This is a genomic window from Leucobacter muris, assembly GCF_004028235.1.
In the GTDB taxonomy this organism is placed as follows: Bacteria; Actinomycetota; Actinomycetes; order Actinomycetales; family Microbacteriaceae; genus Leucobacter; species Leucobacter muris.
In genome coordinates this window covers 3046495-3102332 of the sequence record NZ_CP035037.1, presented here as the reverse complement: position 1 = coordinate 3102332, position 55838 = coordinate 3046495, and the positions used below count along the sequence as shown (strand labels likewise).

At 71.3% G+C, this 55838-nt stretch carries 51 protein-coding genes and 1 pseudogene (2 of these 52 only partly in view); 29 read left to right on the top strand and 23 right to left on the bottom strand.

All coding sequences use genetic code 11. The features are described 5' to 3' along the window. Both dcd and Leucomu_RS14505 read right to left on the bottom strand, forming a co-directional pair. Nucleotides 1–311 carry the 5' portion of a dCTP deaminase gene (dcd, locus tag Leucomu_RS14510; protein ID WP_128387658.1) on the bottom strand. It extends 295 nt beyond the left edge of the window, so 311 of the gene's 606 nt are visible here — the first part of the coding sequence; its start codon is at nucleotides 309–311; the stop codon falls past the left edge of the window. Between the two features lie 86 nt (nucleotides 312–397). Beyond that, complete coding sequence (locus Leucomu_RS14505) at nucleotides 398–1090, bottom strand: TetR/AcrR family transcriptional regulator (RefSeq protein WP_128387657.1); 693 nt, start codon at nucleotides 1088–1090, stop codon at nucleotides 398–400. Nucleotides 1091–1221: 131 nt separating this feature from the next. Here Leucomu_RS14505 and Leucomu_RS14500 point away from each other — a divergent pair, with 131 nt between their 5' ends. After that, nucleotides 1222–4077, top strand: coding sequence for an MMPL family transporter (locus Leucomu_RS14500; RefSeq protein WP_128387656.1), 2856 nt, complete (start codon nucleotides 1222–1224; stop codon nucleotides 4075–4077). Nucleotides 4078–4082: 5 nt separating this feature from the next. After that, complete coding sequence (locus Leucomu_RS14495) at nucleotides 4083–6158, top strand: YhgE/Pip domain-containing protein (RefSeq protein WP_228407391.1); 2076 nt, start codon at nucleotides 4083–4085, stop codon at nucleotides 6156–6158. A 106-nt stretch (nucleotides 6159–6264) separates the two neighbouring features. Here Leucomu_RS14495 and ykgO read toward each other — a convergent pair whose 3' ends face one another. Further along, entirely contained in the window at nucleotides 6265–6387 is a 123-nt protein-coding gene (ykgO, locus tag Leucomu_RS14490) for a type B 50S ribosomal protein L36 (RefSeq protein ID WP_017883994.1), read from the bottom strand. Nucleotides 6388–6471: 84 nt separating this feature from the next. Here ykgO and Leucomu_RS14485 point away from each other — a divergent pair, with 84 nt between their 5' ends. From Leucomu_RS14485 to Leucomu_RS14440, 10 genes are all read left to right on the top strand, one after another. Next, a complete protein-coding gene (locus Leucomu_RS14485; protein WP_128387654.1) occupies nucleotides 6472–7503 on the top strand; it encodes a GTP-binding protein in 1032 nt (343 codons plus the stop codon). Nucleotides 7504–7569: 66 nt separating this feature from the next. After that, the gene (locus tag Leucomu_RS14480; RefSeq protein WP_407656661.1) at nucleotides 7570–8532 is read left to right on the top strand and encodes a quinone oxidoreductase family protein; all 963 of its coding nucleotides are present in this window, start codon (nucleotides 7570–7572) and stop codon (nucleotides 8530–8532) included. Between the two features lie 328 nt (nucleotides 8533–8860). Then, nucleotides 8861–9991, top strand: coding sequence for an ABC transporter substrate-binding protein (locus Leucomu_RS14475; RefSeq protein ID WP_051066175.1), 1131 nt, complete (start codon nucleotides 8861–8863; stop codon nucleotides 9989–9991). Continuing rightward, a complete protein-coding gene (locus Leucomu_RS14470) occupies nucleotides 9991–10818 on the top strand; it encodes an ABC transporter permease (RefSeq protein WP_128387652.1) in 828 nt (275 codons plus the stop codon). The genes Leucomu_RS14475 and Leucomu_RS14470 overlap by 1 nt, the downstream gene beginning before the upstream one ends. Further along, a complete protein-coding gene (locus Leucomu_RS14465) occupies nucleotides 10818–11678 on the top strand; it encodes an ABC transporter permease (protein WP_194294561.1) in 861 nt (286 codons plus the stop codon). The genes Leucomu_RS14470 and Leucomu_RS14465 overlap by 1 nt, the downstream gene beginning before the upstream one ends. After that, nucleotides 11675–12460, top strand: coding sequence for an ABC transporter ATP-binding protein (locus tag Leucomu_RS14460; RefSeq protein WP_017883988.1), 786 nt, complete (start codon nucleotides 11675–11677; stop codon nucleotides 12458–12460). Before Leucomu_RS14465 ends, Leucomu_RS14460 begins: the two co-directional genes overlap by 4 nt. Next, complete coding sequence (locus tag Leucomu_RS14455; RefSeq protein WP_128387651.1) at nucleotides 12457–12801, top strand: hypothetical protein; 345 nt, start codon at nucleotides 12457–12459, stop codon at nucleotides 12799–12801. The genes Leucomu_RS14460 and Leucomu_RS14455 overlap by 4 nt, the downstream gene beginning before the upstream one ends. After that, nucleotides 12798–13457: a bifunctional 4-hydroxy-2-oxoglutarate aldolase/2-dehydro-3-deoxy-phosphogluconate aldolase gene (locus Leucomu_RS14450; protein ID WP_128387650.1), complete on the top strand. Its 660-nt coding sequence runs from the start codon at nucleotides 12798–12800 to the stop codon at nucleotides 13455–13457. The genes Leucomu_RS14455 and Leucomu_RS14450 overlap by 4 nt, the downstream gene beginning before the upstream one ends. A gap of 19 nt (nucleotides 13458–13476) precedes the next feature. Then, a complete protein-coding gene (locus Leucomu_RS14445) occupies nucleotides 13477–14130 on the top strand; it encodes an RraA family protein (RefSeq protein WP_017883985.1) in 654 nt (217 codons plus the stop codon). 15 nt (nucleotides 14131–14145) lie between these two features. Beyond that, on the top strand, nucleotides 14146–15102 hold the full coding sequence (locus Leucomu_RS14440) for a sugar kinase (protein WP_017883984.1): 957 nt from the start codon (nucleotides 14146–14148) through the stop codon (nucleotides 15100–15102). 118 nt (nucleotides 15103–15220) lie between these two features. Here Leucomu_RS14440 and Leucomu_RS14435 read toward each other — a convergent pair whose 3' ends face one another. The 3 genes from Leucomu_RS14435 to Leucomu_RS14425 are packed head-to-tail and all read right to left on the bottom strand — an operon-like array spanning nucleotide 15221 to nucleotide 17955. After that, on the bottom strand, nucleotides 15221–16249 hold the full coding sequence (locus Leucomu_RS14435; protein ID WP_128387649.1) for a LysR family transcriptional regulator: 1029 nt from the start codon (nucleotides 16247–16249) through the stop codon (nucleotides 15221–15223). Further along, nucleotides 16246–17295 carry a lipoate--protein ligase family protein gene (locus Leucomu_RS14430; RefSeq protein WP_031289996.1) on the bottom strand — a complete coding sequence of 350 codons (1050 nt, stop codon included), beginning with the start codon at nucleotides 17293–17295 and terminating at the stop codon, nucleotides 16246–16248. Before Leucomu_RS14430 ends, Leucomu_RS14435 begins: the two co-directional genes overlap by 4 nt. Before the next feature lie 21 nt (nucleotides 17296–17316). Then, the gene (locus Leucomu_RS14425; RefSeq protein WP_128387648.1) at nucleotides 17317–17955 is read right to left on the bottom strand and encodes a TetR/AcrR family transcriptional regulator; all 639 of its coding nucleotides are present in this window, start codon (nucleotides 17953–17955) and stop codon (nucleotides 17317–17319) included. 147 nt (nucleotides 17956–18102) lie between these two features. On the opposite strand from Leucomu_RS14425, the gene Leucomu_RS14420 reads away from it, so the two are divergent. From Leucomu_RS14420 to Leucomu_RS15630, 4 genes are read left to right on the top strand one after another with little or no spacing between them, the layout of a single operon-like run. After that, nucleotides 18103–19761, top strand: a complete 1659-nt coding sequence (locus Leucomu_RS14420) for an amidohydrolase (RefSeq protein WP_128387647.1) — start codon at nucleotides 18103–18105, stop codon at nucleotides 19759–19761. Further along, entirely contained in the window at nucleotides 19758–21254 is a 1497-nt protein-coding gene (locus tag Leucomu_RS14415; protein WP_128387646.1) for an APC family permease, read from the top strand. The genes Leucomu_RS14420 and Leucomu_RS14415 overlap by 4 nt, the downstream gene beginning before the upstream one ends. Further along, nucleotides 21254–22087, top strand: a complete 834-nt coding sequence (locus Leucomu_RS14410; protein ID WP_128387645.1) for an aminopeptidase P family N-terminal domain-containing protein — start codon at nucleotides 21254–21256, stop codon at nucleotides 22085–22087. Before Leucomu_RS14415 ends, Leucomu_RS14410 begins: the two co-directional genes overlap by 1 nt. Beyond that, nucleotides 21985–22437 (top strand): M24 family metallopeptidase, encoded by a 453-nt coding sequence (locus Leucomu_RS15630; protein ID WP_228407390.1) that lies wholly within the window; start codon nucleotides 21985–21987, stop codon nucleotides 22435–22437. The genes Leucomu_RS14410 and Leucomu_RS15630 overlap by 103 nt, the downstream gene beginning before the upstream one ends. 52 nt (nucleotides 22438–22489) lie before the next feature. Here the strand turns inward: Leucomu_RS15630 and Leucomu_RS14400 are convergent, their stop codons facing one another. The 3 genes from Leucomu_RS14400 to Leucomu_RS14390 all read right to left on the bottom strand — a co-directional run bounded on the left by Leucomu_RS14400 (nucleotide 22490) and on the right by Leucomu_RS14390 (nucleotide 26463). Then, nucleotides 22490–23359 (bottom strand): alpha/beta hydrolase, encoded by an 870-nt coding sequence (locus tag Leucomu_RS14400; RefSeq protein WP_164884581.1) that lies wholly within the window; start codon nucleotides 23357–23359, stop codon nucleotides 22490–22492. A gap of 162 nt (nucleotides 23360–23521) precedes the next feature. Beyond that, entirely contained in the window at nucleotides 23522–25162 is a 1641-nt protein-coding gene (locus tag Leucomu_RS14395; protein ID WP_128387642.1) for an amidohydrolase, read from the bottom strand. 74 nt (nucleotides 25163–25236) lie between these two features. Then, entirely contained in the window at nucleotides 25237–26463 is a 1227-nt protein-coding gene (locus Leucomu_RS14390) for an MFS transporter (protein ID WP_128387641.1), read from the bottom strand. A 113-nt stretch (nucleotides 26464–26576) separates the two neighbouring features. Here Leucomu_RS14390 and Leucomu_RS14385 point away from each other — a divergent pair, with 113 nt between their 5' ends. The 3 genes from Leucomu_RS14385 (at nucleotide 26577) to Leucomu_RS14375 (ending at nucleotide 28818) form a co-directional block, all read left to right on the top strand. Further along, nucleotides 26577–27197, top strand: coding sequence for a TetR/AcrR family transcriptional regulator (locus tag Leucomu_RS14385; RefSeq protein ID WP_128387640.1), 621 nt, complete (start codon nucleotides 26577–26579; stop codon nucleotides 27195–27197). A gap of 33 nt (nucleotides 27198–27230) precedes the next feature. Beyond that, on the top strand, nucleotides 27231–28259 hold the full coding sequence (locus Leucomu_RS14380; RefSeq protein WP_228407123.1) for an alpha/beta hydrolase: 1029 nt from the start codon (nucleotides 27231–27233) through the stop codon (nucleotides 28257–28259). A gap of 208 nt (nucleotides 28260–28467) precedes the next feature. Further along, nucleotides 28468–28818, top strand: coding sequence for a YciI family protein (locus Leucomu_RS14375; protein ID WP_017883971.1), 351 nt, complete (start codon nucleotides 28468–28470; stop codon nucleotides 28816–28818). Nucleotides 28819–28824: 6 nt separating this feature from the next. Here Leucomu_RS14375 and Leucomu_RS14370 read toward each other — a convergent pair whose 3' ends face one another. The 4 genes from Leucomu_RS14370 to Leucomu_RS14355 form a co-directional block, all read right to left on the bottom strand. Further along, the gene (locus Leucomu_RS14370; RefSeq protein ID WP_017883970.1) at nucleotides 28825–30084 is read right to left on the bottom strand and encodes an alpha-hydroxy acid oxidase; all 1260 of its coding nucleotides are present in this window, start codon (nucleotides 30082–30084) and stop codon (nucleotides 28825–28827) included. A gap of 37 nt (nucleotides 30085–30121) precedes the next feature. Beyond that, complete coding sequence (locus tag Leucomu_RS14365; RefSeq protein WP_128387639.1) at nucleotides 30122–31594, bottom strand: rhamnulokinase; 1473 nt, start codon at nucleotides 31592–31594, stop codon at nucleotides 30122–30124. Continuing rightward, nucleotides 31591–33630 carry a bifunctional aldolase/short-chain dehydrogenase gene (locus Leucomu_RS14360; RefSeq protein ID WP_128387638.1) on the bottom strand — a complete coding sequence of 680 codons (2040 nt, stop codon included), beginning with the start codon at nucleotides 33628–33630 and terminating at the stop codon, nucleotides 31591–31593. Before Leucomu_RS14360 ends, Leucomu_RS14365 begins: the two co-directional genes overlap by 4 nt. A gap of 105 nt (nucleotides 33631–33735) precedes the next feature. Next, a complete protein-coding gene (locus Leucomu_RS14355; protein ID WP_164884580.1) occupies nucleotides 33736–34497 on the bottom strand; it encodes a DeoR/GlpR family DNA-binding transcription regulator in 762 nt (253 codons plus the stop codon). A gap of 187 nt (nucleotides 34498–34684) precedes the next feature. Here Leucomu_RS14355 and Leucomu_RS14350 point away from each other — a divergent pair, with 187 nt between their 5' ends. The 7 genes and pseudogenes from Leucomu_RS14350 to Leucomu_RS14325 all read left to right on the top strand — a co-directional run bounded on the left by Leucomu_RS14350 (nucleotide 34685) and on the right by Leucomu_RS14325 (nucleotide 41529). Beyond that, nucleotides 34685–35938, top strand: a complete 1254-nt coding sequence (locus Leucomu_RS14350) for a cupin domain-containing protein (protein WP_164884579.1) — start codon at nucleotides 34685–34687, stop codon at nucleotides 35936–35938. 2 nt (nucleotides 35939–35940) lie between these two features. Next, nucleotides 35941–37002: an aldose 1-epimerase family protein gene (locus Leucomu_RS14345; RefSeq protein WP_128387635.1), complete on the top strand. Its 1062-nt coding sequence runs from the start codon at nucleotides 35941–35943 to the stop codon at nucleotides 37000–37002. Continuing rightward, nucleotides 36999–38015 (top strand): annotated as a pseudogene (locus Leucomu_RS14340) (sugar ABC transporter ATP-binding protein); the annotation flags it as partial. The gene Leucomu_RS14345 and the pseudogene Leucomu_RS14340, both read left to right, overlap by 4 nt. Continuing rightward, nucleotides 37936–38493: an ATP-binding cassette domain-containing protein gene (locus Leucomu_RS15790; protein ID WP_267128505.1), complete on the top strand. Its 558-nt coding sequence runs from the start codon at nucleotides 37936–37938 to the stop codon at nucleotides 38491–38493. The pseudogene Leucomu_RS14340 and the gene Leucomu_RS15790, both read left to right, overlap by 80 nt. After that, nucleotides 38490–39497: an ABC transporter permease gene (locus Leucomu_RS14335; RefSeq protein WP_128387634.1), complete on the top strand. Its 1008-nt coding sequence runs from the start codon at nucleotides 38490–38492 to the stop codon at nucleotides 39495–39497. Before Leucomu_RS15790 ends, Leucomu_RS14335 begins: the two co-directional genes overlap by 4 nt. Next, complete coding sequence (locus tag Leucomu_RS14330) at nucleotides 39494–40549, top strand: ABC transporter permease (RefSeq protein ID WP_128387633.1); 1056 nt, start codon at nucleotides 39494–39496, stop codon at nucleotides 40547–40549. Before Leucomu_RS14335 ends, Leucomu_RS14330 begins: the two co-directional genes overlap by 4 nt. After that, on the top strand, nucleotides 40546–41529 hold the full coding sequence (locus Leucomu_RS14325) for a sugar ABC transporter substrate-binding protein (protein WP_128387632.1): 984 nt from the start codon (nucleotides 40546–40548) through the stop codon (nucleotides 41527–41529). The genes Leucomu_RS14330 and Leucomu_RS14325 overlap by 4 nt, the downstream gene beginning before the upstream one ends. An 87-nt stretch (nucleotides 41530–41616) precedes the next feature. Here the strand turns inward: Leucomu_RS14325 and Leucomu_RS14320 are convergent, their stop codons facing one another. From Leucomu_RS14320 to Leucomu_RS14290, 7 genes are all read right to left on the bottom strand, one after another. After that, a complete protein-coding gene (locus Leucomu_RS14320; protein ID WP_017883960.1) occupies nucleotides 41617–42618 on the bottom strand; it encodes a LacI family DNA-binding transcriptional regulator in 1002 nt (333 codons plus the stop codon). A 153-nt stretch (nucleotides 42619–42771) separates the two neighbouring features. Then, complete coding sequence (gene rhaI / locus Leucomu_RS14315; RefSeq protein WP_128387631.1) at nucleotides 42772–43941, bottom strand: L-rhamnose isomerase; 1170 nt, start codon at nucleotides 43939–43941, stop codon at nucleotides 42772–42774. Continuing rightward, entirely contained in the window at nucleotides 43938–44321 is a 384-nt protein-coding gene (locus Leucomu_RS14310; RefSeq protein WP_017883958.1) for an L-rhamnose mutarotase, read from the bottom strand. The genes rhaI and Leucomu_RS14310 overlap by 4 nt, the downstream gene beginning before the upstream one ends. A gap of 85 nt (nucleotides 44322–44406) precedes the next feature. Next, entirely contained in the window at nucleotides 44407–45444 is a 1038-nt protein-coding gene (rhaS, locus tag Leucomu_RS14305; protein ID WP_128387630.1) for a rhamnose ABC transporter substrate-binding protein, read from the bottom strand. A gap of 64 nt (nucleotides 45445–45508) precedes the next feature. Further along, nucleotides 45509–46570, bottom strand: a complete 1062-nt coding sequence (locus tag Leucomu_RS14300) for an ABC transporter permease (protein WP_017883956.1) — start codon at nucleotides 46568–46570, stop codon at nucleotides 45509–45511. Then, the gene (locus Leucomu_RS14295) at nucleotides 46567–47616 is read right to left on the bottom strand and encodes an ABC transporter permease (protein ID WP_128387629.1); all 1050 of its coding nucleotides are present in this window, start codon (nucleotides 47614–47616) and stop codon (nucleotides 46567–46569) included. The genes Leucomu_RS14300 and Leucomu_RS14295 overlap by 4 nt, the downstream gene beginning before the upstream one ends. After that, the gene (locus tag Leucomu_RS14290; protein ID WP_128387628.1) at nucleotides 47613–49142 is read right to left on the bottom strand and encodes a sugar ABC transporter ATP-binding protein; all 1530 of its coding nucleotides are present in this window, start codon (nucleotides 49140–49142) and stop codon (nucleotides 47613–47615) included. The genes Leucomu_RS14295 and Leucomu_RS14290 overlap by 4 nt, the downstream gene beginning before the upstream one ends. A 215-nt stretch (nucleotides 49143–49357) precedes the next feature. Between Leucomu_RS14290 and Leucomu_RS14285 the strand changes: the two genes are divergently transcribed. Beyond that, nucleotides 49358–50365, top strand: coding sequence for a LacI family DNA-binding transcriptional regulator (locus Leucomu_RS14285; RefSeq protein ID WP_128387627.1), 1008 nt, complete (start codon nucleotides 49358–49360; stop codon nucleotides 50363–50365). A gap of 116 nt (nucleotides 50366–50481) precedes the next feature. Here the strand turns inward: Leucomu_RS14285 and Leucomu_RS14280 are convergent, their stop codons facing one another. Together Leucomu_RS14280 and Leucomu_RS14275 are read right to left on the bottom strand one after the other, a co-directional pair. Continuing rightward, entirely contained in the window at nucleotides 50482–51297 is an 816-nt protein-coding gene (locus Leucomu_RS14280; RefSeq protein ID WP_128387626.1) for a response regulator transcription factor, read from the bottom strand. Next, a complete protein-coding gene (locus Leucomu_RS14275) occupies nucleotides 51294–52730 on the bottom strand; it encodes a sensor histidine kinase (protein ID WP_128387625.1) in 1437 nt (478 codons plus the stop codon). Before Leucomu_RS14275 ends, Leucomu_RS14280 begins: the two co-directional genes overlap by 4 nt. Before the next feature lie 132 nt (nucleotides 52731–52862). Here Leucomu_RS14275 and Leucomu_RS14270 point away from each other — a divergent pair, with 132 nt between their 5' ends. Both Leucomu_RS14270 and Leucomu_RS14265 read left to right on the top strand, forming a co-directional pair. Continuing rightward, complete coding sequence (locus Leucomu_RS14270; RefSeq protein WP_017883950.1) at nucleotides 52863–53768, top strand: ABC transporter ATP-binding protein; 906 nt, start codon at nucleotides 52863–52865, stop codon at nucleotides 53766–53768. Continuing rightward, entirely contained in the window at nucleotides 53765–54892 is a 1128-nt protein-coding gene (locus Leucomu_RS14265; RefSeq protein WP_128387624.1) for an ABC transporter permease, read from the top strand. The genes Leucomu_RS14270 and Leucomu_RS14265 overlap by 4 nt, the downstream gene beginning before the upstream one ends. A gap of 153 nt (nucleotides 54893–55045) precedes the next feature. On the opposite strand, the gene Leucomu_RS14260 is transcribed toward Leucomu_RS14265, so the two are convergent. Continuing rightward, on the bottom strand, nucleotides 55046–55838 hold the 3' portion of the coding sequence (locus Leucomu_RS14260; RefSeq protein WP_128387623.1) for an aldo/keto reductase. The gene runs 59 nt beyond the window's last position; only the last 793 of its 852 coding nucleotides appear in the window; the start codon falls outside the window, past its right edge; the stop codon is at nucleotides 55046–55048.

Sequence of the window (55838 nt, the reverse complement as noted above, 5' to 3'; positions counted from 1 at the left end):
AGCGAGCTCTTGCCCTCGAGGCGCGCCGCGATGTCGTCGGGCAGCGAAACCTTCTCGAAGGTCGAGCCGAGCACGAACTCGCCCGGGTGCAGGATGAAGCCCTCGGCGGGATCGACCTCGATGAGCCGGGTGAGTTCGGGCTGTTCGGCGGCGGGATCGATGACCGCGTACTTGTGGTTGTCGAAGAGCCGGAAGTAGCGGTCGAGGCGCACGTCGACGCTCGACGGCTGCACCATCGACGCCTCGCTCGGGGTGAGGCCGATGCGCCCGGACTCGAGTTCGGCGTTGATGTCGTGATCGGAGAGCAGCACGAGTCGATTCTATGCGGCGTTCGCATCGGCCGTCGAAGCGTCCGTCGAGGCGGTGGCGAGGCGCGAGAAGCGGGGGCGCAGTCCGGTCACTCGCCCTGCGCCTCCTCGGTGATCACGAAGAGCAGCTCCGTGATCCGGTCCCCGAGCTCCTCCGACCCCTCCGAGGCGGCGCCTCCGGAGATCGCCGCGAGCCGGGCCGCGCGGTCGTAGAGGCCGTCGAAGACGGCGAGCGCTCGTTCGACCGGCAGGACGAAGCGGCGGCCGGCCGCGTCGACGAGCTTCTCGACGACCTCGGCGAGATCGCCCTTCAGCGCGTCGAGGAAGCCCGCGAAACCGGGCGGCGCGAGCTCGGGATCCCGCATCGCGAGCAGCATGAACTCCGTTTCGAGCGCGAACCACGCCGACTCGGCGTCGACGGGCGCCAGGAACTCCTGCACGTAGCCGGCCACCTCAGCGGGCCGCAGAGGTTCGCTGCAGCTCTGCAGGTCGGGGATCAGCTCCTCGGCCCGACGGGTGAGCTGCGCCGCGCGCAGCTCGTACTGGTGCTGCAGCGTCGCGAGGAACAGCTCCTCCTTGCTCGAGAAGTTCGAGTAGAAGGCGCCGCGGCTGAAACCGGCGCGGCTGCACACCTGTTCGACGGTGGCGCCCTGCAGGCCCTCCTCGGTGAACACCTCGGCGGCCGCGTCGAGCAGCCGGTTGCGGGTCTCCCGGCGCCGCGCGCTGGGGGCCGGATCCGCTGCGGCGCCGATCGCTGAGGAGTCGGCTTCGGCGGGGAACATGCCTGCCATTGTCTCACGCTCCCGCGAAGCTGAGAACTCGCGGATACACGCGTGTATCGTCCCCGATACACTGGTGTATCGAGTCGATGCACGCGTGCATCGGAGCCCGCCCCCGCCACCGAAAGGCACGCATGTCCACGCTGCTCTACGCCCTGGGCCGCTGGGCGACCCGCGCCCGCGTTCTCGTGCTCGCTCTCTGGATCGCCCTGCTGGCCCTGCTGGGCGCCGGCGCCGCGCTCTTCGGTCAGGGCGCCAACGCGCCCATCACCATTCCCGGCACCGAGTCGCAGCAGGCCATCACCGAACTCGGGCGCACGTTCCCCGAGGTGAGCGGCACGAGCGCCACCATCATCGTGGTCGCCGCAGACGGCCAGCGGGCCGACGACCCCTCCTACGAGCGCATCATCGACGACGCCGCGAGCGAGCTCGAGGGCGTGGACGCGGTCACCGCGGTGCAGACCCCCTTCAGCGAGCAGGCGAGCGGCGGCCTCGCCGACGACGGCAGCGCCGCGCTCATCACGGTGCAGCTCGAAGGCGAGGTCAGCAGCGTCTCCGACGCCACCGTCGAGGGCATCGAGCAGGTCACCGAGCAGATCCGGGATCGCCTGCCGACCGGCGCCGAGGCCTCCTACGGCGGCGAGGCCTTCTCCGCCGCGGTGCCCGGCATCAGCCCCACGGAGGCGGTGGGCGTGGTGATCGCGTTCATCGTGCTGATCCTCACCCTCGGCTCGCTCATCGCGGCCGGCATGCCGCTGCTCATCGCGATCCTCGGCGTGGGCGTCTCGATCGCGGGCATGTTCCTCGTCACGGCCTTCGCCGACCTCACCTCGACCACCCCCATGCTCGCCCTCATGCTCGGCCTCGCCGTGGGCATCGACTACACGCTCTTCATCGTGAGCCGGCACCAGGAGCAGCTGCGGGCCGGGGCCGAGGTCGAGGAGTCGATCGCGCGCGCCACGGCGACCAGCGGATCGGCGGTCGTGTTCGCGGGACTCACCGTGATCATCGCGCTCGTGGGCCTCTCGGTCGCCGGCATCCCCTTCCTGACCGCGCTCGGCGTGGCCGCGGCCGCCGCCGTCGCGGTCGCGGTGCTCATCTCGGTGACCCTCACCCCGGCGATCATGTCGATGGCGGGCATGCGCATCCTGCCGAAGAAGCATCGGCGAGCGCTCGCCGCGCCGCCCTCCGAGCCCGGCGAGCCGTCGGCCCCCGAGCGCGCCGAAGGGGCGACCGCGTCCCCCTCGACGGGCTCGGGGAATGCAGCAGCCCACGCCCCCTCGCGGGCCGACCGCTTCTTCGCCGGCTGGGTGCGCGCCGTCACCCGGCGGCCGGTGCTCACGATCGTCGCCGTGCTCGTCGCCCTCGGCCTCGCCGCGGTCCCCGCGCTCGACCTGCGCCTCGCCCTGCCGAACGCGACCTCGCTTCCCGCCGACGATCCGGCGCGCGTCACCTACGAGCTCACGGGCGAGCACTTCGGCGAGGGGCACAACGGCCCCCTGCTGCTCACCGGCTCGATCATCACGAGCGAGGATCCGCTCGGCCTCATGGAGGATCTCGCCGACGAGGTGCGCCAGGTGCCCGGCGTGGCCGATGTGCCTCTCGCCACCCCCAACATGGGCGCCGACACGGGCATCATCCAGGTCGTGCCCGAGGAGGGGCCCCACGCCGAGAGCACCACCGAGCTCGTGCACACCCTGCGCGAGCACCACGACGAGTGGTTGCAGCAGTACGGGGTCAGCCTCGCCGTCACGGGCTTCACCGCCGTCGGCATCGACGTCTCCGAGATGCTCATGCACGCGCTGCTGCCCTTCGGCATCCTCGTGGTCGGCCTCTCGCTGATCCTGCTCGCCATGGTCTTCCGCTCGGTCTGGGTGCCCGTCAAGGCCACCCTCGGCTACCTGCTGTCGGTGGGCGCCGCGTTCGGCGCGGTCGTCGCCGTGTTCCAGTGGGGATGGTTCGCCGAGCCGCTGCACGTGAGCGCCACCGGGCCGGTGCTGAGCTTCATGCCGATCATCCTCATGGGCGTGCTCTTCGGCCTCGCGATGGACTACGAGGTGTTCCTCGTGTCGCGCATCCGCGAGGAGTACGTGCACGGCGCGGGCGCGCACGACGCGATCCACCGCGGCTTCGTGGGCAGTGCGAAGGTGGTGACCGCCGCGGCGCTCATCATGTTCGCCGTCTTCGCGGCCTTCGTTCCCGAGGGCGACCCGTCGATCAAGGTGATCGCACTGGGCCTCGCGGTCGGCGTGTTCGTCGACGCCTTCGTGGTGCGCATGACCCTCGTTCCCGCCGTCATGGCGCTGCTCGGCGATCGCGCGTGGCGGATGCCGCGCTGGCTGTCGCGCGTGCTGCCCGCCTTCGACGTCGAGGGCGAGGGCCTCGCGCGCGAGATCGAGCACCGGCAGTGGCCGTCCGACATGCCGCACGCCGTAATCGCGGCCGACCGGCTCGCGCTGCGCGGCGGCCTGCGCCTGCCCGAGCTGCGCGTCTCGCCCGGCGAGACCCTGCTGCTCGACCCGCGCGATCCCCTCTCCCTGCCCCTCGCCGAGGTGCTCACCGGCCGCGGCTCCATCGTCACCGGAACCGTGAAGGTCGACGGGCTGCTGCTGCCCGAGCGGGCCTCTTCGCTGCGGGCGCGTTCGGCGTGGGCCGATCCCGAGTCGCTGCGCGACGCGCTGCGGGATCGCCCCTCGGTCGTGGTGCTCGACCTGCGCGCCGCGGGCGAGCGGCCGATGCCGCTCTCGCTCGTGGAGAGCGCGCACTCCGCGCTCGCGGCCGCGCAGATCGATGGGGTCCGCGGATCCGCCCCCGCCCCGACGGTGATCGCGCTCGGGTCGCGCGAGCTCGCCGAGCGACTGCTGCCCCGCGGCGCCGTGCTCGTCGCGCCTTCCCGCCCCGCCGCCGGGCGCCCCGAACACGCCCCCGCGCTCCCGGGGCTCCCCGATCACCCCCTCGCCCCCGCCGCGGGCGAGCAGAAAGGGCTGTGAACGACATGCGAAACGACACGCTTCCGCTCACCCCGCTGCGCGGCCGCAGGCCCGTGCACTGGACCACGCTGCTCGGCCTCGTGCTGGTGCCGCTCACCGTCGCCGGACTGCTGCTCTGGGGGCTCTGGAACCCCACCGATCGCCTCGACTCCGTCACGGCGGCCGTGGTGAACCACGACGAGCCCGTCGAGGTCGACGGCCAGACCGTGCCGCTCGGCCGCGTGCTGGCCGGCGAGCTGATCGGAGCCCCGTCCGCTTCGTCCTCCTCCCCTGGGGAGGGCTCCGACGATGAGCGCACCAACTTCACCTGGGTGCTCACCGACGAGGACGACGCCGAGCAGGGCCTCGACGACGGCCGCTACGCCACCGTCGTCACCATTCCCGAGAACTTCTCGGCCGCGGCCACCTCGCTCTCCAGCGGCCCCGACGACGCCGAGCAGGCGCACATCGACATCGCCGAGAGCGACCGCGGCCGGCTCATCGACACCGCCCTGAGCGGCATCGTCACCCAGACCGCCACGAGCGTGCTCAACCAGCAGCTCGGCTCCCAGTTCGTCGGCAGCGTGTTCGTCGGGATGAACGAGCTGCACAGCGGGCTCGGTGACGCGGCCGACGGCGCGCGGCAGCTGGCCGACGGCGGTGCGCAGCTCGCCGACGGCGCGGGCGCGCTCGCCGACGGCACCCGGCAGCTGTCGGACGGTACGCAGCAGCTCTCGGGTGGTGCGGGGGAGCTGGCGAACGGCGCGGGGGAGCTTGCTTCGGGTGTGAGCCAGTACGTCGGAGGGGCGTCGCAGCTCGCCGATGCCTACCGCCCGCTCGGGCAGGGCGCGGCCGGCGCCGCGACTCAGTTGAAGACCACCGTCGGCGCGCTCGCCCAGCTGCAGGCCGAGAGCGTCGCCCCGCAGGGCGAGGTGGCGAACGGGCTCGGCGCGGTCCGCGCGGCCATGGATGAGCAGGAGGGGCTGCCGGGCGATATCGCAACGCTCGTGGGTGAATGCTACGCCTCGGGTACCGACGCGTCCTTCTGCGAGTCTCTGCAGACGACTCTCGGCAAGCGCGCCGCGGATATCGGCGGTGGACTGCAGAGCGTGCAGTCGGGCATGAACGGCCTCGCGGCGGCCCAGGGCCGGCTCGAGGCGACCCTGGGTGCAGGCGCGGCGGCGGGCGGGGGAGATCCCGGCGCGCAGCTCGACCAGCTCATCGCGGGCCTCGATCAGTTCGGAGCGGGCCTCGATCAGTTCGCGGCGCAAGGCTCGCAGCTCGCGACGGGCGCCTCCGGCCTCGCCTCAGGCGCCTCGCAGCTCGCCACCGGCACCTCCGAGCTCGCGGCGGGCACGCCCGCGCTCGCCGAGGGCGCGTCGCAGCTCGCCTCCGGCGCCGAGCAGTCGGCGAACGGGGCGAGCGAGTTGGCCGGCGGGCTCGGCGACGCCGTGAGCGGCATCCCGAACTACACCGAGGCGCAGCGCGACAAGCTCGCCGAGACGGCGATCGCGCCCGTCGAGGCGCGTGGCGGCACCGACGAGCTGTTCAACGCCTCGGGCGTGCCGCTGTTCGCGGGCATCGCGTTGTGGGCGGGCGCGCTGGCGATGTTCCTGGTGCTCGCGCCGCTGTGGCGCCGCACCCGCGAGGCGGCGCGCGGCGTCGGCTGGATCACGCTGCGCAGCGCGGTGCCGGCGGTGGCGATGGGCGCCGTGCAGGGCGCGATGGCGGGCGTGGTGCTGCCGGTCGCGCTCGGCTACGATCTGGCGCGCGGCTCGGCCTTCTTTGGGCTGGCGCTGCTCGCGGGCGTCGCGTTCGCGCTCGTGGTGCAGGGGCTTTCGGCGCTGCTCGGAGGCTTCGGGAGGTTCGTCGCGTTCGCGCTGCTGGTGGTCGCCTTCGCGGTGGGCATCGTGTCGACCGTGCCGGGGCCGCTCGCCGCGGTGGGCGACGCGAGCCCGATCGGGGCGGCGCTCGGGGGGTTCCAGGCGGTGGCCACGGGCGCCTCGGGGGCGGGGATCGCGGCGGTCGTGCTCGTGCTCTGGGCGCTGGGCGGGCTCGTGCTCACCGCCCTCGCCGTGGCGCGGGTTCGGCGGCGGGCCTGATCTGCGGACCTCGGGCACCGGCACCGCTCCCTCTCACCGTCATCGGCGCTTCGCGGCGGTGGGCGCGGGGGGAGCGGGCCGATGCCGTTCTCGGCTCGGGCCGGCCTCAGCCCTGGCGGCCCTTGAATCTCGGGTTGAGCTTGTTGATCACGTAGACCCGGCCGCGCCTGCGCACGACCTGCGCGCCCGGCTGGTTCTTCAGCGACTTGAGTGATGAGCGCACCTTCACGGCGAACCTCCTTCTTGATGAGAATGATTATCATATAGCATGGTGTCGCACGGAGCCCGCACCCGCGGGACGCAGGGAGGAAACGTGGAACTCATCGACGTGTTCGCGGTGGTCGGATCGTGCGGGCCGGAGCGGGGGATCGCCGCCCGCTGCCTCGCCGAGGAGACCGGCTCGATGCTCGTGCCGGCGCCGCGCCTGGCCATGGCCCCCGATCCGGTGGACGAGGCCGCCGCGCTCGTGCCGTGGGCCTACCGGGAGCGCCGCGCGGTCGTCGAACCGCCGGCGTTCATCTCGATGACCGACCTCATCGGCACCTTCGTCGACGAGGATCGGAGCACCCGGCTCGTCGGCATCACCTGCGTGGTCGACGCGGGTCACATCATCGACGACCTGCGGCGGGACGACTACTTCGTGAGGCGCACGCCCGCGGGTGAGGAGGGCTGCTCGCGGGCGCTCATCGCCGCCGAGCAGATCGAGTTCGCGTCGACCGTGCTGCTCGTGAACTGGCAGCCGCTCTCGACCCCCAACCTCTCGGCCGTCATGGCGGTCGTCAGCCACCTGAGCCCGCACGCCGTGCTGCAGCTCGACCGCAGCGGCAGCGCCCGCCCTGTCGAGCCGACGGTCTACACCGCGGGGCAGGAGCGCCCCGGCTGGGTCGGGATCCTCAACGACGACTACCACCCGCACATCACCGATCCTCGAGTCTCGGCGTTCCGGTACGAGCAACTGCGCCTCATGCACCCCGAGCGGCTCTCGCATCTGCTCGACCAGCGCATCGCGCGGGGGGAGTTCGGCACCGTGCTGCGGTCGGCCGGGTTCTGCCGCCTCGCCTCCCGGCCGAACCTCACCGCGAACTGGGAGCACGTGGGGCAGATGTTCTCGTTGCACCCGCTGCAGGCCGACGGCGGCGACGTCGCGGGCGATGGCGAGCCCGGCGGCTCCGAGATGCTCGGCCTCGGGCAGGACATCGCGTTCATCGGGCTCGACCTCGACCGCGAGCGCCTCACCGCCGCTCTCGACGCGGCGGCGCTCACCGACGCCGAGTTCGCCGCCGGCCCGACCCTCTGGGCCTCGTTCGCCGACCCCTTCCCGGTTCCGCGCACCTCGATGCGCTGAGGCCGCGGGCCACCCGCCCGCGGGTGGTGCGGGCGTAGGGCGCGGGCGTAGGGTCGAACCATGACTATGCGCGCGATCGTTGCAGACCACGCCGGCGGCCCCGAGGTGCTCGAGATGCGCCGGGTCGCCGTGCCCGAGCCGGGGTCGGGCGAGCTGCTGGTCGAGACCGCCGCCGCGGGCGTCAACTTCATCGACACCTACCGGCGGTCGGGGGCCTACTCGGTGCCGTTCCCCTACACGCCGGGCACCGAGGCGAGCGGGCGCGTGGTCGCGGCGGGCGACGGGGTCGAGGGTTTCGCCGAGGGCGACCTCATCACCACGGCCGAGGGGCGCGACTGCTACGCCGACCGCTTCGCGGTCGAGGCCGATCGGGCGGTGCGGGTGCCCGACGGGGTCGCCGCCGACGCGGCCGCCGCGCTGCCCCTGCAGGGCATCACCGCCCACTACCTCGCGACCTCGGCCGCGCAGCCGCAGGCGGGCGAGGCCGTGCTCGTGCACGCGGGCGCGGGCGGTGTCGGCCTGCTGCTCACCCAGCTGCTCGTGCGGCGCGGGGTGCGGGTGATCACCACGGCCTCCACCCCCGAGAAGCGCGAGCTCAGCCGCGGCGCCGGCGCCGACGAGGTGCTCGACTACGGCGGCTTCGCCGACCGGGCGCGAGAGCTCACGGGCGGCGAGGGCGTCGCCGTGGTCTACGACGGCGTGGGGCGGAGCACGTTCGACGACTCCCTGCGCGCTCTGCGGGTGCGCGGCGAGCTCGTGCTCTTCGGCGCGGCGAGCGGCCCCGTGCCGCCGTTCGACCTGCAGAGGCTCAACGCCGGCGGATCCCTCTCGATCACGCGTCCCTCGATCGGGCACTTCCTGCGCACCCCCGAGGAGCGCGCCTGGCGCTACCGCGAGCTCTTCGGGGCCATCGCAGACGGCGGGCTCGACGTGCGCATCGGAGCGCGCTTCCCGCTGGCCGAGGCGGCCGAGGCGCACACCGCGCTCGAGTCGCGGGCCACCACCGGCAAGGTGATCCTCGAACCCTGATCCTCGGCGGGTCGGAGCGCCCGCGGCCCCGGTGCGTCCGCTCCCGCGGCGCTCGCTCCCGCCCGGGCGACGAGTGGTCCAGCCCCGTCCCGTCCCGATCCCGTGCCGAGTACGCCGGCGAGCTCGTTCGCGGCGTGCCGGAACGCCGTCAAACACGCCGCTGAACTGGGACTATTCGGAATCCGGATAGCGCTCATTGAGAAGATGCGCTCGTCGGATCGTCACCCGTCGAGCAGACTGCTACGAAGGCAGAGACCTCGGCCCCGAGCCTCCGAAGACGGAGCGCGGACGGGCACCCACAATGACGTGAGAGAAAGGAGGATCCGTGATGCGGCGCAGACTTGCCCGGCTCGGATCGGGGATTTTGGCGGCGGGCCTGGCGGCCTCGCTAATCGCTTGCAGCGGCGGCGGATCGCAGCAGGACGGCGACGGCGGCGCGGCCCAGTCGGAGGAGATCGAACTCAGCGCGGGCTGGGTGTCGGCGATCGACCAGATCGGCCTTCCGGCCGCCCTCGACCAGGGCTTCTTCGAAGACGAGGGGCTCGACGTCGCGGTCGCCGAGCCGTTCGCGAGCGGCGTCGACCAGCTCAACGCGCTCGAGACCGACCAGATCCAGTTCGCCCAGGTGGGCGCCCCGCTGATCGGCGCCGTGCTCAAGGGAGCCGACTACGTGATCGTCGGCAACTACACCGGCAGCGCGGCCCAGCTCGGCATCGACGAGACGATGGCGATCGTGGCGAAGTCGGACGCCGGCGTCTCGGGCGACGACTTGAGCTCGCTGCGGGGCAAGCGCCTCGGCGTGACCGTCGGATCGATCAACCACCTCTACCTGCTCGCCCTGCTCGAGGACAACGGCATGACGCCCGACGACGTCGAGATCGTGAACACGGCCGCCACCGACCTCGCGGTCGCGCTGCAGACCGACGGCATCGACGCGGCCGTGATCTGGGACCCGTGGCCGATGACGATCGAGCAGCAGGTCGAGGGCACCGAGACCGTGCTGCGCGGCGGCGGCTACATCGGCTTCATGGGCTACATCGTGGCGAAGCGCGACTTCGTCGAGCAGAACCCCGACGCGGTCGAGCGGTTCCTGCGCGCCCGCGCCGCCGCCGACCAGTGGATGCGCGAGAACCCCGACGACGCGGCCCAGACCGCGACCCGCTGGCTGTCGGGCATGGACGAGGGCATCGCCCAGGAGGCCATGGCCTTCAACATCAAGCAGCTCGACGGGCGCATCTCGGCCTGCAACTTCCAGGCCCTCAGCGACGCCGAGGACACCCTCTTCGCCCTCGGATCGATCGACGGCACCTTCGACGTGAACGAGGTGTTCGTGCCCGGGCCGATCAACACGATCGCCGACGAGTCGCCCGAGCTGTTCGAGGATCTCGCCGCGGTGCCCGACTCCGCACGGATCACCGACGGCTTCGTCTTCGACCCGGCCGCGGGGATGTGCGGTTGATGGCTCAGCTCGCCGCCGAGCCCGCAGTCGGGAGCCACCACGGCTTCCGACTGCGGGCGGGGCTCTCGAAGGCCGCCTGGTTCGCCAGCCCCTTCGTGCTGCTGATCGCGATCTGGCTGATCGCGATCCCGGTGCTCGACGTCTCGCCGCGGGTGTTCCCCTCGTTCGCCCAGGTGCTCGGCGCGCTGGGCGAGATGATCGGCGACGGCACGCTCTGGCTGCACATGGGGGTGAGCATCCTGCGCGTCATCGTCGGGGCGGGCCTCGCGGTGCTCGTCGGCATCCCGTTCGGGATCCTGATGGGCATGAACCGCGCCGTATCGGGCTTCTTCAGCCCGCTGCTGCGCTTCTCGGTCGCCCTCGCCGGCATCGCGTGGATCCCTCTCGCGACGCTCTGGCTCGGCTACGGCGACCCGGCCGTGATCTTCGTGGTCTTCAACGCCGTGTTCTTCGCGATCGTGTACAACACGATGCTCGGGGTGCAGCAGATCCCCACGAACCTGATCCGCGCCGCGCGCAGCCTCGGGGCGAGCCCGCTGCGCATGTTCTTCCAGATCTATCTGCCGGGCGCCGCCCCGGCGATCGCCACCGGCACCCGCATCGGCATGGGCTTCGCCTGGCGCAGGCTGATCGCGGCCGAGATCATCGCGACCGCGGCCGGCCTCGGCTACAGCCTCTTCCTGGCCAGGCAGTACTACGAGACCGACGTCATCATCCTCATGATGATCGTCATCGGGGTGCTCTGGCTGCTGATGGACCGACTGCTGCTCGCACCCCTCGAGCGGCGCACCGTCGAACGCTGGGGCGCACGAGCGGGGGTGGAGTGATGACCCGGGTCGAAGCGACCGACGTGGTCGTCGGCGGTGGCGGCGGAGCGAGCCTGCGGCTCGGCTGGGACGCGTTCTGGAGCCGCGCCCTGAAGGTGCCCGGCATCCGCGTGTGGGGTCCGTTCGCCGTCGTCTTCGCGGCCTGGTGGCTGCTCTCGGCGCTGCACGTCTTCCCGCCCGCGTTCTTCGCGAGCCCGGGGACGGTGCTCGCCGAGGGGTGGCGCATGATCGAGCGCGGCATCCTGCCGGTGTACGTCTCCGACTCGCTCGTGAGGCTCGCCGTGGGGGCCGCGTGGGGGCTCGGGATCGGGATCCCGCTGGGCTACCTGATCGGGATGAACCGGTGGGTGCGCAAGTTCAGCTGGCCGCTGCTCTCGTTCTTCCAGGCCATCGGCGACATCGCGTGGCTGCCGATCCTCATCATCTGGTTCGGCTTCAGCCTCACCTCGGTGACGATCGTGATCGTGTACACCGTGGTGTTCCCGCTGATCATCAGCATCGTGGCCGGGATCGACGCGATCCCGCAGAACCTGCGCCGCGCGTCTCGCTCCCTCGGCGCCGGCCGGGCCAGCGAGGTCGCCTACGTGGTGGTGCCGGCCGCGATGCCGGGCCTCGTGAGCGGCATCCGCACCGGCCTCGGCTACGGCTGGCGCGCGCTGATCGCCGCCGAGATCATCATCGGCACGAGCGGCCTCGGCTTCATGATGTTCGACGGTCGCCGTCAGGGCGACATCTCGCAGGTGTTCGTCGGCATGATCGTGCTCGGCGCCCTCTGGTACATGACAGACGCACTCATCCTCGCGCCGCTCGAGAAGGCGACGGTCGAGCGATGGGGAATGGTAGAGAAGGTGGGACGATGAGTCTGCTGCAGATCGAACACGTACAACAGACCTACGTCGATCAGTACAACGGTGAACGGGTCACCGCGATCGACGACGTGAACTTCACGATCCCCGAGGGGCAGTTCGTGTCGCTGATCGGACCCTCCGGGTGCGGCAAGACCACGATGCTCAACATCGTGGCCGGCTTCGTCAAGGCGACCGGTGGACGCGTGCTGCTCGCCGGCGAGCAGATCACGGGGCCCGGAGTCGACCGCGGGGTGGTGTTCCAGGACTTCGCGCTCTTCCCGTGGATGACGGTCGAGAAGAATGTCGCCTTCGGCCTCAAGATGCGCGGCATGCCGAAGTCGCAGCGCCTCGAAGAAGCGCGGCGCATGATCGGGCTCGTCGGCCTCGAGGGCTTCGAGCGCAAGTACCCGCACGAGCTCTCGGGAGGCATGCGGCAGCGCGCCGGCGTCGCGAGGGTGCTCGCGACCGAGCCGACGATGATGCTCATGGACGAGCCGTTCGCCTCGATCGACGCCCAGACGAGGCGCACGCTGCAGCAGGAGGTGCTGCGCATCTGGGAGACCCAGCGGCCCACCGTGCTCTTCGTCACCCACGACGTCGAGGAGGCGATCTTCATGGCCGACCGCGTCGTCGTGCTCTCGGGCAGGCCCTCCACCGTCGCGGCCGATCTCGACGTGACGCTGCCCCGCCCGCGGGTGTGGAAGGAGACGGCCCGCGACCCGGAGTTCCTGCGCATGCGCGGCAGGCTCATGACGATGCTCGGCGTCGAGGACGAGGAAGAGGCGGAACTGTGAAGCGCGCCTGGAAGGTGGTGCGGCACCCCACCGTCGCCACGATCCTGATCATCACCGTGCTGCTGCTCGGCTGGAACCTCGCGATGGCGGTCATCGCGCCCGCGAAGGTGAGCGGGGAGCTCTCGTCGGCCGTCGCGAGCGGCGACCCGAAGCTGCGCATCGCCGTCACGCTGAACTTCGAGCCCGAGCGCTTCCACACCCTCTACCTGCAGGACTACGGCAACGTCATGCAGGTCGACGGCGACACGGTGATGCTGCGCAGCGTCGCCCCGGCCGACGTCTCGCGGATCGCCCGCCTCTACTGGGTGAACTCGCTCGATCTGCAGGGGGGCGCATCGTGACCCCCGAGGAGCGGGTGCTGAGCACCCTGCAGCGCGTCCGCGACGAGCGGATCATCATGATCCTGCGCAGCGAGACCGCCGACGACGCGGAGCGCGCCGTCGAGGCCGCGATCGCGGGCGGGATCACCCTGATCGAGATCACCTACAGCGTGCCGGGCGCCGCCGAGCTCATCGCCCGACTGTCGCGACGGCACGGCGACGCCGTCTGCATCGGGGCGGGCACCGTGCTCGACGCCGCGCAGGTCGACGAGGCCGCCGACGCGGGAGCGCGATTCGCGGTGAGCCCCGCCACGGTCGACGAGGTCGTCGCTGCGTCGCTGCGGCGCGGCCTGCTGCCCCTGCCCGGCGTGATGACGCCCTCGGAGGCCCTGCGCGCCGTGCGGGCCGGCGCCCCCGCCGTGAAGCTCTTCCCCGCCCGCAGCTTCGGACCCGCGTTCGTGCGCGACCTGCTCGCGCCGCTGCCCGACCTCGTCATCGTGCCGAGCGGCGGCGTCGACGTGCAGCAGGTGGGCGAGTGGCTCGGCGCCGGCGCCGCCGCCGTCGGACTCGGCGGCAGGCTGTCGCCGAGCAGGGTCGCGCCCGGCGAGGAGCACGGCGTCACCGAACGCGCCGCCGCGGCGCTCGCCGCCGTGAACGACCACCCCAGACATGTTTGATGTGAGGAGACGAACCACCATGACCATCACCCCCGAGATCATCGCCGGCTACCGCGCGATCACCACCCCGTCCATCTCCGACGCCCTCAGCGTGCGCGGTCTGCACGGCTACGTGCACTCGCGCGTGCAGCGCCAGGCGGGCGGCAAGCTCGTCGGGCCCGCGGTCACCGTGAAGGAGGAGCCGTGGGACGGCGATCCGGTGCCGCCGACGCACGCGCTCGAGGCGATCGACGCCTCGCCTGCCGGGTCGGTCATCGTGATCGACAACGGCGGCGACGAGACGGTCGCGTGCTGGGGCGGGCTGATGGCCGCGGGCGCGACCGTCAACGGCCTCGAGGGGGCCGTGATCGACGGCGGCGTGCGCGACGTCGAAGAGATCAACCGGGACTTCGCGGGGCTCAACGTCTTCGCCGCGGCGCGCATCTCGGCCACCACGGTCGGCCGCTACCGCACGGTCTCGTCGGGCGAGCCGGTGACGATCGGCGGGGTCGAGGTGCGCCAGGGCGACCTGATGGTCGGCGACCTCGACGGCGTGGTCGTCGTGCCGCAGGAGATCGTCGCCGAGGTGCTCGAGGAGGCCCGCCTCATCGAGCAGCGCGAGCGCGAGCAGACGGCGCTCATCCTGAGCTCGGGCTCGCTCTCCGAGGGCCTCGCCAAGTACAACCTCGTCTGAAAGAGCACCACGACAATGCCTGACATCATCTCCATTGGCGAACCCCTCGTCGAGTTCAACGCCGAGTCCCTCGGCGGCCCCCGCGTGGGCTCGCTGTACAGCATCGGCTTCGGCGGCGACAGCTCGAACTTCGCGGTGGCCGTATCGCGGCTCGGCGGCAGCAGCGGCTACATGACGCGGGTGGGAGCCGACCACTTCGGAGCGCTGCTGCAGGATCTGTGGCACGAGGAGCGCGTCGACGCGAGCCGTGTGATCACCGACGAGCGGCACCCGACGGGCCTGTACTTCATCCTGCGGCACGGCGGCCGAAGCGAGTTCGTCTACCGCCGCGCCGACAGCGCCGCGTCCCACCTCGAGCCCTCCGACCTGCCCGAGGGCATGATCGAGGAGGCGAAGCTGCTGCACGTCACCGGCATCACCCAGGCGATCAGCCAGAGCGCCTGCGAGACCGTCTTCGCGGCGATCGAGCGGGCGCGCGCCGCGCAGGTGACCGTCAGCTACGACCCGAACATCCGGCCCGCCATCTGGCCGCTCCAGACCGCCCGCGCCATCGTGCGCTACACGATCCCGCAGTGCGATGTGGTGCTGCCGAACCTCGACGAGGGGCGGCTGCTCACGGGCTACGAGGATCCGCGGGCGATCACCCAGGAGCTGCTCGAGCTCGGCGCCCCGCTCGTCGTGCTGAAGCTCGGCTCGTCGGGTTCGGTCATCGCCACGCCCGACGACTACTACTCCGTGCCGGCGCGCCCGGTGCTCGCGAAGGATCCGACCGGGGCGGGCGACTGCTTCGACGCGGCGTTCGCCGTCGCGATCACCGAGGGCAAGGATCCGGTCGACGCCGCGATCTTCGCGACCGCCGCCGCCTCCCGCGTGGTGCAGGGCCTCGGCGCGGTCGCGCCGATCCCGACCCGCTCCGCGGTGCTCGAAGACGTGTCAGAGCTGCGCGCCGAGGTGCACCCGCGGGCCTCGTAGGCGCGTCTCGGAGATCGTTGCCGTTGCGAGCGCGCGCAGTAGGCGAGGATCTGCGAGGCGCGCCCTGGACCTCGGGGCGACCGGATCGGGAGGGGCGGCGCCGACGAGGCGCCGCCCCTCAGCCCGTGGGCTCCGCGTCCTCGAACGTGCGCGACTGCGTGGTGGTGAAGCCGCGGCGCTGGTACTGCGCGATCGCCTGCGGCACCGGGAACTGCGTGATGAGGTGCATGAGCGCCCGCGTGGCCGGCTGCATGGCGTGCGCGCTGTCCCAGAAGACGCCCACCTGGCGCCGGTTGCCCGACTCGAGGATCGGCACGACCGCGAGTCCCGCGGTGTCGGTCACGGACGCCGAGAGCAGATTGGTGAGGCCGATGCCGAGCCGCGCCCGGGTGAGGTTCACGAGCGTCTGCGGGTCGTTGCTGCGGTACGCGATGCTCGCGTGCACGCTCGCGGCGGTGAGCGCGCGCGACACCTCGTCGAGCGATTCGCCGCCCTCCTTCCGCGCGCCGCCGTAGGTGACGAGCGGCTCCTGCGCGATCTCCCTGAGCGAGAGGAACGTCGCCGCGGCCATCGGCGACTCCTCGGGCACGAGGGCCACGAGCGGTTCCTCCCAGAGGGTCTGATAGCGGATCGAGCTCTCGGCCGGCGGAGGGCTCAGGGGGCGCAGCGCGATGTCGGCCTCGCCCGAGCCGAGCGCCTCGACGAGCTCGGCCGGCGTGCCCTCGACGAGCGACACCGCGACCTGCGGGTGCTGCGTGCGGAACGTGGTGAGGAGGTCGGGCACGAAGGCGGCGCCCGCGCTCGGGAAGGTGCCGAGCTTGACGCGCCCGCGCAGCACGCCGAGCACGGCCTGCACCGACGAGCGCGCCGCGTCGACCTCGCGCAGCAGGGCGCGCGCATGCCCGAGGAAGGCGATCCCGGCCTCCGTGAGGCGCACCGGCCGCCCCTTCCGGTCGAAGAGCTCGGCGCCGAGGGAGCGTTCGAGGTCGCCGATGTGCGCGCTGATGCGGGGCTGGGAGCGGAAGGTGTGCGTCGCGGCGGCCGCGAAGCCGCCGTGGTCGACGACGGCGAGGAAGCTCGCGATCCACTCGATCTTCAGGTTGCCCTCGGCCGCCCCGCTCATGCCGCTCACCGCGCCGCCGGTCACGGCACGCGCCGCATCCAGGCCTCCGTGAGGAACTTCTGCTCGACCAGGCGCTCGGCGGCGTCCCACTCGCCCTCGGTGACCTCGCCGTCGGTGCCGCCGTGCCGCTGCTTGAACACCTCGACCATCTTGTCGATGACGGCCTCGCGCGTGAGGCCGGTCTGGCTGCGCAGCGGATCCACCCGCTTCTGCGCGCTCGTCGTGCCCTTGTCGGAGAGCTTCTCGCGCCCGATCCGCAGCACCTTCGTCATGACCTCGGGATCCATGTCGTAGGCCATGGTGACGTGGTGCAGCACCGCGCCCGATCCGAGTCGCTTCTGCGCCGCGCCCCCGATCTTGCCCTGGGGGCTCGTGATGTCGTTGAGCGGCTTGTAGTGCGCGTCGATGCCGAGCGCCTGCAGGGCCTCGAGCACCCACTCGTCGAGGTACGCGTACGAGTCGGCGAAGCTCATGCCGCGCACGAGCTCGCCCGGTACGTACAGGGCGTAGGTGATGCAGGCCTCGGGCGCCATGTACATCGCGCCGCCGCCCGAGATGCGGCGCACGATCTGGGCGCCGTGCGCCGCCGCCTGCTCCTCGTCGACCTCGTTCTTCACCGACTGGAAGCTGCCGATGAACACGGCTGGGGCGTTCCACTCCCAGATGCGCAGGGTCGGGCCGCGCAGGCCCTCGCCCACGGCCGCGGTGAGCACCTCGTCGAGCGCCGCGTTGAGCACGGGGGCAACCGGCGGCTCGTGCAGGATCTGCCAGTCGTAGTCGCGCCAGTGCGCGGCGCCCGTGACCGCGCGGCGGATCGCGACGCCCACCGAGTCGGGTGTGAAGCCGAGCAGGTGCACCTCGGAGGGGAGCGCGTCGCGGATCGCGGTCGCGAACTCCTCGATGGTGCTGGTGGGGCTCAAGCCCTCGACGGCGCCGTTGATCGCGTCGAGCGCGTCGTCGGGTTCGAGGAAGAAGTCGCCCGAGAGCGTGAAGCCGCTGATGCGCCCGTCGGCCACGTCGAAGTCGACGACCACCAGCTTGCCGCCGGGAACCTTGTACTCGCCGTGCATGCTCATGCTCACAGGTTACGCCTAGACGGGGCGCACGGCGACCCGTTCCAGTCGCCGGCGCAGGCCGTCGATCATCGTCTCGATGCCGAGTTCGAACGTGTGCTGCGCCCGGAGCACGTCGGCGCTCTCGCCGAGCAGCGAGCGCAGCAGCGGGTACTCCTCGCCGTCGGCGGGCTGCACCATCTGCACCGGGGCGACGAGATCGAGCACCGAGCCCATCACGAAGCTCTCCACGACGGTGAACACGGCGATGATCTCGTCTGGGGGCCAGCCGGCTTCGAGGAGCGCCGTCGCGATCACCTCGTACTGGCGCACGAGCTCGGGCGCCTGCACGGGATTCGTCGTCAGCAGGGGGATGGTCTCGGGGTGCTTCACGAACGCGTTCGCGTACGACCGAGCCCAGTCGGCGAGGGCTTCGTCCCAGGGGAGGCGCTCGAAGGAGCTGCAGTCGATCTCGGCGACGACGCGGGAGCGGACCCGCTCGATGATGTACTGCTTGTTCGGCACGTGGCTGTAGATGGTGGGCGCGCTGATGTGCAGCCGCTTCGCCAGCTTGGCGAGGGTGAACGACCCGGAGGGCTCGTCGTGGATGAGGGCGAGGGCGGCCTCCACGATGCGCTCCTCCGTGATGTGCTGCCGCACTGCGCGGGGGCCCGTCATCTTCGCTCGCTCTCTCTCGATTCCGTGCCCCCACGCTAGCACTTCCGGGAGGGCTCGGCGCCGCTTCTCCTAATGATATTTGGAAAACCTAATGCCATTAGGTAGCATGATCTCGAATTCCGACGAAGACGAAGAGGACGGAGTGCGATGCCGCATTCGAGACACCTGCTGACCGGGGGCCGTCTCTGGGTCGGAGACGGCTTCGAAACGGGGAGCCTGCTGCTGCGGAACGGGCGGATCGAGCAGATCCTCGCCCCCGACGCGCCCCTTCCCGATCCGGCGCCCGAGAGCGTCGTCGACCTCGCGGGCGCCGCAGTGCTGCCCGGGTTCGTCGACGCGCACGCGCACCCCCTGATCGCCGGGCGCGAGCTGCGGGGAGCCCCCGTCCGAGAGGCCCGCAGCCGCGAGGACGCGGTACGCATCGTGCGCGACTACGCCTCCGCGAACCCGCACCTGCCCTGGATCGTGGGCGAGGGCTTCGACCTCAGCATCGACCCCCGGGGCGTCTACTTCGCCGAGGACCTCGACCGCGCGGTGCCCGATCGGCCCGTCGCGCTCAGGTCGAGCGACATCCACACGATGTGGGCGAACACCGCAGCCCTCGAAGCCGCGGGCATCACGCGCACCACCCCGGACCCGACGGACGGTGTGATCGAGCGCGACCGCGACGGCCACCCGTCGGGCACCCTTCGCGAGTGGGGCGCGTTCATGCCCCTGCTCCGGGCGATCCCCCGGGAGCCGGAGGCGGAGACCGCCGAAGCGCTCCTCCGCGGACTCGCAGCGCTGAGCGCGGAGGGCGTGACCACCGTGCAGGACGCCTGGGTCGAGCTCGAAGACCTCGACGCGTACCTGCGCGCCGCGCGGCGCGGCCTGCCGGTGCGCTTGAACCTCGCCTTCCGCGCCGTTCCCGGCGGCTGGCGGCAGCAGGTGCGCGACTTCGCCCTCGCCGCGGAGCGGGTCGCCGCTCTCGAGCTCCCCGATTTCACCGCCCGCACGGTCAAGTTCTTCGCCGACGGGATCGTCGAGGGCGGCACCGCCCACGTCAGCGAGCCCTACCACGGCAGCTCCTGCTGCGGGGTGCCGGCCTGGGACCCGGAAGAGCTCGCGGCGGCGGCCGAAGCCTTCGACGCGGCCGGCTTCCAGCTGCACATCCACGCCATCGGCGACGCCGGCATGACGAGCGCGATTGACGCCGTGCAGCGCGCCTCGGAGCGCAACGGGGCCCGGGACCGGCGACCGGTGATCGCGCACGCGCAACTCGTCGCGCGCGAAGACCTCGCGCGTCTGGTGGCACTCGACATCACCGTCGCCGTCCAGCCGTACTGGGCGAAACTCGACGGCGTCGTGCGGCACCTGACGAACGGGCGGCTGCGCGGCCCCCGCGAGCACCGGCAGTACCCCTTCAGAACGATGCGCGACGCGGGGGTGCGGCTCGCCTCGTCGAGCGACTACCCCATCACGACGCCCAGCCCGCTCAAGGCGATCGGCGTCGCGATCAGCCGTGACGAGCTCGGCGAGCTCTCGCGGTCGTGGATCCCCGAGGAGCGCCTGGATCTCGTCTCCGCCGTCGAGGCCGCGACCAGCGCCGCCGCCTACACCCAGTTCGCCGACGACGGGCTCGGCCGCCTCGCGGTCGGGGCGCCGGCCGACTTCGTCGTGGTGCCGGGCCTCTCCGAGCTCCCCCTTCCAGCCGAACTGCTCGGCGCCCGGGTCACCGCCACCTGGCGCAACGGCGCGCCGATCAGCCCCACCACAGACACCGCCAACCGACCACTGAACGAATCGCTCGAAGGAGAGTCATCATGACCGCAGCAGCCCCGGTGCACCCCACCGCCTCGCCACCGCCCGAGACGGGCACCATGAAGCGCGAGTTCACCCTCTGGTCGGCGTTCTCGCTGGCCTTCGTGTTCGTCTTGCCGATTGTCGCCATGTACGGCATTTTCGGGCTCGGCCTCGCCACCGTGGGCCCCGCGTTCTGGTGGGGCTGGGTCGTGACGCTGCTCGGCCAGCTCACGGTCGCCATCGCGCTGGGCGTCCTCGCCTCGCGCTGGCCGCTCGCCGGTGGCGTCTACCAGTGGTCGCGACGACTCGTCGGCCCGCGCTACGGCTGGTTCGCGGGCTGGGCGTACACCTGGGCGCTGCTCATCGCCCTGAGCTCGGTGTCGTACTCGGGCGCCGTGTTCGTCGCGCTGCTCTTCGGCCTCGACGCGACCTCTCCTCCGGTGCTCGTCGGCCTGGCCGTCGCGCTCCTCGTCGTCACGACCGGCGTGAACGTCGCCGGCCGCCGCGTCGTCAAGCTGGTCGCGACCGCCTGCATCGCCGCCGAGATCGTCGGATCCCTCGGCGTGGCGGTGTACCTGCTCGTCTTCGGTCGCGAGCAGGATCCGTCGTTCCTCGCCGAGGGCCTGCAGGCGGCGCCCGGCACCCCGCTCATGATGACCCCGTTCGTCTTCCTCGTCGCGATCGCCGGATGGTCGTTCCTGGGCTTCGAGAGCGCCAGCAGCATCGCCGAGGAGGTGAAGAACCCGAAGCACGCGGTACCGCGCGCGATCGTGTTCTCGCTGCTCGGGGTCGGCACGGTCATCCTCTTCACGAGCTTCGCGATCATCCTCGCGATCCCCGACCTCCCCGAGATCCTCGCGGCATCGGAGGGCGACCCCGTGATCGCGATCCTCGCGCATCACTTCCCGCCCGTCGTCGTGGACGCGATCCTCGCCATGTTCGTCATCGCCTTCCTGGCGAGCCTCGTCGGGATCCAGGCCGCGGTGTCCCGCCTCGTCTGGGCGAACGCCCGGGAGAACGAGCTGCCGGCGGCGGCCTGGCTGAAGCGGCTGCGGGGCGAGGGCGGGCTGCCGACCAACGCCATCCTGCTCACCGGCGCCGTCTCCGTCGTCGCGCTGCTCGTGCTGCAGAACCCCTACGCGAACACGCTGCTCGTCGCCTTCACGACGGTCGGCTTCTACGCCGCGTTCTCGTTCCCCGTGCTCGGTCTCGCCATCGCCCGGTTCCGCGGCACGTGGCAGCCGGGCGAGCGGCTCTTCATGGGGCGCTTCGGCACCGCGATGTCGTGGGTGGCGCTCTTCTGGCTCGCCCTCGAGATCACGAACGTGCTCTGGCCCCGGGAGTCGGCCGATCTCTGGTTGATCAACGCCGCCCCGCTCATCGCCTCCGCCGCCGTCGCCGTCGCGGGCGCGGTGGTGTACCGTCTGTCACCGGTCGGGCGCGGGCTCGTCGAGTCGTCGATCGCGCTCGACGCGCGCACCAGCGCCGCGCCGGTCATCGAGAAAGAAGGAAACTGATGAACGCTCTGTACCGCTGGCCCGAGTACGACGCCGTCGAACTCCACAGAGCCCGATTCGCGCGCGTGCAGCAGGTCATGCGCGAGGACGGCCTCGACGCGCTGCTGCTCGTGGGCCCCGACCACATCCGCTACGCGACCGACTTCCGCGCGCACCTCACCAACGAGTCGGAGTGGTTCGCGGCGCTCGTTCACCGGGAGGGGAACGCCGAACTCTTCCTGCCGTACATCGACGAGACCATCGAGGCGCCGTATCCCGCCATGCCGTGGATCTCGAGGGTGCACCCCGTGGCGTCGTGGTCGGCGGCCACGGCGAACCCGCGCACCTGGGTGCGCGCGGTGGCCGCGCGGCTCTCGGCTTCCGGCACCCGCTCGAGGATCGGGATCGACGCCGTCGACCAGTCGCTCCTCGCCGGCCTGCGCGAAGAGGCCCCGTCCGTCGAGTTCGTGCCGGCGGCCCTCCGGCTGCACCGCATCCGGCGCCAGAAGCATCCGATCGAGCTGACGCTGCTCGACGCCGTGTCGCGCGTGAACGCCGGTGCGATGGAGGCGGCGCTGGGCGCGGCCCGCGTGGGCGGCACGGATCACGAGGTGCTCGCCGCCGCGATGGCCTACCAGCAGGCGGCCGGGGTCGAGTTCGTCACCACTCGGTCTGCAACCTGCGCAACGGCAGCGGCGACTGGTTCGCCGCGGGCCGCCGCTTCTCGGCGGGCGATCCGTTCTTCTTCGACATCGGGTGCTACGGTCCCGGCGGCTACGCGTCGGACGCGGGGCGCACCGGGTTCGTCGGGGAGCCCAGGGACGAGCACCTGGCCGCCTACGAGCACCTGCTGACGGCCTATCACATCGCGCAGGAGCTCGCCGTTCCCGGGGCGAGGGCCTCGACCCTGCTCGCGGCGGCCAACGAGTACCTCGAGGCGCAGGGGCTCGGTCGCACGCCCTACGCGATCGGGCACGGCGTCGGCCTGAGGATCTGCGAACTGCCGACGCTCTTCTCGCCGGGTCTGATGGACGACGATGTCGCACTCGTCGAGGGCGAGGTGATCGCCCTCGAGCCCGAGACCACCGTCGTGGTGGACGGCGTCGAGACGGTGCTCAAGATCGAGGACAACTTCGTCGTCGAGTCGCACGGCCTCCGCAGGCTCACCGTGGCCCCCGACGCGAGCGAGTTCGTCTCGGCGTGACGCCGCGGTGCGGTGCGGCCGGGGTTCGCACCGCACCGCTCGGCGGCGCCGGTCAGTCGTTGCCCGCTCGATCCACCACCCAGGTGATGAGATCCGAGTAGACCTCGTCGCGGTTGGTCTCGTTGAGCGTCTCGTGCCTCGCGTCGGGGTAGATCTTCACGGTGACGTCGCGCACTCCCCGCCTGCGGTAGGCGTCGGCGAGCTGCCGCAGGCCGTCGCCGCGGGTGAGGGGATCCTCGGCGCCAGACACGATCAGGATCGGCAGATCGCTCGGGATCCCCGGCCCCGGCTTGCCGAACAGGCGCAGCGAGTCGGCCACGCCGAACAGCTTCGCGATGTCGGCGCCGAAGCAGAGCTCGTCGGCGATGAAGGTCCGAGCGGTCTCCGCGTCGCGGCTGAGCCACTCGAAGCCGTTGGCGCCCTCGGTCTTCCACTTCGCGTTGAGGTCGCCGCTCTCCATGTGCTTGAAGGTGCGGAACGCCGAGCCCGAGAGCACGAGCGCGTCCCACGCGCGCGGGTGCTCGTTGAGGATGCGCTGCGCCATGAGCGAGCCCCACGAGTGCGCGAACATCACGACCGGCAGCCCCGGGTGCAGCTCGCGGGCGATGCCCGTGAGCTGCAGGATCGCGGCCTCCGCCGCCCGCAGGCCGCCCGGACCGAGGCGGCCGAGCTTCGACAGGTCGCCCTCATGCTGCCGGCGACCCGTCTCACCGTGCCCGCGGTGGTCGTCGGCGTACACCGTGAAGCCCGCGCCCGTGAGGGCGCGGGCGAACACGTCGTAGCGCTTGGCGTGCTCGCCGACGCCGTGGGCGATCTGCACCACGCCGACGGGCTCCTCGGCGGCCCACTCGTACGCCGCGATCTCGATGCCGTGCGCGTCGGTGTAGCTGAACTCGGTGTACCCGCTTGCTTCGGTGGTCATGCCCTCATTCTGGTGGGCGCGGCTGAGCGGCGCCAGGGCGGGTGTGGGGTGTGTGTGGTGGCAGCGGTGTCGCCGCCATAGATATGGGATCTGCCGTCGCTATGCCGATCCGGGGCGGATCGGGCATAGGGACGGCAGATCCCATATCGAAGGCAGTGCCGCCTACACCTTGCCGTGCACGACCTCGCCATCGACCATCGTGAGCGCGGCCTCGGTGTCGAGCAGCGCCTCGGGGGCGTCGGTCAGCGCGTTCGCCGACCACACGACGACCGTGGCCCGGTAGCCCGCCGCGATGCGCCCCGCCTCGCCGTCGCGCCGCGTCGCGTACGCCGCGCCGAGCGTGAGCGCCTCGAGCGCGTTGGCCGGGGTGAACACGCGCTGCGGCTGGTACGCCTCGCGGCTGTGGTCGAGCGCCGACTTCGCCGTCAGCGCGATGAACAGGTTGTTCGGAGCCTCGTGGGGCGCCGTCGGCGCGTCGGTGCCGAGCGCGAGCGGCACGCCGGCCTCCCGGAACTTGTGCCACGGGAAGCCGGTGTGCGCCCGCTCGTCGCCGAGCACCGCCTGCCAGTGGTCGAGCACCGCGGGGTCGCAGTGCACCGGCTGCATCGACGCCGTGACGCCGAGCGCCGCCATGCGGGCGATCGTGTCGTCGGCGACCGACTCCAGGTGCTCGACGCGGGGGCGGCGATCCGCCCGCGGGCCGTTCACCCGGATGCACTCCTGCACCATGTCGAGCGCGATCGTGCTCGCCTCGTCGCCGATCGCGTGCAGCGCGAGCTGCAGCCCCGCAGCGTCGGCCGCCACGGCGGTCGGCAGCGCGAACTCGCGCTCCCAGATCGGCCCAGGCAGCTCGCCGTTCGCGTAGGGCGCGCGCATCGCCGCGGTGCAGGCGTCGATGACGCCGTCGAGGATGAACTTCACGCCCGCGATCCGCAGCCACTCGTCGCCGTACCGCGCCGCGAGCTCGTCGCGTATGCTCGCGACCTCCGCGATCTGCGCGAGGTCGGATTCGAGGTCGCCCGTCGCAGTCAGCATCCAGTGCGCGTTCACGGGGAAGGGGAGGCGCCCGTCGCGGTCGAGGATGCGGCGGTAGGCCGCGAGGTCGGGGTGGCCGAACGACATCTCGGTCGCGCCGGTGACGCCCGTCTCGAGGTAGGCGGCGAAGGCTGCGGCCAGGTAGCGGTCGCGGTCGTCGTCGGTGGCGACCTCGTCGAGGTAGCCCCACGCGTGCTTCACCGCGGCGGTCTCGATGAGGAAGCCGGTCGCGTCGCCGTTCTCGTCGCGCACGATCTCGCCGCCGACCGGGTCGGGGGTCTCGCGGGTGATGCCCATCGCCTCGAGCGCCGCCGTGTTCGCCCACACCGAGTGCAGGTCGTTGGCGTCGAGGATCACCGGCACGTCGGGCACCGCGGCGTCGAGCATCGCGGCGGTGGGGCGCTCGCCCTCCTCGAAGATGTCGAACAGCCAGCTGGTGCCGAGCACGCGGGGCGCCTCGGGGTTCGCGGCGCGGGCCGCGGCCAGGCGTTCCTGCACCTCGGCCACGGTCTTCGCGTCGCGCAGCTGCACCTTCGACAGCGACTCGCCGAGCATGAGCATGTGGGAGTGCCCCTCGATCACGCCGGGCGTGACGAGCGCGCCCGCGAGGTCGACCTCCTCGGCCTCGCCGGCCGCGAGGCGCACGGCGTCGAGGTCGCCGGCGGCCAGGATCCGGCCCTCGCGCACCGCGAAGCTCTCGCGGGGAGCGACCGAGGCATCCCCGGTGAAGACCGTCGCATTGCGGTAGATCGTGGTGTTCGAGGTCATGGATGCTCGCTTTCGTGCGTGGGCGTGGATGGGCCTGGTGATGGTGTCGATCGTAGTCGCAGGGCTCGCGCCGCTCAGACGCCGGCGGGCGTCGCCGACGGTGCGGCGGCGGCGCGTGCGAGCGCCCGCTCGGCGCCGACGGAGACCCGGGCGATCGCGACGGTGGGTGCGATCACGGCGAAGCTGACGATGCCCGTGATGAGCGTGAAGACGGGCACGCCGAACCACTCGATGAGCGCGCCCCCGATGAGCGGGGCGAAGCTCGAGCCGACGAGGTAGGCGCCGAGCAGGGGGCCGGACCAGCGGCCGCGGGCGTCGAGGCCGGCGGCCGTCGCGATGTAGAGCGCGAACGCGAAGGCGTACACCGTGCTGACGCCGATGATGAGCACCGCGAGCAGCACGGGATCGCCCGCGAAGCCGATCCAGATCTTGAGCGCGCCGCCGATGACGAGCGCGACGGTCAGCGGCGCCGCTCGGCCGATGCGGTTGCCGAAGACGGTGACGATCAGCATGCCCGCGATGCCGCCGGCCGCGGCGAGGCTCAGCGTGAAGCCGAGCGGCTGCTCGCCGAGCCCGACGGCCTCGCCGAGCACGGGGGCCATGGTCCAGATCGCGTCTTCGCTCGTGCCCCAGAGGGGGAACACCAGCAGCACGACGATGCCGGCGATCGTGATGCGTCGGGGCTCGGCGATCTGCAGGCTGCTGGTCACGTCGACGGGCTCGGCGTGCTCGGGGGAGTCGGGCAGCCAGGCGGCGAGCGCCAGGCCCACGAGCGAGATGAGCGCGAGTGCGCTGAAGACGCTGCCCTGCGTGATGCCGATGATCGGGATCACGGCGAGCACGATGGTGATGAGCACGCGGTTGACGAGGCCGCTGGTGGCCGAGACGCGGTTGGGGTTGCGGAGCGCGGCGATCGCGGCCCCCGACGTCGAGATCGCGGCGCCGAGGCCGGTGCCGCCGACGATGAGGCCCGCGACGGCGACGGCGGGCGTCGGCACGACCGCGGCGGCGAAGGCGACCGCCGCGAGCGCGAGCCCGACCATCGCGAGGGGGCGGCGCGCGCGGCCCGAGGCGAGCCGGGCGCTGGCGAGCCCGACGACCGCCGAGGCGAGCAGCGCCCAGGTGAGGATGTTGCCGCTCGCGATGATGTCGAACCCGAGCGCTCCGAGCGCGGTCATGATGAAGGGCGCGAGGTTCGCCATCATCAGGCTGGCGAGGGCGATCATGAAGGTCGCGCTCCCGTTGCGCAGCGTCAGCGGGAAACGGGGGTCGGCGGTGCTGGCTGGGGTGGGGATGTTCACTGGGTTCTCTTCTCCGGCGGCTGTGACGGCAGAAACCGAAACCATTTCGGTTATCAGCATCATCGTGAACCCTGTGGGAGGATCTGTCAAGCAGGACTCTGAAGGGAGGCCCCGTGGCGCGACCCCGAACCGCGCGTCTCAGCCGGGAGATCATCGGCCGAGCCGCCATCGACATGGTCGAAGCCGGCCGCGAACTGCAACTCGTGCCCCTCGCCCGCAGCCTCGGCGTGAGCGTCTCCTCTCTCTACCACCACGTGGCGGGGCGCGAGGGTGTGATCCAGGCCATGCGCCAGGTGCTCGTCTCGCAGTACATCAGGCGGCTGCCGCAGACCTCGGACTGGCGCCAGAAGATCCGGCAGGAGGTCGAGCTCACCTGGCGCATGTACGCCGACCACCCCCGCGTGCTGCAGCTCATGCTCACGGTGGTGATCGACGAGCCCGACGTGCTGAACATCTACAGCGTGCTCACCGAGGCGCTCGTCGAGGCCGGGCTGCCCGAGGCCGAGATCCTCACCGCCATCGAGGTCATCGACGCGTTCGTCTTCGGTGTGACCCTCGACGCGCTCTCGCCCGACGAGATCCTCGATCCCGACCGCGCGGGCGGCACGCTCGCGCGGCTGATCCGGGATCACCCCTCGGGGGCGGAGCGCAACCGGCGGGTGTTCGTCCGCGGCCTCGACCTCCTCATCACCGGCATCGAGGCGCGCGTCCGCGAGGTGCGCACCGATTCCTGAGCGGTCGACGCGATTCTGCCGTACACTGTGCCCGTGCCACACGCGAGTCGCCGACGGCCGGCCGCTCGATGGCGCAGGCTCTCCACAATCTGCCTCGCCCTGTTCGCGAGCGCGGTCGGAGCGGCCGCGGTGCTGCCCGGCGGCGGAACGGCCGAGCTCACCGCGCTGACCCACGGGTCGATCGAGAGGGGCGGGGAGATGCGGATCGCGGACATCGAGGTGGAGGGCCCGGCGGCGGGGCGGGATCCGGGGCTGCCGAACCGCACCGGTTCGGCGGCGGTGCCGGTGCGCAGCTACGAGCCCGAGGGCGCGGCCTGGGCGACGCTCGTCTGGGCGCACGGCGGCTCGTTCATGCGGGGCACGCTCGACTGGCCGGAGGCCGACTGGGCGGCCCGGCGCTTCGCCGAGGCCGGCATCCGCGTGCACTCCGTCGACTACGCCCTCGCGAGCGACACCGTGAAGGCGCCGGCGCCCGCCGCGGACGTCGCCGCCGTGCTGCGCTGGGCCGGCGCCGAGGAGGGCCCCCTCGTCGTGGGAGGCGCGAGCGCCGGCGCGCACCTCGCCACCCTCGCAGCGCTCGCGCAGGCCGATGCCGCCGCCGCGGGCGCCGGCCGCCCGGTCGACGCGCTGCTGCTCGAGTACCCCACGCTGCACCGCGTGCAGCGACTCGACCCCGAGCTCGACGCCGCCACCGCGGCCCTGCCCGCCCAGCGCCGCTTCGACGCCGGCCGCATCGCCGACATGTACGACTCCTACCTGGGCGACGCCGCCGGCGCGGCGGCCGCTGGGGCCGTCGTGGCGGGCGAGCTGCCGGCCGAGCGGCTCGCGGCCCTGCCGCCCGTCGTGATCGTGAACGCCGACGCCGACGACCTGCGCGCCTCGGGCGAGCAGTTCGCCGACCAGCTGCGCGAGGCGGGCGTCGCGGTGGTCGAGACCGTGCAGCCAGGTACCGTGCACGGCTACCTGAACCGCCCCCACGAGGGCGAGCGCGCGCGTGCCGACGCGCAGCAGAGCATCGACCGCTTCGTCGCGGAGCTGCGGCGCATCCTCGCCGCCGGCTGAGCCCCGCGGCGCCGCGCCGCCCCGTGCGATCGGCCCGTGCAATCGGCCCGACTTCGTCTCACCCGCACCGCCGTTTCCGTGGGCCTTCGTGGGACGAAGCCGGGCCGATTCTTCCGCGCCGCGTGCCCGCTGTGCCACGATGGGAGCACCGGGGCGCGAGGCGGCCGACCCGCGGCGCCTCCCGACCGCCCGGGGAGAGGAGGGCGCCATGCGTTTCATGCTTCTGCTGCACCGCCGCGAGTCCGAGCTGCTGCAGCGCACCCCCGAGTGGATCGAAGAGGTCGTCGGGTTTCTCGCCCGCTTCGACGACGAGCTGCTCAGCCGCTCCGAGCTCGAGTGGACCGAGACCCTCGACAGCGACACGCAGGCCGAGGTGGTGGGGCCGGGCGGCGAGCACCGCGACGGCTGGTACAACGAGGCGGGCAAACCGCTGCGGCGCATCTGGGTGGTGCGGGTGCCCGACCGGGCCCGCGCGCACGAGCTCGCCGGGCAGCTCGCCGGCGAGCTCGACACCTGGGTCGAGGTGCGCGAGTGCCTGCCGGGGGCCCAGCGGCCCTGAGCGCGCTCAGGCGCGCTCGGCCTCGTTCGCGACCCGGGAGATGGGGGTGAGACGGCTCAGCTGCGTGACGTGGCGCGGCTCGAGCTCGTCAAGGGTCGAGACCCCGAGCAGGGCCATGGTGCGCTCGATCTCGCTGCGCAGGATGGCGATCATGCGATCGACCCCGGCGCGGCCGCCGGCCATCAGCCCGTACAGGTAGGCGCGTCCCACGAGCGTGAACTTCGCGCCGAGCGCGACCGAGGCGACGATGTCGGCGCCGTTCATGATGCCGGTGTCGATCATCACGGTGGCGTCGTCGCCGACCTCGCGCACCACGCGGGGCAGCAGGTGGAACGGCACGGGCGCCCGGTCGAGCTGTCGGCCGCCGTGATTCGAGAGCACGATGCCGTCGACGCCGAGATCGACGAGCTTCACCGCGTCGGGCACGTTCTGCACCCCCTTGATCACGATCCGGCCCGGCCACATCTGCCGGATCACGGCGAGATCGTCGTAGGAGATCGTGGGATCCATGGCGGCGTTGAGCAGGTCGCCCACCGTGCCGCCCGTGGTCGAGAGCGACGCAAACTCGAGCTTGGGCGTGGTGAGGAAGTCGAACCACCACCACGGCCGCGGGATGGCGTTCGCGATCGTGCTCAGCGACAGCTGCGGCGGGATCGAGAAGCCGTTGCGCTTGTCGCGCAGACGGGCGCCCGCGATCGGGGTGTCGACCGTGAACATCAGGGTGTCGAAGCCCGCTGCCGCGGCGCGCTCGACCAGGCCGTACGAGATCTCGCGCTCGCGCATCACGTAGAGCTGGAACCAGTTGCGGCCGTTCGGGTTCGCCGCGCGGACGTTCTCGATCGAGGTGGTGCCGAGCGTCGAGAGGGTGAAGGGGATCCCCGCCGCCCCCGCGGCTCCCGCGCCGGCGATCTCGCCCTCCGTCTGCATGAGGCGGGTGAAGCCGGTCGGCGCGATGCCGAACGGCAGCGAGGAGCGGCCGCCCAGGATCTCGATCGACGCGTCGACGTGCTCGGCGGGCTTGAGGATGTCGGGGTGGAACTCGATGTCCTCGAACGCCTGGCGCGCTCGCGCGAGCGACAGCTCGCCCTCGGCCGCCCCGTCGGTGTAGTCGAAGGCGGCCTTCGGGGTGCGGCGCTTCGCGATGCGCTGCAGGTCGGCGATGGTGAGGGCCGATTCGAGTCGCCGCCGTTTGCCGTTGAAGTCGGGCTTCTTGAACTGCATGAGTTCGAGCAGCTCGACCGGGTTGGGGAGTTGGCGCTTGGCCATGTGCTGTGCGTTCCTTTCCGGAGCCGACGCCCGGGCCCTACCGGGACCGTGCGCCGGGGGTGTAGGTCGTGAGGGAAGCGGACCGGGCCGCGACGGCGCGGAGCGCGTCGAGGCCGGGATCGACCTGGCCGGCGGCCTGCGCCTGCACCAGCAGGTTGCCCATCGCGGTCGCCTCGACGGGGCCCGCGAGCACCGGCAGGCCCGAGCGGTCGGCGAGGGCCTGGCACAGCAGCGCGTTCAGCGATCCGCCTCCGACGATGTGGATGATCGAGACGTCGCGGCCCGCCAGCTCGGCGGCCGTGCGCACGGCGTCGGCGAAGGCGGCCGCGAGGCTCTCGACGATCGAGCGCACGGTCTCGGCGGGAGTGCCGGGAGCGCGTTCGCCGTGCCGGGCGCACCAGGCGTCGATGCGCCCGGGGATGTCGCCCGGGGGCATGAACGAGAGGTCGTTGACGTCGAACAGCGGCACCGGCCCGCCGAGCCGCGACGCCTCGGCGAGCAGCTCCTGCAGGCGGCTCGAACGCTGAGCGTCCGAGGATCCCGGGTACCAGTGCCGCAGCGACTCCGACAGCAGCCACAGGCCCATCACGTTGTGCAGGAACCGCGTGGTGCCGTCGATCCCGCCCTCGTTGGTGAAGTTCGCGAGGCGGGCCTCCTCGCTGAGCACGGGGGCGTCGAGCTCGAGCCCGACGAGGCCCCAGGTGCCGCACGAGATGTACGCGAAGTCGGGGCGCGAGCTCGGGATCGCGGCCACAGCCGACGCGGTGTCGTGCGAGGCGACCGCGGTGACGTCGAAGGCCCGTCCCACGATCTCCGCGACCTCGGGCACCAGCGGCCCCAGTCGGGTGCCGGCCTCGACGAGCGGCGGCAGGATCCGCGGGGAGAGGCCGAGGCGCTCGGCGAGCGCCGTGTCCCAGGTGCGGGTGCGGGGGTCGAGCAGGCCGGTGGTCGACGCGTTGCTGAGCTCGGCCGAGGCCACCCCGGTGAGCCAATAGCCCAGGAGGTCCGGGATCATCAGCATGCGGTCGGCGAGTTCGAGCAGCGGGCCCTCGGCGGCGAGCTGGAAGACCGTGTTGAAGCTCAGGTGCTGCAGGCCGTTGGCGGCGTAGAGCGCCTCGGGCGCGACGATCTCGTGCACCCGCGCCACGCCGGCCTCGCAGCGGGCGTCCCGGTAGTGGTACGGCACGCCGAGCAGCCGGCCGTCGCGCAGCAGGCCGTAATCGACGGCCCAGGAGTCGACGCCGGCCGAGATGATCTCTCCTGGCGCGCCGCGCTCGGCGAGGGCGAGCCCCGCGAGCGCCTGGCGGTAGAGCTCGAGCAGATTCCAGTGCAGGCCGTCGCGGGTGCGCACCGGGTCGTTGGCGAAGCGGGCGATGTGCTGGGTGCGCAGCGCGCCGTCCTCGACCCGCCCGAGGATCACCCTGCCGCTGCTCGCGCCGAGGTCGACGGCGGCGACGGCGCCGTCGGCCCCCGTGCCCCCGTGCGCCGCTGCGAAGGGTGCGGTGCTCATCGCAGGAAGGCGGCGGCGACGCCGGAGTCGACGGGTACGTGGAGGCCGGTGGTGCGGCTGAGCTCGTCGCAGGTGAGCACGTACACCGCGTCGGCGACGTGCTCCGGCAGCACCTCCCGCTTGAGGATCGTGCGGTTGGCGTAGAACTGGCCCAGGTCCTCCTCTTTCACACCGTAGGTCGCGGCGCGATTGGCGCCCCAGCCGGAGGCGAAGATGCCGGATCCGCGCACCACGCCGTCGGGGTTGATGCCGTTCACGCGGATCCCGTGCTCTCCGAGCTCGACCGCGAGCAGCCGCACCTGGTGGGCCTGATCGGCCTTCGTGGCGGAGTAGGCGATGTTGTTCGGGCCGGCGAAGACGCTGTTCTTCGACGAGATGTAGACGATGTCGCCACCCATGCCCTGCGCGATCATGGCTCGGGCGCCGGCCTGCGAGACGAGGAAGGAGCCCTTCGCCATGACGTCGTGCTGCAGGTCCCAGTCGCGCTCGGTCGTCTCGAGCAGCGGCTTCGAGAGCGAGAGGCCCGCGTTGTTGACGACGAGGTCCAGGCCGCCGAAGGCGAGCACGGCTTCGTCGATCGCGGCGCTCACCGCGGCGGCGTCGGAGACGTCGGCCGCCACTCCGACCGCCACGTCGGTGCTGCCGAGCTCCGAGGCCGCCGCTCGGGCCTTCTCGGCGTCGAGGTCGGCGACGATCACGCAGGCGCCCTGCGCTGCGAGGCGCGTGGCGATCGCCTTGCCGATGCCGGAGGCGGCGCCGGTGACGAGGGCGATGCGTCCCTGGTGGGACTTCGGCGCGGGCAGGCGCCGCAGCTTCGCCTCCTCGAGGGCCCAGTACTCGATGCGGAACTTCTCGGCGTCGCCGATGGGCGCGTAGCGCGACAGCGCTTCGGCGCCGCGCATGACGTTGATGGCGTTGAGGTAGAACTCGCCGGCGACTCGGGCGGTCTGCTTGTCCTTGCCGTAGGAGAACATGCCGACGCCGGGCACGAGCACGATGAGCGGGTCGGCGCCGCGCATGGCGGGACTCGTCTCGTCGGCGTGCGCGTCGTAGTAGGCGCGGTAGGCGGCGCGGTAGTCCTCGTGCAGTTGCGGGAGGCGCTCGAGCTGCTGCTCGAGGGTCGCGGTGGCGGGGAGGTCGAGCACGAGCGGCTTGACCTTGGTGCGGAGGAAGTGGTCGGGGCAGCTCGTGCCCAGCTCGGAGAGCGGGAAGAGCTTCTCGCGGGAGAGGAAGTCGAGCACCGGCTCGCTGTCGTCGAAGTGGCCGACCATCGTGCTGTCGTGCGACGCGATGCGGCGGATGGCGGGCGCGAGCGCGGCGGCGCGGGCGCGTCGTTCGGACTCCGGCAGCGGCTCGTAGCCGGTTACGACGGCGCCGAAGGGCTCGGGGGCGCCGTGCTCGGAGATGTAGTCGGCTGCGGTGTCGATGATCCACAGCGAGTTGCGCTCGCACTCCTCGCTGGTGTCGCCCCACGCCGTGATGCCGTGGCCGCCGAGGATGCAGCCGACGGCCTGCGGGTGCGCCGCCTTGATGGCCGCGATGTCGAGGCCGAGCTGGAATCCGGGGCGGCGCCAGGGCACCCAGACGACGCGATCGCCGAAGATCTTCGCGGTGAGCTCCTCGCCCTCGGCTGCGGTGGCGATCGCGATGCCCGAGTCGGGGTGCAGGTGGTCGACGTGCGCCGCATCGACGAGGCCGTGCATCGCGGTGTCGATGGAGGGGGCCGCGCCCCCCTTGCCGTGCAGGCAGTAGTCGAGGGCCGCGACCATCTCGTCTTCGCGGTCGACGCCGGGGTAGACCTCGGTGAGCGCGCGCAGCCGGTCGACGCGCAGTGCGGAGAGGCCTGCGGGGGTGAGCGTGCCGAGGTCGCCCCCGGATCCCTTGACCCACATCAGCTGGATCTCGTCGCCCGTCACCGGGTCGGTGGCTGCGCCCTTCGCCGACGTGTTGCCGCCTGCGAAGTTGGTGTTCTTCCTGTCGGCTCCCAGCCGGTTCGAGCGTGCGATGAGGTCGTCGACGGTGACGGGGCGGGTCATGTGGGCTCCTGATCCGAAAGTGTTGTTTCGTGTGAATGTAACACGAAACGACATTCGAGACAAGGGGCGGGCGCCCTCCCGCCGGGTGCCCGTCGCCGACTCACGTCACACCAGCTCGACGCGGTCCCGGTAGGGGTCGAGGCGAGGGTCGGCCGGGTCGAGCTCGGTCACCAGCGTCGAGACGTCGGCGAGCTCGAGGGCGTGTCCGGTCGAGCGCTCGCCGAGCTTCGAGGCATCGATGCAGAGCACCGTGCGGTCGGCGACCTGCGCGAACTGCTGCTTGACCTCGGCCTCGGCGAGCGATGCCTCCGACGTGCCGGTGCCGGGGTGCAGCGCGGCCGCGGAACTGAAGAAGACGCGGGTGTGCAGGGCCCTCGCCCCCGCGTTCGCGAGCGGTCCGACGAGGCTGCCGGTGACCGATTCGTGACGGCCGCCCGTCAGCTGCGCCTCGATGCCGCCCGCGCGAGTGAGGGCCTCGAACGTCTGGATCGAGTTGGTGAGGGCGACGAGCCCGTCGCGCTCGCCGAGCGTCTCCGCGAGCGCGTGCACGGTGGTGGAGGCGTCGAGCGCGATCGCACCGCGCACGGGCACGAGCGCCAGCGCCTTCCGCGCGATCGCGCGCTTCGCCGCGCTGCGGGTCGCGAGCCGATCGTCGTGGCTGCGGGCGGCGGGCGCCGGCACCGCGCCGCCCCGCACCCGGCGGAGCCGCCCTTCGAGTTCGAGCACCTCGAGATCGCGGCGGATCGTCATGGCCGACACCTCGAAGCGGGCGCGGGCCTCCTCGATCGAGATCTCGCCGGCCGCCTCGACGAGTTCGACCAGTTCTTTCCGTCGGCGCTCGCCGTCGACGCTGCTGTTCACCGCCATGCGACCGAGCATACTGAGTCGTCGCGAGCGGCGGGGGCGAGGGTGCGGGGCGGTTTGGCGGGGCGGTTCCGCCGGTCTTGCGCTCCGCGAAACCATCTGGTAGCTTCAATGAAACATTTCTGGTTCAATGAACCTGAAGGACGAGCGCCGCGACAGCGGCGACCGCGCACGACACGAAGGAGTGAACATGGCACAGGCCGGCCCCTACGAGGGCGTCACCGGATCCGAGGCCGCGATCGATCGGGCGATGAACGAGGCGGGCGGCATCCTCCGCCTCGCCCCGACCTGGGTGCCGCGCGCGTTCTGCACTCCCGGCCGCCGCATCCGCCTCCACCCCGACGACTACTTCCCCCTCGGCAAGGAGCGCGGCGGCATCGACGAACGCTGGCTCGCGAGCGCCGTGCGCGCCGAGAACGGCCCGCTCACCGACCCGTTCGAGGGCCTCAGCCTCGTGCTCGACCCGACCGGAGGCGTGATCCCGCTCGACGAGTTCGTCGCCCACACGAAGGGCGACGCCATCGGCGGCCTCTGGGAGAGCCACGGCCTGTGGCCCATGTACTCGAAGTTCTTCGACAACGAGTTCCCCCTGCCCTTCCACATCCACCACCGCGACGAGCACGCAGCCCTCGTCGGCAAGCCGGGCAAGCCCGAGGCCTACTACTTTCCGCCGCAGATGAACAACCACGGCGGCCGGTTCCCCTACACGTTCTTCGGCCTGCACCCCGAGGTCACCCGCGACGAGCTGCGCGACAAGTTCGCCGCGTTCCTCACGGGCGGCGACAACCGCATCACCGATCTCTCCAAGGCCTACCGGATCACACCGGGCACCGGCTGGGACGTGCCGGCCGGCATCCTGCACGCCCCGGCGAGCATGTGCACCTACGAACCGCAGGCCGCCTGCGACGTCTTCGCGATGACGGAGTCCTGGTCGAACAACCGCGAGGTGCCGGACGAGCTGCTCTGGAAGGACGTGCCGGCCGACCGCGTGGGCGACCTCGACTTCATCGTCGAACTCGTCGACTGGGAGCGCAACGTCGACCCCGAGTTCTGGAGCAACCGCTTCACGCCCCCGATCGAGACGATCGAGAGCCGCGCGGGATCGCCCGAGTACGTCGAGCGCTGGATCACCTACCGCTCGTCCGCGTTCAGCGCGAAGGAGCTCACGGTGGCTCCGGGCGGCAGCGTGACGATCGCCGATCGCGACGCGCACGGGCTCATCGCCGTCGCCGGTCACGGTCGTCTCGACGACCTGCCGATCGCTGCGATCGCGAGCATCCGCTACGGCCAGCTCTCGAGCGATGAGTTCTTCATCACCGCGGCCGCGGCGAAGAACGGGGTCGAGGTCACCAACACCTCCGCGACCGACGATCTCGTGCTGCTCAAGCACTTCGGGCCGGGCAACCAGCAGCTGGCGGCCGAGCGCGGAGAGCTCGGACTCTGATCATGCCCGCCGCCCCTCTCTTCTACGGTCGGTCGCCGGCCGAGGCGCGCCGCCGCACGGGCTCGCCGCGACAGCTCGCGGGCATCGACGATCTCGTCGAGACCCAGGGTCCCGCGCGAGGCGCGCGCAGGCTGATCCTCACCTCCGGCGCGGGTCTCACCGTGCACGTGCACCCGGACCGGGCGCTCGACCTGGGCGCCGCGACCTATCGCGGCGTGCCCCTCGCCTGGCACTCGCCGACCGGTTTTCCCGCTCCGGGCCTGACCGTCGACTCCGGCACGGAGTGGCTCCGCAGCTTCGGCGGCGGGCTGCTCGCGACCTGCGGCCTCGACGCGTTCGGGCCCCCGAGCACCGAAGCCGGCGTCGATTACCCGATGCACGGCCGCGTCGGCGGCATCCCCGCCACGGTGACGCGCGCGGAGACCACCGATGAGGAGATCGTCGTCGAAGGAGAGGTGCGCCAGACCACCGTGTTCGGCGAGAACCTGGTGCTCCGCAGGCGGATCACGATCCCGCTCGGCACCGCGCGCGTCGTGATCGAGGACCACATCACGAACGAAGCGGCCGCCCCCGCGGGCACCATGGTGCTGTACCACGCCAATATCGGCTGGCCGCTCCTCGACGAGGCCGCGGTGCTCACGGTGCCGTCGAAGTCGGTCACTCCGCGCGACGCCGCGGCCGAGACGGGGCTCGCCGACTGGTGGAGCATCTCGGAACCCGTCGCCGGATACGTCGAGCAGGTGTTCAAGCACGATTTCAGCGGGTGCGACGAAGCCGAGGTCGCGGTCGACAACCCGCATCTCGATCTGCGGCTCGCGATCCGCTTCGACTCCGCGACGTTGCCCGCGCTGCACCAGTGGAAGATGATGGGCGAGGGGCACTACGTGCTGGGCCTCGAACCGACCAACGTCGACTGGAGCCTCGGCCGCGCCGCCGCGCGCGAGGCCGGCGTGCTGCCCGTGCTCGAGCCCGGCGAGAGCGTCGACCACCGGGTCGAGTTCGTGTGCGGCCCCAGTGAGATCCGCGCGGCATCGGCCGACGCGGGCGGAAGGAGCGAGGCATGAGCGCGGTACTCGAGATGCGAGGCATCTCCAAGTCGTTCCCGGGGATCCGGGCCCTCTCCGACGTCGACCTCGCGGTCGACGCGGGCGAGGTCCACGCGATCGTGGGCGAGAACGGGGCGGGCAAGTCGACCCTCATGAAGATCCTCGCCGGCGTCTACCAGCCCGACGAGGGCGTCATCCGGCTCGACGGTGAGGATGTGCGGATCGCCGGCCCCATCGACGCCCGCAGGCGGGGCATCGGCATGGTCTACCAGGAGCTGAACCTCGTGCCCGACCTGACCGTCGCCGAGAACATCACCCTCGGCGCGACCCCGTCGCGCTTCGGCCTCGTCCAGCGCCGTCGACTGCACGACGAGGCGGTCGCCGTGCTCGAGGCCCTCGACGCGAGAATCGATCCGTCCGCGATCCTCGGCTCGCTCACCGTGAGCCAGCAGCAGATCGTCGAGATCGCGAAGGCCTACGCGCAGCGCCCGAGCATCATCGTGCTCGACGAGCCGACCTCGTCGCTCAGCGAGCACGAGTCGCTCGCGCTGTTCCAGGTGGTGCGCCGCATGCGCGAGGACGGCATCGCCATAATCTACATCAGCCACCGGCTCCGCGAGGTGCTCGATCTCGCCGACCGGGTCACCGTGCTCCGCGACGGGCGCCAGATCGAGACGCGCGAGTCCGAGGGCCTCACCGCGGGGGAGATGATCCGGCTCATGGTGGGGCGCGATCTCACCGACGTCTTCCCCAAGCGGGAGGTGCCCATCGGCGAGACGGTACTCGAGGTCGAGGGGCTCTCCCGCTCGGGCGCCTTCGAGGATGTCTCGCTCAGCGTGCGCGCCGGCGAGATCGTCGGCCTCGCGGGCCTCGTGGGCGCGGGCCACACCGAGGTCGCGCGCGCCGTCTTCGGCCTCGACCGGGCGCAGTCCGGCACCGTGCGGGTCGACGGTGCGGAAGTGCACGCCAGAACGCCGGGAAAGGGCGTCGCGGCCGGGATCGCCTACGTGCCGGAGGATCGCAAGCGCGACGGCATCGTGCCATCCGCTTCGATCAAGGACAACATCTCGCTCCCCGTGCTGGGACGGCTGTCGACCGGGGGGATGGATCTCGCGCTCGCGCGAGAAGGAGCTGGCGAAGGATCAGGTGACCGCCCTCGGGGTGTCGCCGCCGGTCATCGACCGACCGGTCGACACCCTGAGCGGCGGCAACCAGCAGAAGGTGGTCATCGCGAAGTGGCTCGCGGCACGGCCCCGAGTGCTGATCCTCGACGAGCCCACCCGCGGCGTGGACGTCGGCGCGAAGGCCGACATCCACGAGATCATCGGGGAGCTCGCGGCCGCCGGCACGGCGATCCTGCTGATCTCCTCGGAGCTCCCGGAGGTGCTCGCGGTGAGCGACCGCATCTTCGTGCTCCACGAGGGCAGGGTCTCCGCGGAGCTGAGCCGCGCGGAGGCGAATGAGACGAGCGTCATGCACGCGGCGACAGGAGAGGCGGCGACGGTATGAGCGACACCAGACTCGACACCACCGCGACGGGGGTGCCCGGCACGAGCAGAGTGACGAAGGCGAACCTCGCCGCGCGGATCGCGCCCCTCATCGGGATGCCGCTCGGCATCGTGCTGCTCCTCGTGGTGGGGGCGCTCCTCTCGGACCGCTTCTTCACGCTCGGCAACCTCGTGAACGTGCTGATCAACATCTCGATCCTCGGCGTCATCGTCGTCGGCATGGCGCTCGTGTTCATCACGCGCGGTCTCGCCGACCTCTCGGTGCCGGCGACGGTCGCGGTCGGGGCGATCCTGACCCTCGGTCTTCAGCCGGCGATCGGCACCGTGCCCGCGGCGATCGTCGCGATCCTCGCCGCGCTCGCGGCGGGCTGCGTCAACGGCCTGCTCATCGGCTACGCCCGGATCAACCCGGTCATCACGACGCTCGCGGTGAGCACCATCGTGCTCGGCATCGCGCAGTGGAGCGTGGGCGGCGTGATCGTCTACGGCACCGACAAGGCGGCCCAGACCTTCCTGAACGGCCGGGTGCTCGGGATCCCGATCATCGTGATCGTCTTCCTCGTCGTCGCGGTGGCGGGCCATCTCATGCTCTCGCGGACGACGCTCGGGCGATGGATCTACGCCGCCGGCAGCAACCCCGACGCGACCAGGGCGAGCGCGGTGCCGCTCGCCCGCACGCGGGCCTCGGCGTTCGTGCTCACCGCGGGGCTCAGCGGGCTCGCCGGCGTGCTGCTCGGCGTGACGCTGCAGACGGCCCGCCCCGGCATCGGCATCGGCTACGAGTTCGACGCGATCACCGCGGTCGTGGTGGGCGGCATCAGTCTGCTCGGCGGATCCGGCAGCATCCCGCGCGCCCTCGGCGGGCTCCTCTTCGTCGCGCTGCTCAACAACATCCTCGTGCTGCAGGGCGTGCCGACCCCCGTGCAGGGCATCGCGAAGGGCCTGCTCATCGTGGGCGCCGTCTCGCTCGACATCTACCTCCGACGGAAGGGAGGACGCTCGTGAACACCGCATCCCAGCCCCCGAGCGGCTGGACGATCGCGCTCCTCGGGCTCGTGCGCTACCGGGTGATCGTGATCCTCGTGGCGACGCTCGCGATCGCGGCGACCTTCGTGCCCGGCTTCTTCGACGCGCGCACGCTCAGCCTCGGGCTCGACCGGGCCGCGACGATGGGGCTCATCGCGATCGGACTGACGGTCGTGCTCATCGCGGGGCAGCTCGACCTCTCGGGCGGGGCGATCCTCGCGCTCTCGAGCATCGCCGCCGTGGGGCTGCAGGGCGAGCTCGGACAGGTGCCCGCGGCGCTCGTGGGGGTGGGGGTGGGGCTGGTCGCCGGAGCCTTCAACGCGCTGCTCGTGGTGGTGCTGAGGATCAACTCGCTGGTCGCCACACTCGCGTCGATGCTGCTCTTCCGAGCGGTCTGCCACCTCATCACGGATTCCCGGCCCGTGAGCGGAATCGATCCCTTCTTCGGGATCCCGCTCACCCAGCCCCTCGTCTGGACGCTCTCGGCCCGCGTCACGATCTTCCTCGTGCTGATCCTGCTCCTCCACGTGTGGCTCACCCGCTCGGTCGTGGGACGCAACCTCTTCGCGGTGGGCAGCAACGCGACGAGCGCGTCGGCGAGCGGAATCCGCTCGCGCTGGTACCTCTTCGGCGCGTTCGTGTTCAGCGGGCTCATGGCCGGTGTGGCCGGGGTCACCTTCGGGGTGGCGGCGAACACGGGTTCCCCGGTCTTCGGCGACACGATCGTGCTGACCGCGATCGCGGCCGTCGTGATCGGAGGCACCCGCCTCGAGGGCGGCATCGGCTCCGCGCTCGGCACGCTCGGCGGCCTGCTCACCCTCGCCTCGCTCACCACCGCGATGGAGTACCAGAGCGTTCCCGCGTACGTGCAGGACATCGTCACGGGCGTGATCCTGCTGCTCCTCATCCTGCTCGACCGCCTCACGCACTCGAAGCGCGGGGTCAACGTGTCCCTGACCGCACTCGTGCACCGGCTCTCACGGAAGAGCGCCGGCACCCAACCGAAAGAAATCGAAAGGACGATCGCATGATCAAGAAGGTACTGTTCAGCGGTACGGCGCTCGCAGCGGCGCTGCTGCTCGCATCCTGCTCCGGCGGCGGGGGCGACTCCGCCTCCGACGCATCCGAGGCCGGCGGCGCCGGCAAGGAGATCTGCTACATCACGGCGGCCGAGTCGCACGCCTACGCCACGCCCGCCAACAAGGCCTTCCAGGAGGCGGCCGACGAGGCGGGCGCCAAGGTGACGATGCTCAGCCAGGACTTCGACGTGCAGACCGGCACGGAGCAGCTCACCACCTGCATCGGCCGCAGCCCCGACGGCATCGTGCTCTGGCCGCTCGATCCGCAGGCCTACATCCCCGGTCTGATCCAGGCGCAGTCGGCGGGGATCCCCGTCGTGCTCATCAACACGCCGATGGATGACGAGGCGCTGGATCTCGTCGTGAGCTTCACCGGACCCGACGTCTACGAGGAGGGCAAGCTCTCCGCCGATGCGATGATCGAGGCGCTCGGCGGCACGGGCAAGGTCGTCATCATCGCGGGTCAGGCCGGCAACGGCACGACGATCGGCCGCACCGACGGGTTCACCGATCAGCTCGAGGCCGAGGGCGCCGACATCGAGGTGCTGCAGACGGTCAACGCCGACTTCGACCAGCAGAAGGCGCTCGTCGCCAGTCGCGACCTGATCACGCGGTTCGGCGATGACATCAACGGCGTCTACGCCAACGACGACACGATGGCCCGGGGCTTCATCGACGCCTGGGCCGAGGCGGGCAAGGACGCGGCCGCGATCCCGCCGATCATCGGCATCAATGGTCAGAAGGACGCGTTCGAGTCGATCAAGGCTGGTCAGTTCTACGCGACCATCGTGCAGTCGCCCGTCGAGGACGGCAAGCTCGCGCTCGAGACGATCCTGCAGGCGGCCGACGGCGAGACGGTCGAGAAGCGGCTCCCGATCCCCCTCACGGTGGTGACGGCCGAGAACGTCGACTCCGAGGAGCCCGCGTTCTAAGGCGCTCGACGCATGACCCAGGGGCGGTCCCGGCTTCGGCCGGGGCCGCCTCGTCCGTCTGTTCGCCAGTTCGTTCGCGAGCCGGCCCTAGGCCGACTCGCGAACGACCAGCTCGGGCTTCAGCACGATGTGGTTCGCCTCGGGGAGCGGCTCCGAACGGTCGATGAGCCGGATCATCATCTCCACGGCGGTGCGGCCGAGTACCTCGCGCGGCTGCGCGATCGTGGTGAGGGGTACGGCGCCGAGCGGAGCCCACTCGATGTCGTCGTAGCCGATGACGGCGATGTCCCCCGGCACGTCGAGCCCCGCGCGGAGCAGTTCCTGGGTCAGCCCCATGGCCAGCATGTCGTTGGCGCAGAAGACCGCCGTCGGCCGCTTGTCCTCCTGACGGGCGGCGAGCAGCGCGCCCACCCGCCGGCCTTCTTCGACCGTCCACGACGACGCGCTCACGAGCTCGAGGGTGATGTCGCCGGCCGACTGATCCACGACGTCGCGCGCGCCCTGGTAGCGCAGCTTCACCTTGGGGGATCGGTGCGGGTGGCCGAGGAACGCGATCCTGCGGTGCCCGCGGTTCACGAGGTGCCGCGCGGCCAGCCTTCCGCCCTCTCGGTCGTCGACGACCACCGACCAGACGTCGCGGTCGTCGCCGACGCGGTCGACGAACACCATCGGAACGCCGCGGTCCTTCAGCATCTCGAGGCGCGAGCTGTTCTCGTCGACGGGCGAGATGATGATGCCCTGCACCCGCTGCTGCACGAGCAGATCGAGGTTGTGGGATTCGCGGATCGGGTCGTACGCGCTGTTGCAGAGCACGACGCCGAGGTCGTGCTCGCGGCACACCTCCTCTGCCCCGAGCGCGACGTCGACGAAGAACGGGTTGCCCAGCTCGGCGACGGCGATGCCGATGGTGCGCGTGCGGCCCGGCCTGAACTGGCGCGAGCGCTGATCGGGTACGAAGTCGAGCTCGGCGATCGCCTGCATGACACGATCGCGCGTCTCGGAGCGCACATAGGACGGGCGGTTGAGCACATTGCTCACGGTGCCGGCCGAGACGCCGGCGAGCCGGGCCACGTCGCGGATCGTCGCCATGCGCTACCGCCTCGCCCTCTTCGAACAATGGTTCATTGAACGATGATACCGCCTCTCGAGGCGACCGGGCCACGCCCGGGGCGAACTCGCGGCTCCGAGGCGTAGCGCGAGGCGGCTGCGGAGAAGGCTCGGCGCGGCAGGCCCGCCGTGCGGCTAGGCGCCCCAGCCGGCCTGGGTGCCGCCGATGCGGTCGGCCTCGATGCGCTGCTGGTACCCGGACTGCGCGTACGCCCCCATCGGATCGGCCGACAGGCCGCGCGCCTCCCGCCACTCGGCGAGGGCCGGGCGCACATCGGTGTAGAAGGCGTCCATGAAGACCTCGTTGGCGGTGAGCACGTCGTTCTCGGCGCGGGCCGCCGCGAGCGCGTCGCCGTCGAGCAGCAGCGCGCGCGCCGTCATCTCCTGCACGTTCAGCACGGAGCGGATCTGGCCGGGGATCTTCGCCTCGACGTTGTGGCACTGGTCGAGCATGAACGTCACATCGGGGTGGCCGAGACCGCCGCCCCGGATCACCTCGACGAGGATGCGGAAGAGCTGGAACGGGTCGGCCGCTCCCACCATGAGGTCGTCGTCGGCGTAGAAGCGGGAGTTGAAGTCGAACGACCCGAGCTTGCCGAGGCGTAGCAGCTGCATCACGATGAACTCGATGTTGGTGCCGGGAGCGTGGTGGCCGGTGTCGAGGCAGACCATGGCGCGATCGCCGAGCGCGGCGACCTGCGCGTAGGACGTGCCCCAGTCGGGCACGTCGGTGTGATAGAACGCGGGCTCGAAGAACTTGTACTCGAGCACGAGGCGCTGATCGTCGGAGAGTCGTGCGTAGATGGCCTCGAGCGACTCGTGCAGGCGATCCTGCCGGGCCCGCATGTCGCTCTGACCCGGATAGTTGGAGCCCTCCGCGAGCCAGATCTTCAGGTCGCGCGAGCCTGTCAGGTGCATGACGTCGATGCACTCCAGGTGATGGTCGATCGCCTTTCGACGGATCCGCTCGTCTTCGTGCGTGAGCGCGCCGAACTTGTAGTCGTCGTCCTGGAAGGTGTTCGAGTTGACCGTGCCGAGTTCGACGCCCTGCTCGACCGCGAAGTCGCGCAGAGAGCCGAAGTCGTCGACGCGGTCCCAGGGGATGTGCAGCGCCACGGCCGGCGCGAGACCGGTGTGCCGGTGCACCTGTGCGGCATCGGCGATCTTCTCGAACGGATCGCGCGGTGTGCCCGGCGTGGTGAAGACCTTGAAGCGGGTGCCGGAGTTGCCGTACGCCCACGAGGGGACCTCGATGGCCTGCCGCTCGAGGGTGCTGAGGATTTCGGGTGTCAACTGCGAACTCATGATCTGCGCTCTCTATCGGTCTTGCGCTCTGCGCGGGGCGTGCTCGCACGGTGGCGCGCGAGCTGGTCTTCGAGGTGGAAGACCTCGGTGAGTCGGGGGGCCTCCTGATCGGGGCGACCGTCGGAGGCGAGGAAGAACCGGGACATCTGCTCCTCCCAATCGGCGGTGCGGGGATCCGCCGCGAGCAGCCGCTGCGCCCGCTCGTCGTCGTCGGTCTCGTAGTAGCCGATGAGCAGGCCGTCCGCTCTGAGGAAGAGCGAATAGTTGCGGCGTCCGGCGTCTTCGACGGCCTCGAGCATCTCGGGCCAGACCTCGGCGTGCCGCGCGGTGTACTCGGCGAGCAGCTCGGGCCTCAGCTGCATCTGGAAGCAGACGCGCATCCGGTCCTCCTGGGCGGTCCGTGACGGAATCGGGTGAGGGGGCTGCGGGCCCGATCCGTGCGATCGGGCCCGCAGCCGCGGCGACTCAGAAGTCGAAGTCGCCGATGTTGTCGGCGTTGAAGCGGAAGGGATCGCCGAGCAGCACCACGCCGTCGGCCTCGACGGTGTACTCGCCGAGCTCGCCCGCCGAGAAGGTGTCGCCCTCGGCGCCGGTGATCTCCCCCGAGACGAGCGCCTGGGCGGCGAAGGCCGTCAGGTAGCCGAGATCCTCCGGGTTCCAGAGGGCGAACTCGGTGACCGTGCCGTCCTCCACGTACTCCCGCATCTGGTTCGGCGTGCCCAGGCCCGTCAGCGCCACCTTGCCCTTGGCGTCGGAGGTCGAGAGGTAGCGCGCCGCGGCGGCGATGCCGACCGTGGTCGGGGAGACGATGCCCTTCAGCTCGGGGTAGGTCTGCAGCAGGGCCGCGGTCTTGTCGAACGAGGTCTGATCGTCGTCGTCGCCGTAGACGACTTCGACGAGTTCGATGCCGGGATGGTTCGCCTCGAGCTCGTCCTTCATGAGGTCGATCCAGGCGTTCTGATTGGTCGCGTTCGCGGCGGCCGACAGCACCGCGATCTGGCCCTCGTCGCCGATCTGCTCGGCGATCATGTCGACCTGCACCTGCGCGATCCCGGTGGCGTCGGCCTGGTTGATGAACAGGTCGCGGCAGTCGGTGTTGGTGTCGGAGTCGAACGTGACCACCTTCACATCGTTGTCGCGCGCCTCGTTCAGCGCATCGCAGATGGCCTGCGGATCGTTGGCCGAGACGGCGAGCGCGTCCACGCCCTGCTGGGTGGCGGTGTTGATGAAGCTCACCTGGGCATCCGGGGTGGCCTCCGAGGGGCCCACCTCGTTGAAGGTGCCGCCGAACTCCTCGACCGCGGCCTTTCCGCCCTTGCTCGAGGTGTCGAAATAGGGGTTGCCGAGGTTCTTCGGCAGGAAGGTGACGCTCGCGCCGCTCCCGTCGCCGGATCCCGAGTCCGGGCTTCCGGCGTTACCGCCCGAGCAGCCCGTCAGCAGCAGCGCGGCGCTCGCCGCCAGCGCGACGAGCGCTCCGGCCTTCTTGTTCTTCTGGAACCACATTGTTCGTCTTCCTTTCATGCCCAGGGGGCGGTGGTTGATCGGGTGAGGTGCTGGGGTCGTAGGGTCATTCGGATCCGGTCGGCGCGCCGGCCACCCGCAGTCTGGAGCCGGGTCTGCGGCGATTGCGCAGCGCGGCGAAGACGCTCGACGAGACGACGGCGGCGATCAGCAGGGCGCCGGTGATGATGTTGATGACGTCGGACGTGATGTTGGCGAGGCGCAGTGCGCTGCCGAGCACTCCGATGAGCAGCACCCCGGCGATGACGCCGTGCAGCGCTCCGCGCCCGCCGAAGATCGAGACGCCGCCCAGCAGCACCGCCGCGATGACCTGCATCTCCATGCCGGTCGCGTTGTCGCCGCGGGCGCTACCGTAGCGCAGGGTGTAGTAGATGCCGGCGAGCGCGGCCACGGCGCCGCTGAGCACGAAGAGGATCAGCTTGGTGCGTCCGACGTCGATGCCGGAGAAACGGGCCGCCTCGGAGGACAGGCCGATCGCGAAGACGCCTCTGCCGAAGCGGGTGAAGTGCAGCATGATGGTGAAGGCCGCGGCGAGCAGCGCGAAGAGGATCACGACGACGGGGACGCCCGTGTCGCCGATCTTCGCCTTGGCGAGCGAGGTCCAGAACTCGGGGAAATCGGTGACGGCCGTCGTGCCGAGCAGGCCCACGGCGAGCCCGCGGTACAGGGCGAGCGTGCCGATCGTGACCGCGAGGGAGGGCAGCCCGACGACCGTCACGAGGAAGCCGTTGAGCGCGCCGCAGAGCACGCCGGCGAGGAGCGCCAGCACGATCGTGATCCCGAACGGCACTCCGGCCTGGGTGAGCACGCCGGTGAGCACGCTCGAGAACCCCACCACACTCGCGACGGAGAGGTCGATCTCCCCCGTGACGATGATCGCGGTCATCGGCAGCGCGATGATGAGGATCGGGAACATGTCGAGCAGCAGGTAGGTCATGGTGATCTTGCTGCCGAAGTTCGGCACGAGGATCGCGGCGAGCAGCACCACGAGCGCGAACAGCGCGATCATGGTCGTTTCTCGCGTCAGCAGCACGCGCTGCCAGAGTGGCCGATCGTATTCGGCGATCGGGCGCAGGCCCGTGGTGGTGGGTGCCGTGATGGTGCTCATCGCCCAGTCTCCCGTCCCTCGATGAGTTTGCGATGCTGTCTGACGGCGAGCACTCGATCGAGCACGATCGCGCCGATGATGAGAGCGCCGACGACGGCGCGCTGCCAGAAGTCGGGGACGCCGAGCACCGGCAGCGCCCGGTTGATGGTCATGAGCAGCGCTGCGCCGATCGCCGCGCCCCACACCGATCCCACACCTCCGAAGATGGCCACCCCGCCGATCACCGCGGCGCCCACCGCCTCGAGCTCCCAGCCCGAACCGGCCTGCGAATTGATGGTGCCGTAGCGGGCTGCGTACAGCACGCCGGCGAAGCCCGCGAGAGCGCCCGAGAGCACGAAGGCGGTGAGCACGCGTTTCACCACCGGCAGGCCGTAAAGCTCGGCGGCCGCGGGGTCGGAGCCGATGGCGTAGCACTCGCGTCCAGCGCGATTGTTGCGCATCCACCAGGCGACGGCGATCAGCACGACGACGGCGACCAGCGTGAGCACCGGGATGCTCAGCACCTGCGCGGTGCCGAGGCGGAGGAACTCGCGCGGCATGTCCGACGCGTTGATGCGGTCGGATCCCGTCCAGAGCACGTTGACGCCGCGGAACGCGTACATCGTGCCGAGCGTGATCACGAGCGCGGGCACCTTCGCGAATGCGACGAGAGCCCCGTTCACGAGTCCGAGCAGGCCTCCGAAGACGATGGCGATCACGATCACGGCGAGCATCGGGATGCCGGGCAGGTCGATGAACAGTCGACCGGTGAGATAGGCGCTGAGCCCGAGCACCGACCCGACCGAGAGATCGACGTTGCGCGTGATCAGCACGACGGCCTGGCCGACGGCGACGAGCATGAGCATCGAGGGCGTGAGCCAGAGATCGCGATATCCGTCGGGCGAGAAGAGGAAGCTGGGGTTCTTGACCGTGGCGGCGACGATGACGAGGATGACGGCGAGCACGATGCTCGCCTCCCTGGCGCGGGACAGTCTGCCGAACGCCGTGCCGAGCGCGTTCGGCTTCGAGGCCGCCGGTCGCGTCGGGGCCGGAGTGGTGGTGCTCATGCCTGAGGCTCCGTTCCGTCGGTGGTGCTCTGCGTTGCGGCGCGCATCACGTTCTCCTGCGTGGCGCTCTCGCGGTCCATGGTGGCGGTGACCCGCCCCTCGCGCATCACCACGATGCGGTCGGCCATGCCGAGCACCTCGGGCAGCTCGCTCGAGATCATGAGCACGCCCATGCCCCGGCTGGCGAGAGTGGACAGCAACCGGTGCACCTCCGATTTGGTGCCGACGTCGATCCCCCGGGTGGGCTCATCGATGATCAGCACCCGGGGATCGGTGGCGAGCCACTTGCCCAGCACGACCTTCTGCTGGTTGCCGCCCGACAGGGTGCCCGCGAGCGTGCTCATCGCGTTGGCCTTGACCGCGAGCTGCTCCGACCACGGACGGGCCGCCCGATGCTCGGCGGAGGTCGTCACGAGGCCCAGCCTGGCGATCGAGTCGAGGATCACCGAAGCGGTGTTGCGGGCGACGCTCTCCTCGAGCACCAGGCCCTGCTTGCGCCGGTCCTCCGGCACGAGGGCGAGGCCCGCGCGCATCGCGGCCGTGGGCCGCCCTTTGGGCACCGCCCGACCGGCTACGCGGACGCTGCCGTTGCGGTAGCCGTCCACGCCGAACACGGCGCGGACGACTTCGCTGCGGCCGGCGCCGACGAGTCCGGCGAGGCCGACGATCTCGCCCGCTCGCACGGTGAAGCTGATGTCGTTGAACACGCCCGGGGAGGTGAGCCCCTCGACCACGAGCAGCGGCTCGCCGACCTCGGTCTCGAACTTGGGGAACAGCTCGGTGATCTCGCGGCCCACCATCTCGGCGACCACTCCGTCGGGTGTCGTCTCGGAGATCGGCCGCGTCGAGACGTAGCTGCCGTCGCGCATCACGGTGATGGTGTCGCAGAGCGCGAAGACCTCGTCGAAGCGGTGCGAGATGAACACGAGGGCGCGGCCCTCGTCGCGAAGCGCCCTCGCGACTTGGAAGAGGCGATCCACCTCGACGCCCGAGAGCGCCGCCGTCGGCTCGTCCATGATGAGCACGCGTGCGTCGAGCGAGATGGCCTTGGCGATCTCGATCATCTGCTGGTCGGCGATCGAGAGGCCGTCCGCCGTGCGGTCCGGGTCCATCGTGACCCCCAGGCGGGCGAACAGCGATTCGACCTCCGAGCACATGCGCGTCCGATCGATGCGTCCGAAGCGGCCGCGGGGCTGCCGGCCCATGAAGATGTTCTCCGTGACCGAGAGATCGGGGAAGAGCGTGGGCTCCTGGTAGATGACCGCGATCCCCGCGTTCTTCGCCTCGGCGGTCGATGCGAAGTCGACGGAATCGCCGGCCAGGGTGATGTCGCCCCCGTCGCGGCGGTAGAGGCCGGCGATGATCTTCACCAGGGTGGACTTGCCGGCGCCGTTCTCGCCGACGAGGGCGTGGATGGAACCGGGCTCGAGCGCGATCCTGCCGTCTCGCAGCGCGACCACGGGGCCGAAGGCCTTCGTGACGCCGCGCAGCTCGAGCAGCGGCGCGTCGGCGGGTGATCTCTTCATTGAATTCACGGCTTCCTGCATCGGGAGAGGGCTCGCCCCGAGGCGTAACTGAATCGTTTCAATAGGCATTGAAGCACACAGGTTTCGAGCTCGTCAAGCGGAGGTTTCGAAGTGCGGGTGATTGTTATTGAAGCGTTTCAGAGCCGGGACGCCGCGGAGTAGACTGGCGGAACCATGCGGGCGGAAACCGCCCCGTCGAGCCGGGAGGGAAGCGGATGGCGACCAGCATCCGAGATGTTGCTCGCGAGGCCGGCGTCTCGGTCGGCACCGTCTCGAACGTGCTGAACCGCCCCGGCATCGTAGCCCCGGCCACGGTCGCCCGCGTGACGGAGGCCATCGAGGCCCTCGGCTTCGTGCGGAACGACGCCGCCCGCCAGCTGAGGGCGGGACGCAGCCGCAGCTTCGGGCTCGTCGTGCTCGACACCCGCAACCCCTTCTTCATGGATGTCGCCCACGGCGCCCAGGGGCGGGCGCTCGACGACGGCTACACCGTGCTCATGGGCGGCAGCGACGAGTCGAGCGAGCGCGAGCAGAGCCTGCTCGACATGTTCGAGGAGCACCGCGTTGCGGGCGTGCTGATCTCCCCCGTGCGCACCGAGCTGACGCAGCTGCACCGGCTGAGGGACGCGGGCATCCCGGTCGTGCTCGTCGACCGGGGCACCAGCGACCGCTCGTTCTCGTCGGTGTCGGTCGACGACGTCGAGGGTGGACGCATCGCCGCCCGCCACCTGATCGAGGCGGGGCGTCGCCGGATCGCCTTCGTGGGCGGGCCCGAGGGCCTGGAACAGGTCGACGACCGTCTTGCGGGTGCGCGTTCGATCGTCGAGCAGCACGCCGGAGCCTCGATCGAGCTCTTCCCGACAGAGGCGCTGAGCGTGCTGGAGGGGCGGAGGATCGGCGGCCTCCTGGCGCAGATGGAAGCCGACCGGCGGCCCGACGCCGTCTTCGCGGCGAACGACATGCTCGCGATGGGTGTGCTGCAGGCGCTCGTCATGACGGGATCGCTGCGGGTACCGGAAGACGTCGCGCTGATCGGCTACGACGACATCGACTTCGCAAGCGCCGCCGTGGTGCCGATCAGTTCGGTGCGGCAGCCCGCCGTCGAGATCGGCGCCACGGCCGTCGATCTGCTGCTGAAGGAGGCTGAAGCGGGCAGCACCGCGGAGCGGGAGCAGATCGTGTTCCAGCCGCGGCTGGTCGTCCGCTCGTCCACGGCGGGCTGAGAGCGGAGCGGCGCGCGGGCGCATCTCGGGACACCCGGGTACTGGGTCACGGCGGCGCGAGCGCGGGATGCGGGCGGGCGCGGCGCCTACCGGTGCACCCCCGAGGTGCCCGCCGCTCAGACGATGTCGCGCGACTGCGCGACACCGCGGGTGTGGGCCCACACGACGGCCTGGATGCGATCGCGCACTCCCAGCTTCTGCAGCACGTTCGAGACGTGGGTCTTGATCGTGGCCTCGCCGAGGAACAGCTCGCTCGCGATCTCGGCGTTCGACCGGCCCTCGGCCATGAGCGACAGCACCTCGCGCTCCCGTTCGGTGAGCCCCGCGCGGTCGAGCGCTGCGGCGGCCTCGGGCGGTGCCTGCGTCTGCGCCGGCGCCTGCGCGGCCGCGGCGTCGACGGTCGCGCCGGCGGTCGCGCGCCGCCCCTCGTCCGATGCGCTGCCCCGGTCGGCCGGACCGGCCGAGCCCGGTTCGCCTGGTCTGCCTGCACCACCCGGGCCCGGCGCGCGGGCCGAGATCCGATCGATGACGGCGCGCGTCACGTCGGATCCGAGCAGCGCCTGCCCGGAGGCCAGCGTGCGCACGGCGTCGATGAGCTGCTCGGCCCGCGAGGTCTTGAGCAGGAATCCGCTCACGCCCGCGGCGAGGGCGTCGAAGAGGTATGCCTCGTGACCGAAGGTGGTGAGGATCAGCACGGCCGGGCCCTCTGCACTGGGGTCGCCGAGGATGCGACGCGACGCCTCGATGCCGTTCATCTCGGGCATCTCGACGTCCATGCAGATCACGTCGGGGTGCAGCTCCGCGGTGAGTTCGACCGCCTCACCGCCGTTCGCGGCCTCGCCGATCACCTCGATGTCGGGCTCGCTCTCGAGGATGATGCGGAACCCCGAGCGCACCAGCGCCTGGTCGTCGACGAGCAGCACGCGGATCATGCGCGCACCTCCCCTCGGTCGGCGGCGAGGGGCGTCCCGCCGCTGCGCTCGCGAACCGTATCTCCGTGCGCTTCCCCGCCGTTCCCGCCCTGCGCGGCGGCCTCGCCGCCCGCACCGCGCTCGCCCGGGTCGAGTGCGACGCCGTCGGCTGCGTCGCCGACGGCGTTCGGCACCGTCGCCCGCACCATGAAGCCGCCCGTGCTCGCCCCCGCCGCCGGTTCGCGGCGCCCCGCCCGCACGGTGCCGCCGACGGCGCCGATGCGCTCCCGCATGCCGCGCAGCCCGAGCCCCGAGCCCTCGGCGGGCTCTCCCGCGCGCTGGCGCACGCCGTCGTCGCTCACCTCGACCTCGACGGCCTCGCGCTCGAAGCGCAGCCGCACCTCGGCGGACGCCCCGCGCCCCGCGTGCTTGCGCACGTTGGTGAGGGCCTCCTGCACCACGCGATAGAGCGCCACGTCGACGAGCATGGGGAGCGGCCGCGGCTCGCCGGCGATGATCAGGGTGGTGGGCACGCCGGCGCTCTGCGACTCGGAGACGAGCGTGGCGAGCTGGGCGATGCCGACCGTGCTGGACCCGCCCTCGACCTCGGGCGTGCGCAGCGTGTGCACCAGGCGCCGCAGCTCCTCGACCGCGGTGTGCGCGCTCTGCTCGACGACCTCGAGCGCGGCGGCGGCGCGATCGGGATCGCGCTCGATGCTGCGCCTCGCCGCCGCGGCCTGGATACCCATGACCGAGACGTGGCGGGCGACCACGTCGTGCAGTTCGCGGGCGATGCCGAGGCGGTCGAGGGCGACCGCCTGTGCGGCGCTGGTCTGGCGCTCGAGCTCGAGTTCGCGCCCCTGCGCCTCCAGGTGCGCCTGCGTGCGCGCCGCGCGCCACGAGCGCTCGCCGAAGTAGTAGGCCCCGCCGAAGTACATGAGGTTGGTGATGAGCTGGATCACCGCGAAGGTGGCGTACGCCGAGAACAGGCCCGAGCGCGACAGCCCGGGGAAGGCGTCGGTGTCGGAGGAGGAGATGATGAGCGACAGGATGAGCCACGCGATGAGGGCGCCGCCGATGGCGATGCGGGCCCAGGCCGCGAGCACCCCCCTGGCCTCCCAGGCCCCCACCGTGTAGAGGGCGATGAAGAGGCAGATGTTGACGATGAGGATCTCGGGGACGCCGAACTGGCCGCAGATGAAGAAGCCGACCGCCACCAGGGCGGCCACCGGCACGGGGTAGCTGCGGCGCAGGGCGAGGGGCACGGTGGTGAGGCCGAGGCCGACCGCCCACACCCACGGCTCGGCCGGGTCGGCGAGCAGGCCGGTGCGCAGGTAGAGCAGTGACGTGGTGAGCGCCGCGAACGCGAGCAGCGCCGCGAGGCCGAGGTCGGCTCGCAGGCTGCCGGCGCTCGGCTTGGGCCGCACCCACTCGGCGGCGCTGTGTTCTGTCATGCCTCTAGGGTAGGGGGAGCCTCGGACATCGCACGTCAGCCTCGGGGCGGAGCGGGTTCCGCCCGGCGGGGGAGGCGCGATGCCGGCGGTCCGCCGTAGCGTGGAGACAGCTCAGGAAAGGAGCGAGACGAGATGATCGAGATCACAGGCGTCTCCCGCAGTTTCGGAGACCGCAGAGTGCTCAGCGACGTGAGCTTCGGCGTCGAGAGCGGTCGCATGACCGGCTTCGTCGGCGGCAACGGCGCGGGCAAGACCACCACCATGCGCATCATCCTCGGGGTGCTGTCGGCCGACGCGGGCACGGTGACCCTCGACGGCAGCCCGCTGACACCGGGGGATCGCGCACGGTTCGGCTACATGCCCGAAGAGCGGGGGCTCTATCCCAAGATGAAGGTGCTCGAGCAGCTCGTCTACCTCGGCCGCCTGCACGGCATGAGCGCCTCCGCGGCGAAGGCCTCCGCGACGGGCCTCGTCGAGCGACTCGGCCTCGGCGAGCGGGCGAACGACACCCTTGAGAGCCTCTCCCTCGGCAACCAGCAGCGCGCGCAGATCGCCGCTGCGCTCGTGCACGAGCCCGTCGCCCTCGTGCTCGACGAGCCGTTCTCGGGCCTCGATCCGATCGCCGTCGAGGTGGTGCTCGGCGTGCTGCGCGACTACGCGGCGCAGGGCGCGCCCGTGCTCTTCTCCTCGCACCAGCTCGACATCGTCGAGCGGCTCTGCGACGACGTGGTGGTGATCGGCGACGGCAAGATCCTCGCCTCCGGCTCCCGCGAGGCCCTGCGCGCCGAGCACTCGGGGCGCGAGTTTGAGATCGAGCTCGCCGGTCCCGCGGCCGATGCCGGCTGGGTGCGCGAGCAGCCCGGCGTGGCGGTCACCCACCTCGACGGCGGTTTCGCCCGCTTCGACGCCGACAGCGACGACGCGGCGCAGGCCGTGCTCGTGCGCGCGGTCGGCCACGACGCGGCCGCATCCGTCGTGCGCCGGTTCGGCCCCGTCACCCCCACACTCGCCCAGATCTTCAAGGAGGTCGTGCAATGACCACGCAGACGCATTCCCGCAGCGGCGCCCGCCCCGTGAGCGGCGCGCAGGGCGCCTGGCTCGTCGCCGAGCGCGAGATCACCACGAAGCTGCGCAGCAAGGCCTTCCTCGTGTCGAGCGGCGTACTGCTGCTCTTCGTGCTCGCCGGCGTGCTGTTCAGCGGGTTCATGGCGAACTCGGGCGGCCTCGGCGGCCCGACGAAGGTCGCCGCGGTCGGCGAGGCATCGACGGTGCTGCAGCCGCTCGACGGCGAGGGCTTCGAGGTGACGGAGGCGCAGGATCGCGCCGCCGCCGAGCAGCTCGTGCTCGACGGCGAGGTCGCCGCGGCGGTCGTGCCGGGCGGCGACACCGCGGTCGATCTGACGGTGCTCGCGAAGGACAGCCCGCCGAGCGACGTGATGGGCGCGCTCTCGGCGTCGCCGTCGGTCGAGCTGCTGGCGCCCACGACCGACAACCCGGCGCTCGCCTACATCATCGCCATCGCCTTCGGCGTCGTGTTCATGATGAGCGCGATCACCTTCGGCACCACGATCGCGCAGAGCGTGGTCGAGGAGAAGCAGACCCGCATCGTCGAGATCCTGCTCGCCACCGTCTCGGCTCGCACCATGCTCGCGGGCAAGATCCTCGGCAACAGCATCCTGGCGCTCGCGCAGGTCGTCGCGATCGTGGCGATGGCGTCGATCGGCATGCTGGCGACGGGGCAGGATCTGCTGCTCGGCGAGCTCGGCACCTCGCTCATCTGGTTCGGCATCCTCTTCGCCTTCGGCTTCGTGCTGCTCGCCACGATGTACGCGGCCCTGGCGACGCTCGTGTCGCGGCAGGAGGACGTGGCCTCCGCCGTGAGCCCGGTGATGTGGCTCGTGATGCTGCCCTACTTCGCGATCATCTTCTTCAACGACAACCCCCAGGCGCTCGCGATCATGAGCTATGTGCCGTTCTCGGCTCCGATCGGCATGCCGATGCGCCTCTACCTCGGCACCGCGGAGTGGTGGGAGCCGCTGCTCTCGCTCGGCGTGCTGGCCGTCTCGATCGCGATCGTGCTGTGGATCGGTGCGCGCATCTACAGCAACTCGATTCTGCGCACGGGCGCGAAGGTGAAGCTGAGCGAGGCGATCAAGGGGTAGTTCCTGCTGCCGCGACGGACAGGGCGGCGATCCGTATGGGATCTGCCGAGGATATGACCGATTCGAGTTCGAATCCCATATCTTCGGCGGATCCCATATTCATGGGCGGGGCACGGGCGGGGTACGGGGCCGGTCCGGGCGGGGCCTCCGCCCTCAGTTCACCTCGTCGGGGTGCGAGCCGCTGCGGAAGCCGCGATCCAGCTCGGCGATCGCGGCCATCGTCGACGCGTCGAGTTCGAAGTCGAACACGTCGCCGTTCTCGGCGATGCGCGACGCGCTGCTGGCCTTGGGGATCACGACGCCGCCCGTCTGCAGGTGCCAGCGGATCACGAGTCGCGCGACCGAGACGCCGGCGTCGCGCGCGAGCCCGGCGAGCACCGGGTCGTCGAGCAGCCGGCCGCGGGCGAGCGGCGACCAGGCCTCCGTGGTGATGCCGTGCTCGGTGTGGAACTCGCGCAGCTCGCGCTGCTGCAGCCACGGGTGCAGCTCGACCTGGTTGACCGCGGGCACCGTCTCGGCGCCGTCGAGCAGCTGCCGCAGGTGCGCGATCTGGAAGTTGCTCACCCCGATGGCGCGCACGCGGCCCTCCGAGCGCAGCCGCTCGAGCGCCCGGTAGGTCTCCACGAACAGGCCGCGTGCCGGGCAGGGCCAGTGGATGAGGAAGAGGTCGAGCTGCTCGAGGCCGAGCTCGTCGACGGTGCGGTCGAAGGAGCGCAGGGTGCGATCGTAGCCCTGCTCGGTGTTCCAGACCTTGCTGGTGACGAACAGCTCGTCGCGGTTCAGGCCGGCCTCGAGGGCGTTGCGGATCCCGCGCCCCACCCCCGGCTCGTTGCCGTAGAACGCCGCCCCGTCGAGGTGGCGGTAGCCGGCGTCGATCGCGAGCCCCACCAGCCGCTCGGCGTCGTCGGCCGGCACCTTGTAGAGCCCGTAGCCGAGCTGGGGCATC

Excerpts from the sequence above, each read along its gene's own strand:
- Leucomu_RS14360 (WP_128387638.1), bottom strand. The coding sequence starts at position 33,630 with ATGACCCGCCCCGTCACCGTCGACGACCTCATCGCACGCTCGAACCGG.
- rhaI (WP_128387631.1), bottom strand. The coding sequence starts at position 43,941 with ATGAGTTCGCAGTTGACACCCGAAATCCTCAGCACCCTCGAGCGGCAG.
- Leucomu_RS14375 (WP_017883971.1), top strand. The coding sequence starts at position 28,468 with ATGCGTTTCATGCTTCTGCTGCACCGCCGCGAGTCCGAGCTGCTGCAG.
- Leucomu_RS14320 (WP_017883960.1), bottom strand. The coding sequence starts at position 42,618 with ATGGCGACGATCCGCGACGTGGCCCGGCTCGCCGGCGTCTCGGCCGGC.
- Leucomu_RS14365 (WP_128387639.1), bottom strand. The coding sequence starts at position 31,594 with ATGAGCACCGCACCCTTCGCAGCGGCGCACGGGGGCACGGGGGCCGAC.
- Leucomu_RS14475 (WP_051066175.1), top strand. The coding sequence starts at position 8,861 with ATGCGGCGCAGACTTGCCCGGCTCGGATCGGGGATTTTGGCGGCGGGC.
- Leucomu_RS14395 (WP_128387642.1), bottom strand. The coding sequence starts at position 25,162 with ATGACCTCGAACACCACGATCTACCGCAATGCGACGGTCTTCACCGGG.
- Leucomu_RS14410 (WP_128387645.1), top strand. The coding sequence starts at position 21,254 with ATGAACGCTCTGTACCGCTGGCCCGAGTACGACGCCGTCGAACTCCAC.
- Leucomu_RS14270 (WP_017883950.1), top strand. The coding sequence starts at position 52,863 with ATGATCGAGATCACAGGCGTCTCCCGCAGTTTCGGAGACCGCAGAGTG.
- Leucomu_RS14460 (WP_017883988.1), top strand. The coding sequence starts at position 11,675 with ATGAGTCTGCTGCAGATCGAACACGTACAACAGACCTACGTCGATCAG.
- Leucomu_RS14350 (WP_164884579.1), top strand. The coding sequence starts at position 34,685 with ATGGCACAGGCCGGCCCCTACGAGGGCGTCACCGGATCCGAGGCCGCG.
- Leucomu_RS14370 (WP_017883970.1), bottom strand. The coding sequence starts at position 30,084 with ATGGCCAAGCGCCAACTCCCCAACCCGGTCGAGCTGCTCGAACTCATG.
- Leucomu_RS14415 (WP_128387646.1), top strand. The coding sequence starts at position 19,758 with ATGACCGCAGCAGCCCCGGTGCACCCCACCGCCTCGCCACCGCCCGAG.
- Leucomu_RS14465 (WP_194294561.1), top strand. The coding sequence starts at position 10,818 with ATGACCCGGGTCGAAGCGACCGACGTGGTCGTCGGCGGTGGCGGCGGA.
- Leucomu_RS14265 (WP_128387624.1), top strand. The coding sequence starts at position 53,765 with ATGACCACGCAGACGCATTCCCGCAGCGGCGCCCGCCCCGTGAGCGGC.
- Leucomu_RS14495 (WP_228407391.1), top strand. The coding sequence starts at position 4,083 with ATGCGAAACGACACGCTTCCGCTCACCCCGCTGCGCGGCCGCAGGCCC.
- Leucomu_RS14480 (WP_407656661.1), top strand. The coding sequence starts at position 7,570 with ATGCGCGCGATCGTTGCAGACCACGCCGGCGGCCCCGAGGTGCTCGAG.
- Leucomu_RS14280 (WP_128387626.1), bottom strand. The coding sequence starts at position 51,297 with ATGATCCGCGTGCTGCTCGTCGACGACCAGGCGCTGGTGCGCTCGGGG.
- Leucomu_RS14345 (WP_128387635.1), top strand. The coding sequence starts at position 35,941 with ATGCCCGCCGCCCCTCTCTTCTACGGTCGGTCGCCGGCCGAGGCGCGC.
- Leucomu_RS14355 (WP_164884580.1), bottom strand. The coding sequence starts at position 34,497 with ATGGCGGTGAACAGCAGCGTCGACGGCGAGCGCCGACGGAAAGAACTG.
- Leucomu_RS14440 (WP_017883984.1), top strand. The coding sequence starts at position 14,146 with ATGCCTGACATCATCTCCATTGGCGAACCCCTCGTCGAGTTCAACGCC.
- Leucomu_RS14290 (WP_128387628.1), bottom strand. The coding sequence starts at position 49,142 with ATGAAGAGATCACCCGCCGACGCGCCGCTGCTCGAGCTGCGCGGCGTC.
- Leucomu_RS14470 (WP_128387652.1), top strand. The coding sequence starts at position 9,991 with ATGGCTCAGCTCGCCGCCGAGCCCGCAGTCGGGAGCCACCACGGCTTC.
- rhaS (WP_128387630.1), bottom strand. The coding sequence starts at position 45,444 with ATGTGGTTCCAGAAGAACAAGAAGGCCGGAGCGCTCGTCGCGCTGGCG.
- Leucomu_RS14400 (WP_164884581.1), bottom strand. The coding sequence starts at position 23,359 with ATGACCACCGAAGCAAGCGGGTACACCGAGTTCAGCTACACCGACGCG.
- Leucomu_RS14275 (WP_128387625.1), bottom strand. The coding sequence starts at position 52,730 with ATGACAGAACACAGCGCCGCCGAGTGGGTGCGGCCCAAGCCGAGCGCC.
- Leucomu_RS14425 (WP_128387648.1), bottom strand. The coding sequence starts at position 17,955 with ATGACGGGCCCCCGCGCAGTGCGGCAGCACATCACGGAGGAGCGCATC.
- Leucomu_RS14310 (WP_017883958.1), bottom strand. The coding sequence starts at position 44,321 with ATGCGCGTCTGCTTCCAGATGCAGCTGAGGCCCGAGCTGCTCGCCGAG.
- Leucomu_RS14445 (WP_017883985.1), top strand. The coding sequence starts at position 13,477 with ATGACCATCACCCCCGAGATCATCGCCGGCTACCGCGCGATCACCACC.
- Leucomu_RS14325 (WP_128387632.1), top strand. The coding sequence starts at position 40,546 with ATGATCAAGAAGGTACTGTTCAGCGGTACGGCGCTCGCAGCGGCGCTG.
- Leucomu_RS14430 (WP_031289996.1), bottom strand. The coding sequence starts at position 17,295 with ATGCACGGCGAGTACAAGGTTCCCGGCGGCAAGCTGGTGGTCGTCGAC.
- Leucomu_RS14505 (WP_128387657.1), bottom strand. The coding sequence starts at position 1,090 with ATGTTCCCCGCCGAAGCCGACTCCTCAGCGATCGGCGCCGCAGCGGAT.
- Leucomu_RS14295 (WP_128387629.1), bottom strand. The coding sequence starts at position 47,616 with ATGAGCACCACCACTCCGGCCCCGACGCGACCGGCGGCCTCGAAGCCG.
- Leucomu_RS14420 (WP_128387647.1), top strand. The coding sequence starts at position 18,103 with ATGCCGCATTCGAGACACCTGCTGACCGGGGGCCGTCTCTGGGTCGGA.
- Leucomu_RS14300 (WP_017883956.1), bottom strand. The coding sequence starts at position 46,570 with ATGAGCACCATCACGGCACCCACCACCACGGGCCTGCGCCCGATCGCC.
- Leucomu_RS14335 (WP_128387634.1), top strand. The coding sequence starts at position 38,490 with ATGAGCGACACCAGACTCGACACCACCGCGACGGGGGTGCCCGGCACG.
- Leucomu_RS14285 (WP_128387627.1), top strand. The coding sequence starts at position 49,358 with ATGGCGACCAGCATCCGAGATGTTGCTCGCGAGGCCGGCGTCTCGGTC.
- Leucomu_RS14500 (WP_128387656.1), top strand. The coding sequence starts at position 1,222 with ATGTCCACGCTGCTCTACGCCCTGGGCCGCTGGGCGACCCGCGCCCGC.